The sequence below is a fragment of the Actinoplanes sp. NPDC049118 genome (genome assembly GCF_040648555.1).
Classification (GTDB): domain Bacteria; phylum Actinomycetota; class Actinomycetes; order Mycobacteriales; family Micromonosporaceae; genus Actinoplanes.
In genome coordinates this window covers 1-56,546 of the sequence record NZ_JBEZDY010000034.1, presented here as the reverse complement: position 1 = coordinate 56,546, position 56,546 = coordinate 1, and the positions used below count along the sequence as shown (strand labels likewise).

At 72.2% G+C, this 56,546-nt stretch carries 49 protein-coding genes and 2 tRNA genes; 20 read left to right on the top strand and 31 right to left on the bottom strand.

All coding sequences use genetic code 11. The features are described 5' to 3' along the window. Positions 1–55 precede the first annotated feature (55 nt). Positions 56–1,087 (top strand): acyl-CoA desaturase, encoded by a 1,032-nt coding sequence (locus AB0B58_RS36970; protein ID WP_360234019.1) that lies wholly within the window; start codon positions 56–58, stop codon positions 1,085–1,087. Between the two features lie 107 nt (positions 1,088–1,194). Then, positions 1,195–1,989, top strand: a complete 795-nt coding sequence (locus AB0B58_RS36965; RefSeq protein ID WP_360234016.1) for an SDR family oxidoreductase — start codon at positions 1,195–1,197, stop codon at positions 1,987–1,989. On the opposite strand, the gene AB0B58_RS36960 is transcribed toward AB0B58_RS36965, so the two are convergent. The 5 genes from AB0B58_RS36960 to AB0B58_RS36940 all read right to left on the bottom strand — a co-directional run bounded on the left by AB0B58_RS36960 (position 1,953) and on the right by AB0B58_RS36940 (position 6,590). Then, complete coding sequence (locus tag AB0B58_RS36960; RefSeq protein WP_360234013.1) at positions 1,953–2,945, bottom strand: DUF808 domain-containing protein; 993 nt, start codon at positions 2,943–2,945, stop codon at positions 1,953–1,955. The genes AB0B58_RS36965 and AB0B58_RS36960 overlap by 37 nt on opposite strands. Positions 2,946–3,115: 170 nt before the next feature. Continuing rightward, positions 3,116–3,190 (bottom strand) — tRNA-Met (locus tag AB0B58_RS36955). A 2-nt stretch (positions 3,191–3,192) separates the two neighbouring features. Further along, positions 3,193–3,267, bottom strand: a tRNA-Lys gene (locus tag AB0B58_RS36950). 246 nt (positions 3,268–3,513) lie between these two features. Beyond that, a complete protein-coding gene (locus AB0B58_RS36945; RefSeq protein WP_360234010.1) occupies positions 3,514–4,518 on the bottom strand; it encodes a TAXI family TRAP transporter solute-binding subunit in 1,005 nt (334 codons plus the stop codon). Further along, positions 4,515–6,590 (bottom strand): TRAP transporter fused permease subunit, encoded by a 2,076-nt coding sequence (locus tag AB0B58_RS36940; protein ID WP_360234007.1) that lies wholly within the window; start codon positions 6,588–6,590, stop codon positions 4,515–4,517. Before AB0B58_RS36940 ends, AB0B58_RS36945 begins: the two co-directional genes overlap by 4 nt. Positions 6,591–6,721: 131 nt before the next feature. Between AB0B58_RS36940 and AB0B58_RS36935 the strand changes: the two genes are divergently transcribed. Beyond that, complete coding sequence (locus AB0B58_RS36935; protein ID WP_360234004.1) at positions 6,722–7,603, top strand: CDP-alcohol phosphatidyltransferase family protein; 882 nt, start codon at positions 6,722–6,724, stop codon at positions 7,601–7,603. Here AB0B58_RS36935 and AB0B58_RS36930 read toward each other — a convergent pair. Both AB0B58_RS36930 and AB0B58_RS36925 read right to left on the bottom strand, forming a co-directional pair. Then, entirely contained in the window at positions 7,593–8,294 is a 702-nt protein-coding gene (locus tag AB0B58_RS36930; RefSeq protein WP_360234001.1) for a response regulator transcription factor, read from the bottom strand. The genes AB0B58_RS36935 and AB0B58_RS36930 overlap by 11 nt on opposite strands. Positions 8,295–8,352: 58 nt before the next feature. Then, positions 8,353–9,450 (bottom strand): histidine kinase, encoded by a 1,098-nt coding sequence (locus AB0B58_RS36925; protein WP_360233998.1) that lies wholly within the window; start codon positions 9,448–9,450, stop codon positions 8,353–8,355. Between the two features lie 150 nt (positions 9,451–9,600). Here AB0B58_RS36925 and AB0B58_RS36920 point away from each other — a divergent pair, with 150 nt between their 5' ends. The 4 genes from AB0B58_RS36920 to AB0B58_RS36905 all read left to right on the top strand — a co-directional run bounded on the left by AB0B58_RS36920 (position 9,601) and on the right by AB0B58_RS36905 (position 14,612). Then, a complete protein-coding gene (locus AB0B58_RS36920) occupies positions 9,601–10,344 on the top strand; it encodes an ATP-binding cassette domain-containing protein (RefSeq protein WP_360233995.1) in 744 nt (247 codons plus the stop codon). Continuing rightward, a complete protein-coding gene (locus AB0B58_RS36915; protein WP_360233992.1) occupies positions 10,341–11,093 on the top strand; it encodes an ABC transporter permease in 753 nt (250 codons plus the stop codon). Before AB0B58_RS36920 ends, AB0B58_RS36915 begins: the two co-directional genes overlap by 4 nt. A gap of 15 nt (positions 11,094–11,108) precedes the next feature. Further along, positions 11,109–12,812, top strand: coding sequence for an alpha/beta hydrolase (locus tag AB0B58_RS36910; protein WP_360233989.1), 1,704 nt, complete (start codon positions 11,109–11,111; stop codon positions 12,810–12,812). A gap of 111 nt (positions 12,813–12,923) precedes the next feature. After that, entirely contained in the window at positions 12,924–14,612 is a 1,689-nt protein-coding gene (locus tag AB0B58_RS36905) for an AMP-binding protein (RefSeq protein WP_360233986.1), read from the top strand. Between the two features lie 109 nt (positions 14,613–14,721). On the opposite strand, the gene AB0B58_RS36900 is transcribed toward AB0B58_RS36905, so the two are convergent. The 6 genes from AB0B58_RS36900 to AB0B58_RS36875 are packed head-to-tail and all read right to left on the bottom strand — an operon-like array spanning position 14,722 to position 20,843. Next, complete coding sequence (locus AB0B58_RS36900) at positions 14,722–15,912, bottom strand: glycosyl hydrolase (protein WP_360233983.1); 1,191 nt, start codon at positions 15,910–15,912, stop codon at positions 14,722–14,724. Between the two features lie 37 nt (positions 15,913–15,949). After that, entirely contained in the window at positions 15,950–16,834 is an 885-nt protein-coding gene (locus AB0B58_RS36895) for a carbohydrate ABC transporter permease (RefSeq protein ID WP_360233980.1), read from the bottom strand. Further along, positions 16,831–17,739, bottom strand: coding sequence for a sugar ABC transporter permease (locus tag AB0B58_RS36890; RefSeq protein ID WP_360233977.1), 909 nt, complete (start codon positions 17,737–17,739; stop codon positions 16,831–16,833). The genes AB0B58_RS36895 and AB0B58_RS36890 overlap by 4 nt, the downstream gene beginning before the upstream one ends. Continuing rightward, positions 17,739–19,160, bottom strand: a complete 1,422-nt coding sequence (gene ngcE, locus AB0B58_RS36885) for an N-acetylglucosamine/diacetylchitobiose ABC transporter substrate-binding protein (protein ID WP_360233974.1) — start codon at positions 19,158–19,160, stop codon at positions 17,739–17,741. Before ngcE ends, AB0B58_RS36890 begins: the two co-directional genes overlap by 1 nt. Before the next feature lie 16 nt (positions 19,161–19,176). Continuing rightward, a complete protein-coding gene (locus AB0B58_RS36880) occupies positions 19,177–19,926 on the bottom strand; it encodes an SIS domain-containing protein (protein ID WP_360233971.1) in 750 nt (249 codons plus the stop codon). Then, positions 19,923–20,843 carry a MurR/RpiR family transcriptional regulator gene (locus AB0B58_RS36875; protein WP_360233968.1) on the bottom strand — a complete coding sequence of 307 codons (921 nt, stop codon included), beginning with the start codon at positions 20,841–20,843 and terminating at the stop codon, positions 19,923–19,925. The genes AB0B58_RS36880 and AB0B58_RS36875 overlap by 4 nt, the downstream gene beginning before the upstream one ends. A 96-nt stretch (positions 20,844–20,939) precedes the next feature. Between AB0B58_RS36875 and AB0B58_RS36870 the strand changes: the two genes are divergently transcribed. After that, positions 20,940–21,857, top strand: coding sequence for a BadF/BadG/BcrA/BcrD ATPase family protein (locus AB0B58_RS36870; protein ID WP_360233965.1), 918 nt, complete (start codon positions 20,940–20,942; stop codon positions 21,855–21,857). Between the two features lie 8 nt (positions 21,858–21,865). Here the strand turns inward: AB0B58_RS36870 and AB0B58_RS36865 are convergent, their stop codons facing one another. Further along, positions 21,866–23,482: an AMP-binding protein gene (locus AB0B58_RS36865; protein WP_360233962.1), complete on the bottom strand. Its 1,617-nt coding sequence runs from the start codon at positions 23,480–23,482 to the stop codon at positions 21,866–21,868. 85 nt (positions 23,483–23,567) lie between these two features. Between AB0B58_RS36865 and AB0B58_RS36860 the strand changes: the two genes are divergently transcribed. Next, positions 23,568–24,593 (top strand): LacI family DNA-binding transcriptional regulator, encoded by a 1,026-nt coding sequence (locus tag AB0B58_RS36860; RefSeq protein ID WP_360233959.1) that lies wholly within the window; start codon positions 23,568–23,570, stop codon positions 24,591–24,593. 23 nt (positions 24,594–24,616) lie between these two features. Here the strand turns inward: AB0B58_RS36860 and AB0B58_RS36855 are convergent, their stop codons facing one another. Further along, the gene (locus tag AB0B58_RS36855) at positions 24,617–25,606 is read right to left on the bottom strand and encodes a LacI family DNA-binding transcriptional regulator (protein ID WP_360234152.1); all 990 of its coding nucleotides are present in this window, start codon (positions 25,604–25,606) and stop codon (positions 24,617–24,619) included. 154 nt (positions 25,607–25,760) lie between these two features. Here AB0B58_RS36855 and AB0B58_RS36850 point away from each other — a divergent pair, with 154 nt between their 5' ends. Then, complete coding sequence (locus tag AB0B58_RS36850) at positions 25,761–27,413, top strand: GMC family oxidoreductase (RefSeq protein ID WP_360233956.1); 1,653 nt, start codon at positions 25,761–25,763, stop codon at positions 27,411–27,413. Positions 27,414–27,519: 106 nt separating this feature from the next. Here the strand turns inward: AB0B58_RS36850 and AB0B58_RS36845 are convergent, their stop codons facing one another. Further along, positions 27,520–28,656: a GH12 family glycosyl hydrolase domain-containing protein gene (locus tag AB0B58_RS36845; RefSeq protein ID WP_360233953.1), complete on the bottom strand. Its 1,137-nt coding sequence runs from the start codon at positions 28,654–28,656 to the stop codon at positions 27,520–27,522. A 308-nt stretch (positions 28,657–28,964) separates the two neighbouring features. Between AB0B58_RS36845 and AB0B58_RS36840 the strand changes: the two genes are divergently transcribed. Next, a complete protein-coding gene (locus AB0B58_RS36840) occupies positions 28,965–29,315 on the top strand; it encodes an Lsr2 family protein (RefSeq protein WP_360233950.1) in 351 nt (116 codons plus the stop codon). Between the two features lie 72 nt (positions 29,316–29,387). Beyond that, on the top strand, positions 29,388–30,113 hold the full coding sequence (locus tag AB0B58_RS36835; protein WP_360233947.1) for an SDR family oxidoreductase: 726 nt from the start codon (positions 29,388–29,390) through the stop codon (positions 30,111–30,113). Positions 30,114–30,308: 195 nt separating this feature from the next. Here the strand turns inward: AB0B58_RS36835 and AB0B58_RS36830 are convergent, their stop codons facing one another. Next, entirely contained in the window at positions 30,309–30,593 is a 285-nt protein-coding gene (locus AB0B58_RS36830) for a hypothetical protein (protein ID WP_360233944.1), read from the bottom strand. Between the two features lie 183 nt (positions 30,594–30,776). Then, positions 30,777–33,851 (bottom strand): EAL domain-containing protein, encoded by a 3,075-nt coding sequence (locus AB0B58_RS36825; RefSeq protein ID WP_360233941.1) that lies wholly within the window; start codon positions 33,849–33,851, stop codon positions 30,777–30,779. Positions 33,852–33,929: 78 nt separating this feature from the next. On the opposite strand from AB0B58_RS36825, the gene AB0B58_RS36820 reads away from it, so the two are divergent. The 5 genes from AB0B58_RS36820 (at position 33,930) to AB0B58_RS36800 (ending at position 37,569) form a co-directional block, all read left to right on the top strand. Then, positions 33,930–34,574, top strand: a complete 645-nt coding sequence (locus tag AB0B58_RS36820; protein WP_360233938.1) for a 50S ribosomal protein L11 methyltransferase — start codon at positions 33,930–33,932, stop codon at positions 34,572–34,574. Positions 34,575–34,665: 91 nt separating this feature from the next. Then, entirely contained in the window at positions 34,666–35,427 is a 762-nt protein-coding gene (locus AB0B58_RS36815; protein ID WP_360233935.1) for a 5-oxoprolinase subunit PxpA, read from the top strand. After that, on the top strand, positions 35,424–36,038 hold the full coding sequence (locus AB0B58_RS36810; RefSeq protein WP_360233932.1) for an allophanate hydrolase subunit 1: 615 nt from the start codon (positions 35,424–35,426) through the stop codon (positions 36,036–36,038). Before AB0B58_RS36815 ends, AB0B58_RS36810 begins: the two co-directional genes overlap by 4 nt. Next, positions 36,038–36,931 carry a biotin-dependent carboxyltransferase family protein gene (locus AB0B58_RS36805; protein ID WP_360233929.1) on the top strand — a complete coding sequence of 298 codons (894 nt, stop codon included), beginning with the start codon at positions 36,038–36,040 and terminating at the stop codon, positions 36,929–36,931. The genes AB0B58_RS36810 and AB0B58_RS36805 overlap by 1 nt, the downstream gene beginning before the upstream one ends. A gap of 5 nt (positions 36,932–36,936) precedes the next feature. After that, on the top strand, positions 36,937–37,569 hold the full coding sequence (locus tag AB0B58_RS36800) for a GntR family transcriptional regulator (protein WP_360233926.1): 633 nt from the start codon (positions 36,937–36,939) through the stop codon (positions 37,567–37,569). Here the strand turns inward: AB0B58_RS36800 and AB0B58_RS36795 are convergent. The 13 genes from AB0B58_RS36795 to AB0B58_RS36735 all read right to left on the bottom strand — a co-directional run bounded on the left by AB0B58_RS36795 (position 37,532) and on the right by AB0B58_RS36735 (position 53,105). After that, positions 37,532–38,323, bottom strand: coding sequence for an HAD family hydrolase (locus AB0B58_RS36795; RefSeq protein ID WP_360233923.1), 792 nt, complete (start codon positions 38,321–38,323; stop codon positions 37,532–37,534). The two genes, AB0B58_RS36800 and AB0B58_RS36795, sit on opposite strands and share 38 nt — an antisense overlap. Before the next feature lie 10 nt (positions 38,324–38,333). Further along, positions 38,334–39,095: an ROK family protein gene (locus AB0B58_RS36790; protein WP_360233920.1), complete on the bottom strand. Its 762-nt coding sequence runs from the start codon at positions 39,093–39,095 to the stop codon at positions 38,334–38,336. A 35-nt stretch (positions 39,096–39,130) separates the two neighbouring features. After that, positions 39,131–39,979: a DNA-3-methyladenine glycosylase 2 family protein gene (locus AB0B58_RS36785; RefSeq protein WP_360234150.1), complete on the bottom strand. Its 849-nt coding sequence runs from the start codon at positions 39,977–39,979 to the stop codon at positions 39,131–39,133. A gap of 386 nt (positions 39,980–40,365) precedes the next feature. After that, positions 40,366–41,661, bottom strand: coding sequence for a Pecanex-like protein 1 (locus tag AB0B58_RS36780; RefSeq protein WP_360233917.1), 1,296 nt, complete (start codon positions 41,659–41,661; stop codon positions 40,366–40,368). A gap of 102 nt (positions 41,662–41,763) precedes the next feature. Further along, a complete protein-coding gene (locus AB0B58_RS36775; RefSeq protein WP_360233914.1) occupies positions 41,764–42,501 on the bottom strand; it encodes a DUF4142 domain-containing protein in 738 nt (245 codons plus the stop codon). 226 nt (positions 42,502–42,727) lie between these two features. Next, complete coding sequence (locus AB0B58_RS36770) at positions 42,728–43,399, bottom strand: hypothetical protein (protein WP_360234147.1); 672 nt, start codon at positions 43,397–43,399, stop codon at positions 42,728–42,730. Positions 43,400–43,757: 358 nt separating this feature from the next. Beyond that, on the bottom strand, positions 43,758–44,540 hold the full coding sequence (locus tag AB0B58_RS36765) for a zf-HC2 domain-containing protein (protein WP_360233912.1): 783 nt from the start codon (positions 44,538–44,540) through the stop codon (positions 43,758–43,760). Further along, positions 44,537–45,214 (bottom strand): sigma-70 family RNA polymerase sigma factor, encoded by a 678-nt coding sequence (locus AB0B58_RS36760; protein ID WP_360233909.1) that lies wholly within the window; start codon positions 45,212–45,214, stop codon positions 44,537–44,539. The genes AB0B58_RS36765 and AB0B58_RS36760 overlap by 4 nt, the downstream gene beginning before the upstream one ends. Positions 45,215–45,599: 385 nt before the next feature. Continuing rightward, the gene (locus tag AB0B58_RS36755; RefSeq protein WP_360233906.1) at positions 45,600–46,577 is read right to left on the bottom strand and encodes a hypothetical protein; all 978 of its coding nucleotides are present in this window, start codon (positions 46,575–46,577) and stop codon (positions 45,600–45,602) included. After that, the gene (locus tag AB0B58_RS36750) at positions 46,574–49,063 is read right to left on the bottom strand and encodes an SMC family ATPase (protein ID WP_360233903.1); all 2,490 of its coding nucleotides are present in this window, start codon (positions 49,061–49,063) and stop codon (positions 46,574–46,576) included. The genes AB0B58_RS36755 and AB0B58_RS36750 overlap by 4 nt, the downstream gene beginning before the upstream one ends. Before the next feature lie 274 nt (positions 49,064–49,337). Then, the gene (locus tag AB0B58_RS36745; RefSeq protein WP_360233900.1) at positions 49,338–50,489 is read right to left on the bottom strand and encodes an exonuclease SbcCD subunit D; all 1,152 of its coding nucleotides are present in this window, start codon (positions 50,487–50,489) and stop codon (positions 49,338–49,340) included. A 52-nt stretch (positions 50,490–50,541) separates the two neighbouring features. Then, the gene (locus tag AB0B58_RS36740) at positions 50,542–52,293 is read right to left on the bottom strand and encodes an ATP-binding protein (protein WP_360233897.1); all 1,752 of its coding nucleotides are present in this window, start codon (positions 52,291–52,293) and stop codon (positions 50,542–50,544) included. 104 nt (positions 52,294–52,397) lie between these two features. Further along, the gene (locus tag AB0B58_RS36735; protein WP_360233894.1) at positions 52,398–53,105 is read right to left on the bottom strand and encodes a pyrimidine reductase family protein; all 708 of its coding nucleotides are present in this window, start codon (positions 53,103–53,105) and stop codon (positions 52,398–52,400) included. Between the two features lie 214 nt (positions 53,106–53,319). On the opposite strand from AB0B58_RS36735, the gene AB0B58_RS36730 reads away from it, so the two are divergent. The 3 genes from AB0B58_RS36730 (at position 53,320) to AB0B58_RS36720 (ending at position 56,411) form a co-directional block, all read left to right on the top strand. Next, entirely contained in the window at positions 53,320–54,336 is a 1,017-nt protein-coding gene (locus AB0B58_RS36730; protein ID WP_360233891.1) for a LacI family DNA-binding transcriptional regulator, read from the top strand. A 146-nt stretch (positions 54,337–54,482) separates the two neighbouring features. Then, the gene (locus tag AB0B58_RS36725; RefSeq protein ID WP_360233888.1) at positions 54,483–55,244 is read left to right on the top strand and encodes an amino acid-binding protein; all 762 of its coding nucleotides are present in this window, start codon (positions 54,483–54,485) and stop codon (positions 55,242–55,244) included. A gap of 90 nt (positions 55,245–55,334) precedes the next feature. After that, positions 55,335–56,411, top strand: a complete 1,077-nt coding sequence (locus AB0B58_RS36720; RefSeq protein ID WP_360233885.1) for a GNAT family N-acetyltransferase — start codon at positions 55,335–55,337, stop codon at positions 56,409–56,411. Positions 56,412–56,546: the final 135 nt, after the last annotated feature.

Below are 56,546 nucleotides of genomic sequence, written 5' to 3'. Positions count from 1 at the left end.
TCCGCGGGGATCTGACACTCCTGACCGTTCGGCCCTTGACCGTGAGTCTGTACGTATGACGACAACGACGGAGCGGCCGCGGTCGACGGCCGGAAGTGACTTCGCCGAATTGAACCGGCGGGTCACCCGCTCGGGACTGCTCGAGCGCAAGCCCGCGTACTACGCCGTGCGGCTCACCGCCGTGTGCCTGGCGCTCGTGGGTGGCTGGACGGCGTTCTTCCTGGTCGGCTCGTCCTGGTGGACGCTGGCGGTCGCCGCGTTCCTCTCCGTGACCTTCGCACAGGTGGCCCTCGTGGCGCACGACCTGGCCCACCGGCAGGTCTTCCGCACGAAGCGGCCCGGCGAGATCGCCGGGCGCATCGCCGGCAACCTGATGATCGGCATGAGTTACGGCTGGTGGATGGACAAGCACACCCGCCACCACAACAACCCCAACCACGACGATCTCGACCCGGACGTCGCACCCGAGGTGCTGATCTGGGCCACCGAGTCCGCCTGGGGCCGGCGCGGGCTGAAGGGCTTCATCACCCGCCACCAGGCCGGGCTGTTCTTCCCGCTGCTCACCCTACTCGGCATCGACCTGAAGGTGTCCAGCGTCAAGGCGCTGATCCGCGGCGACATGAAGCGCCGCAACCTCGAGGCCGGGCTGCTGATCATCCACGCGGCCGTGTACCTGACCGCCCTGTTCCTGGTCCTGTCCCCGCTGCAGGCGATCGCGTTCCTCGTGGTGCACCAGGCCCTCTTCGGCGTCTACCTCGGCATGACGTTCGCGCCGAACCACAAGGGCATGCCGCACCCGGACGGCACCGAGGACTTCCTGCGCAAGCAGGTGCTGACCTCCCGGAACGTGAACGGTGGCTGGCTGACGGACGCGGCGCTCGGCGGCCTGAATTACCAGATCGAGCACCACCTGTTCCCGGCCATGCCGACGCCGAACCTGCGCAAGGTGCAGCCGATCGTCGAGGCGTACTGCGCCGAGATCGGCGTAGCCTACGAATCGACAAGCCTGCTGGAGTCCTACCGGCAGGCGCTGCGGCACCTGCACGAGGTCGGCGCGCCGCTCCGCGAGGCCGCGCGGGTCGGCTAGAGACGTTCGTTCCGCAGGTCTCGGCGGGTGACGTGGGGCATCGACCCCGGCGTCGCCCGCCGGCGCCGTCTCGCACCGCGGGCGGGCGGATCCGAACGGAGACCGGCATGGATCTTCAGCTCACGGGCAAGGTCGCGGTGATCACCGGAGGAACGGTCGGCATCGGCCTGGCCGTCGCCCGCGGCCTCGCGGCCGAGGGCGCGCACCTGGCGTTGTGCGCCCGCGACGAGCGGCGCCTGCGGGCCGTCGTGCACGACCTGAAGACCGAATTTCCCGTACGCGTCATCGGGGTGGCCGCCGACGTCTCGGCGCTCGACGGCCCGGCGAAGCTGGCCGGGGCGGTCACCGCCGAGTTCGGCGGCGCCGACATTCTGATCAACAACGCCGGTACCGGCAGCGACGAGACGATCCTCACCGCGCCGGACGAGCGCTGGCAGGCCTACTGGGACCTGCACGTGATGGCCGCGGTCCGGCTGGCCCGCGCCATCGCGCCGGGGATGAAGGCCCGCGGCGGCGGGGTGATCCTGCACAACGCCTCGATCTGCGCGACCCAGCCGCTCGGCTACGAACCGATCTACAACGTCACCAAGGCGGCCCTGGTGATGTTCTCCAAGTGCCTGGCCAACGAGTTGATCGGGGACAACATCCGGGTCAACGCGGTCAACCCGGGCCTGGTCATGACGCCCGACTGGCAGAAGACGGCGAAGGCGCTGACCGCCGGCACCGACCGCTCGTGGGAGGACTACCTGCAGGGGATCGCGGACGACAACGCGCCGATCGGCCGCTTCGCCGACCCGGCGGAGATCGCTGACCTGTTCGTCTTCCTCTGCTCGCCGCGCGCCGGCTACGTGGTCGGCTCGACGTACTACGTCGACGGCGGCTGGTTGCGCACGACCACGTAGTCGGTCCCACCCTCGTCACCGGCGGTGTCGTGCGGCTTGCGGCGGTGGAACGTCACGCTCATGACGGCCACGATCAGGGCACCGACGATCAGGCCGGCGACCGCGCTGGCCACCGTGTTGACCAGCCAGCCGACCAGCCCGCCCAACACGCCGGTGGCGTCGTGTGCCGCCTCCTCCGCGTGGTGCACGAGCTCGTAAAGGGCGTGTAGTCCGAGTTCGTCGGCGCCGACAAGCAGGATGTGCCCGCCGACCCACAGCATCGCGGCGGTACCCACCACGGTGAGCACGGTCAGCACCCTGGGCATCGCCTTCACCAGGCCGCGGCCGAACCGGGCGACGCCCTCGCCGGTCCGCTCGGCCAGGCGCAGGCCGACGTCGTCCATCTTCACGATCAGGCCGACCGCCCCGTACACCAGGACGGTCATGCTCACCGCGACGATCGTCAGGATCACGAGGCGGGACAGGAAGGACTCGTCGGCCACCTCGTTCAGCGAGATGACCATGATCTCCGCCGACAGGATCAGGTCGGTACGGATCGCACCGGACACCAGCGTCTTCTCGTCCGGCAGCCGCTCCTCGCCCGTGCCGTGCGCGTCGTGGTGCGCGATCCTTGCCCACACCTTCTCCGCGCCCTCGTAACACAGGTAGCCGCCGCCGATCATGAGCAGCGGCGTCAGCAGCCACGGGACGAACTGGCTCAGGACGAGGATCACCGGCAGGATGATCAGGAACTTGTTGCGCAGCGACCCCACGGCGATCCGCCGGACGATCGGCAGCTCGCGCTCCGCCGCCAGACCGCGCACGTACTGCGGGGTGACGGCGGCATCGTCGATGACCACCCCGGCGGCCTTCGCGCCGGCCTTGGCGGCGGCCACCCCGACGTCGTCGACGGACGCGGCCGCCGCCCGCGCCAGGACCGCCACGTCGTCCAGCAGTGCCGCGAGTCCAGCGCTCAAGGAAGGTTCCTCCGATTCGACAGCCGTCTGTGCGAACCCATTCTCGCCCGGCGCCGCCACCCGCGCACGACCACCCTCCTCGCGGTCGCAGGCCCCGGTGTCGAACCGGGCGGGCCGCCCTTATGAGGGGCGGATGAGCAGCCAGCGCTCAGCCTGCGGAATTCCTTTCGTTGCAGGGGCGGGATTTGAACCCGCGACCTCAGGCCTATGAAACCTGCGAGCACTCCGAACTGCTCCACCCTGCGCGTGCGCCGCCGGGGAATCGAACCCCGAACCCTCCGTGTAAGAGACGGATGCTCTGATCCTGTTGAGCTAGCGGCACTCGTGTCCTGCAAAAAGAAAGCCGCCCTCTCCCGTGCGGGATGGGCGGCAGTGTCGTCGCGGTGTCAGCCGCGTCGCCGGCCCGTGTCGGGGCGCTTCATCCGGTCACCACGCATGGTGCGGAACATTTCGAACCCCCTTCGGCCGGTCACTTCGTGCGGTGTGCTCCATACGGTAAAGATCCGCACCGGAACGCTCAACGCAATTAAAAAGCGGTCGTGCGCCGGTGCGCACGACCGCTCTCGCGTCACTGCGGCGCGTTCAGGGCGTCCAGCGCCGCCACCGCGCCGCGGTGCAGGGCCACCGGGTCCGTCTTGCGCGCCGTGTCGAGCTTGATCTCCTTGGCCGCCGCGTTCGCCTGCTCCAGCTGCGCCTTGCGGTCGAAGAGCGTCCGGGTCAGCACGCAGGCCACGTTCGCGTCCAGGTTGTCGCGGACCAGCAGCAGGTTCGGCACCACGATGGTCGGCACGTCCGCCGGCGTCCGGTAGGCCGCCGCCGGGATCGTGCCCGTCTCGTAGACCTGGTTGATCTTCTGCAGCTCGGGCAGCAGCGGCGTGACGTCGAGGAAGGCGACCTGGTCCGCCGACGTCGTCAGCAGGTCGGTGATGCCCGGCGTCGGCAGGCCGCCCGACCAGAACAGCGCGTCGATCGAGCCGTCCTTGATGCCGTCGACGGTCTTGGCCAGGTCCAGCCGCTGCGCCTGCACGTCCTTGTCCGGGTCCAGCCCCGCCGCCGTCAGCATCCGCCTGGCGATGACCTCGGTGCCGGACTTCGGCGAGCCGGTCGAGACCCGCTTGCCCTTCATGCCCGCCACGTCGGTGATGCCCGCCGCCTTGCGCACGACTACCTGCGTGTAGTTGGTGTGGATCCGGGCGAGCGCCTGCACCGGCTGCCGCGCGGTGAAGCTGTTGGTGCCGTTGATCGCGTCCGCCGCGCTGTCGGCCAGCGAGAAGGCGACGTCGAACTCCCCCGCGACGAGTTGCTGGATGTTCTGCACGGAGGCGCCGGTCTCGGAGGCGGTGGCCTTGAGCTTGCCGCCGACGGTGTTGACCTGTTCCGCGTAGGCGTTGCCCAGCGCGAAGTACACGCCCGTCGCGTTGCCGGTGGCGATGCCGACCCGGGTGTCGTCGGCGACCTCGCAGGTCACGTCGCCGCCCGAGTCCTTCGCCGCGGCGTTCTGCTTGCCGCCGCAACCCACCAGCACGGACGCGGTGAGCGCCCCGGCCGCGGCCAGGGCGATCGTCTTCTTCATAGCGTGGTCCTCCCGGTTCGATGGATGAACGCGATGCCCGCGGCGAGGACGAGCGCGACGGCGCCCATCGCGATCGTGAGCGGTGCGAGGTAGAGCAGCAGCAGCCCGGCCGCGCCGCCGAGGATCCGGCTGGCCGGGCCGGCCGCGCCGATGCCGGGCACCCAGGCGCCGGTCGCGATCGCCAGGCCGAGGACCGCGAAGATCGCGACGACCGTCGCCCAGACGATGCCGAGCGCCGGCCCCCGTCCCAGCAGGTACTCACCGGGCTCGGTGAGCACGAACGCGATCGGTACGAGGAAGGCCGGCAACGCGTACTTGAGGGCCTGCCACATCGTGGGCACCGTGCGGCCACCGGTGATCGCGCTGGCGCCGACCGCCGCGAGCGCCGTCGGCGGAGTGACCTCGGAGAGCACCGAGAAGTAGAAGACGAACATGGCGGCGGCGGCCGGCGAGACGCCGAGCGCGAGCAACGCCGGGCCGATGATCACCCAGCCGATGATGAAGCTGGCCGTGACCGGCACGGCCAGGCCGAGGATCGCCAGCGCGACCGCGGCCAGCACGACGGTGAGCGCGAGCACCGCGGTCGGGTTGTCGGTGACCGCCTGAGCGCCGCCGACCAGCAGCGAGGCCAGCTGCGCGCCGAGGCCGGTCTTGGTGGTGGTCGCGGTGATGATGCCGGCGGCGGTGCAGACCGCCACGACCGGGAGGACGCCCCGGACGCCGGCCGACAGGGCCTCGAACAGCCGCCGCGGAGTCAGCCACGCGCGCCGGTCGAGGAAGGAGAGCGCCGCGGCGAGCAGCGTCGCGTACACGACCGCGCGGGTCGCGCTCTGCCCCACGGCGAGCAGGACGACGATCAGCACCAGCGACGAGAAGTGGTAGCCGAACCTCAGCAGCAGCCGCCCGGCGCTGGTCTGCGGCACGTCGACGGCACGCACCCCGAACCGCCGCACGTCGATCTCGACCGCGAGCAGGATGCCGAGGTAGTAGAGGACCGTCGGGATCATCGCCCAGCCGAGCACCGTCAGGTACGAGACCTCGAGGTACTCGGCCACGATGAACGCGGCGGCGCCCAGGGTCGGCGGGGAGAGGATCGCGCCGACGCCGGCGGCGGCGAGCATGCCGCCGGCCTGCTCGGCGGGGTAGCCGGCCCGCCGCAACATCGGCCAGGTGACGGCGCCGACGCTGACCGCGGTCGCGGTCCCCGACCCGGAGACGGTGCCGAGCAGGAATCCAGCGGCCACCGCCGTGCGCCCGGCGGCGCCCCGCGACCTGCGGAAGGCGGCGACGGAGAGATCGACGAAGAACCGGCTGGCGCCGGAGAGGTCGAGGACGGCCCCGTAGATCGTGAAGAGCACGATGTAGGTCGCGGCGACGTCCAGCGGCGTGCCGTAGAAGCCGCTGCCGGAGTTGTAGAGCGCGTCGACGATCTGGGCGAAGTCCAGCCCGGAGTGCGCGATGGACCAGTCCTGCGGCAGCAGGCCGCCGTAGTAGCCGTAGGCGAGAAAGGCCAGGCAGACCAGCGGAAGGGCGAGCCCCGTGGTACGCCGGCAGGCCTCGACGACGAGCACCAGCATGACCGCACCGGCGATGACGTCGGCGGTGTCGAGCAGCCCCTGCCGGTCGAGGAAGCCGTCGTATCCGCCGCCCCAGGGATTCACCGGATAGAGGCAGACCAGCAGGGTCACGGCGGCCAGCACCCAGTCGGCAACGGTCGGCCGGTCCGGGCCGGTCCGGGCCCCGCCGCGCGCGGGGAAGCCCGAGCGGTAGACGAGGAAGACCAGCGGGAGCGTCAGGGCCAGGAAGATGATCAGGTAGAACTGGCTGCCCTGCGCGAGCGGCCGGAAGACCTGCCAGAGCGCGAGCAGTGCCGCGACGAAGGCCACCACGGCTACGCCAGTCGCGATTCCGCCGGTCAGCACCCGGGCCGGGCGTTCCTCGTCGTCGAAGTGGACGGCCGCGGGATCCGCGAGCGCACCCGGTGGCGGCCGGCCCTGTTCCATGGTGGACACCGGACCGGGCGTGCCGCCGTCGGCCCCCGCCCGGTCGACCGGAGATCGACCGTTGACCATGAAGGGACGTTACTATGTGGGCTGCTCCTTGTAACCTCTCAAACACGCAGGCGTCTATAACGATGCGGCCAATTCGTCACAAATAGTGCAAAGGTAGTTTCCGCGCCCGGGCCGTGCCGTTGACACCGGTTATGGTGCGTCGTTCTTCACTGCAGGAAATCCGCGAGCAGACCTACAAGGTCCGCGACGCGTGGTGGACCGTCCTGCTCGTCGATCCGCTCGCGGCGAGGCTGGTCCGCCTCGTCGCCCCCTACCGGTGGATCACCCCGAACCTGCTGACCGGCCTGGCGACGCTGCTGGGCCTGGCCTCGGCGGCCTGCTTCCTGGCCCCGTGCTTCCTGGGCCGGGACCGGTGGTGGCTCGCCGCTGGCGCGGCGTTCTTCCACCTGAGCTTCGTCGTGGACTGCATGGACGGCAAGGTCGCCCGGCTGAACGGCACCGGGTCGCTCTTCGGCGCCTGGTTCGACTTCATGTTCGACCGGCTCCGCGTCTTCGGGTGCGCGGTCGCGCTCTTCGGCGGCGGGTACGCCCGGACGGGCGAGGTCGCGTACCTCTGGACCCTGATCGTCGTGACCTTCCTGGACCTGTTCCGCTACGTCAACGCCCAGCAGATGACCCGGACCCGCGAGAGCATGCGCGCCGACCTGGAGGAGGCCGCCGGAGCGGCGGCGTCCACCACGCCGGACCCCGCCGTGCTGATGCCGCCGCAGGGTCCGCGGGCCCGGCTGCGCGCGGCCCTGCTGCGGCACCGGATCCGTACGCATCTGGTCAGCGGCATCGAGTTCGAGATGGCGGTCTTCATCATCGGCCCGCTGACCGGCTGGGTCATCGCCACCTCCCTGGTGGCGGGCGCCCTGCTGGTGGCCTTCGAGCTCCTCCTGATCGTGAAGCTGTGGCGGGCGACGCGCGGCTTCCCGGTCGCCCTGGCGAAGGCGCAGGCGGCGGCCGCCCTCGGCAGGCCCCTGCAAAACGCGGGGTCGGTACCGGACCCGGACGCCAGGCTCAACGCCTGACGGCCGTCCCTCGCGGATCATGCCGGCCTGGTCCGCGGGGTGCCTCCCGGCCATCGCCGAGATATTTGAGGACCGCCAGGACGCGGCGATGGTCGGTGTCGGTCGGCGGCAGGTCGAGCTTGGCGAAGATGTTGCCCACGTACTTCTCGACCGCGCTGTGGCTGACACCCAGGGCGTCGACGATGCCGTTGTTGGAGCGTCCCTCGGCCATCAACCGCAGCACCTCCTGCTCGCGGGGCGTGAGCCGGGCCTGCGGATCCGGCCGGCGCCGCACCAGGAGCTGGCTGACCACCTCCGGGTCCAGGGCGGTGCCACCGGCGGCGACGCGGCGCAGGGCGTCGAGGAAGTCGCCGACCCGGGCGACCCGGTCCTTGAGCAGATAGCCGACCGAACTGGTGGCGGCCGACAGCAGGTCGGTCGCGTACCGCTCCTCGACGTACTGCGACAGCACCAGGATCGCGACGTCCGGCCGCAGGCGCCGGATCGCCAGCGCGGCGCGGATGCCCTCGTCGGTGTGCGTCGGCGGCATCCGCACGTCGACGACCACCAGGTCGGGCACGTGCTCGGCGACCGAGCGCAGCAGTTCCTCGCCGTCGCCCACCGCGTCGACCACGTCGAAGCCGCCGTCGGTCAGCAGCTTCGTCAGCCCCGCGCGAAGGAGCACCGAGTCCTCGGCCAGGATCACGCGCACAGCAGTACCGCCCCAACGATCGTCAGCCCACCGACCGGGCCATCCAAACTCAGATCGATCACACGCACGGCAGTACCGCCTCGACGGTCGTCGGCCCACCGGCCGGGCTGTCCAGATTCAGTTCGCCGTCGACCGCGGCGGCGCGCTGGGCGAGGCCGGCGAGGCCACCGCCGGGCCTGGTCGTGGCACCGCCACGACCGTCGTCCCGCACCGTGACGGCCAGCCGGCCGCCGTGTCGCCTCACGTCGACCGACGCCTGGGTCGCCGAGGCGTGCTTGGTCACGTTCGTCAGGGCTTCGGAGACGATGAAGTAGGCGATGGCCTCGATGCTCCCCGGACAGCGACGCCCGATGTCGACGGACACCTCGACCGGAATCGGGGAACGCGCGGCGATACCCGAGATGGCGGCGTCCAGGCCGCGGTCCTCGAGCACCGCCGGATGCAGCCCGCGCACGAAGTGCCGCAGCTCGGTCAAGGCCAGCATCGCCTCCTCGTGCGCCGCCACGATCGCCTCCCGGGCCGGCGACGGTTCGGTGATCGCCTCCCGGGCCATGCCGAGGTTGAGGGCCAGGGACATGAGCCGCTGCTGTGCCCCGTCGTGCAGATCGCGCTCGATGCGGCGGCGCTCCTCGTCGGCGGCAAGCAGCACCTCGGCGCGGCTGCTCCGCAATGACTCCAGCCGCCGGTTGAGCACCTCGATCCGGGTGGGGCCGAGCATGTCCTCGGCCACCGCCGAGTCTCGGCGGGCGAGCCACCGGGCGGCCGGGGGCGCCACGAACAGCACCGCCGCCGGCAGGGCGACCGCCAGCGCCCACATGTGATAGGCCGACTGCCGGGCCGTGCTGCGCAGCGTCCAGGACGGCTCCGCGATGTCGACACCGAGCAGGTGCCGGAAGCGCGACCGCTGCAGCACGCCGATCTCGTGGACGAACCAGGCGATCACGAGCGGCAGTGCCAGAACGGTCACGAGGTAGAGGACGATCAGGCCCCATCCTCCCCCGGGCCCGGTGAGCAGGCTGAAGAGCGCCGTGCCCCACAGGATCAGCAGCGTCGCCAGCAGGCCGGCGGCAAGGGGCGACAGCAGAGCGCCGACCAGCAGATGCCGGACCGGCCGCCCTGCACCAGGCTGAGCCTTCGCATGAATCCAGGAGTTCACGGGTCGACCGTATGCAGGCGGGCGGTCCCTGACCATCCGGAAATCCCCTGGCTCGGGGTGGGGAAATCCACACCCTCGACGGCGCGCACACCCCACTGACCGGACGCCTCCCGCCCGGAAGCCTGGGAGGCGACCACGAAGGGGGACGCCATGATCGAGGCAAAAGGCCTGACAAAGAGATACGGCGACAGCCACGCCGTCCAAGACCTGACTTTCACGGTACGGCCGGGAGTCGTGACCGGCTTCCTCGGGCCGAACGGCGCCGGCAAGTCCACCACGATGCGGATGATCCTGGGGCTGGACGCCCCGACCCGCGGCTCGGTGAGCGTGAACGGCAAGCCCTACGCCGCACACCGCACACCGCTGCGCGAGGTCGGTGCGCTGCTGGAGGCCCGGGCCGTGCACCCGGGCCGTAGCGCATACCACCACCTGCTGGCGCTCGCGCAGTCCAACGGCATCCCACGCTCCCGGGTGCACGAGCTGATCGACGCGGTCGGCCTGGACCGGGTGGCGAAGCGGCGTGCCGGACGGTTCTCGCTCGGCATGCAGCAGCGGCTCGGCATCGCCACCGCACTGCTCGGCGACCCGCACACGCTGATCCTCGACGAGCCGCTCAACGGCCTGGACACCGAGGGCATCCGCTGGGTCCGGAGCCTGCTGCGCGACCTCGCCGCCGAGGGCCGCACGGTCTTCGTCTCGTCCCATCTCATGACCGAGATGGCGCTGACCGCCGACCACCTCGTCGTCATCGGCCGAGGCCGGCTGATCGCGGACACGAGCCTGGCCCGGCTGATCGCGGACTCCGGACACGGCTCGCTCGAGGAGGCGTTCCTCGAGCTCACGGCCGGGGCGGCCGAGTTCCGCACGGTCACCACGAAGGGAGACGACCGATGACCGTCGTGCTGGCCGAGCTGACCAAACTCCGGTCCGTCGCCTCCACCGCCTGGTCGCTGCTCAGCGCCGTGGGCCTGATCGTCGGCGTCGGCATCCTCTACGCCACGGCGCGGGTGAGTCACCCGCCGGCCGACCCGGCCGGCTTCGACGCCGTCTCGGTCAGCCTGGCCGGCGTGCAGGTGGCGCAGCTCGCGGTGGGCGTGCTCGGCGTCCTGGTCGTCACGAACGAGTACGCGAACGGCCTGATCCGCACCACCCTCGCGGCCGTGCCCCGGCGTACGCCCATGCTCTGGGGCAAGGCCGCGGTGCTCGCGGCCGTGACGTTCGCGGTGAGCCTGCCCGCCGTCCTCGCCGCCTTCCTCGCCGGCCAGTCCGTGCTGTCCGCGGAGCGCCTCGACACCTCCCTCTCCGAGCCGGGGGTGGCGCGCGCGCTCGTCGGCGGCGCCGGCTACCTGGCCCTGGTCGCGCTGCTCGGCCTGGGCCTGGGCAGCATCGTCCGGCACACGGCCGGCGGCGTCGCGGCGGTGTTCGGCGTGCTGCTCGGACCGCAGATGCTGACCGGATTCCTGCCGGCCGGCCTGGCCGACGACCTCTACGGGTGGCTGCCGTCGCCCGCGGGGCTCGCCGTCACGACGATCCGCCCGGACCCGTCGCTGCTCTCGCCGTCCGCTGGCCCGGCCGTCTTCTCGCTCTACATCGCGATCGTGGTGTGCATCGGCGCCTGGCGCCTGCGCAGCCGCGACGCCTGATCGGAGGCACGCACCGTGAAACCCGTCCGCTGGTCCGCGATCACGATCGCGGCATTCCTCTCCGCCGTCTCCGCACCGGCCGCCCTACCCGCGGCGGCCGCCGAGCCCGCCGCTGCCATACCCGCGGCCGCCATACCCGCGGCCGCCAGGCCCGCGACCGCCACGCACGCGACCGCCACGCACGCGACCGCCACGCACGCGACCGCCAGGCGCGCAGCCATACCCGCCGCCGGGCCCGCAGCCATACCCGCGTCTGCCAAGCCTGCGACCGCCACGCACGCGACTGCCAAGCCCACGACCGCCACGCCCGCGGCGGCGGGCCGGATCGCCTGGCATCCTTGCGCGCTCGGCCCCGGCGACGCCGTGGGCGCGGACCTCGACCGGGCCGGCGTGGAGTGCGGCGACGTCGCCGTCCCGCTCGACCACTCGCGGCCGCACGGCCGGACCATCACCGTCGCCATCGCGCGCAGCCGCGGCGGCGACACCGCTCACCGGATCGGTTCAATGATCATCAACCGGGGCGGGCCGGGCGCCCCGGTGCTGGATGCCGTCCCGCTCGCCCGCGCCGCAATGGGTGAGACCGGCGAACGGTTCGACCTGATCGGCATGGACCCGCGCTTCGCCGGCCGCAGCACGCCGATCGACTGCGGCTGGCCCACGCACTGGCTGCCCCGTTCCGCCGGCACCGACCGGGCCGGCTTCGACGCGATGGTGGCGCTGACCCGCGACCTCGCCGGGCGCTGCGGCCGCGCCGAGGCGGCGCTGCTGCCGTACGCCTCGACGGCGAACATCGCCCGCGACATGGACGTGGTCCGCGCGGCGCTGGGCGAGCCGAAGCTGTCGTACCTCGGCTACTCGCAGGGTTCGCTGCTCGGTGCCGTCTACACCCAGCTCTTCCCGGCGCGGGCCGACCGGATCGTGCTGGACAGCGCCATCGATCCGGCGCTGCCCGGAACCCTCGCCCTGCGCGACACCGCCGCCGGGCGCGAGGCCGGGCTGCGGGAGTGGGCGGCCTGGGCCGCCGCACACGATGCCGACCACCACCTGGGCCGGACCGCCGACGCCGTGCTCGCCACCGTGCACCGGGTATACGCCGCCGCGGCGCGCCGGCCGCTGCGGGTCGGCACGTACGCGGTGGACGACGCGATCCTCCCGGCGCTCATCCTCACGCCGCTGACCGACGACTCGGAGAACGCCGAGCTGGCGGACGTCGTCGCGGTGCTGTCCCGGGCCGCCGACGGCCGGCCGGCCGCACCCACCACCGGGATGGCCGAGACGCTGGCCGGCCTGGTCGACGGCGTCGGTTCGGCGACGCACAGCGCGCAGACCGCCATCCTCTGCGGAGACGCCCCGGTCCCCCGCGACCCCGGGGCGTACTGGCGGGACATCCGGGCCCACCGGGCGGCGTCGCCGCTCTTCGAGCCGCTGGCCCGCACGATCACGCCGTGCGCCGCATGGCCCGGCGCGCCGAAGGAGCCGCCGGTCCGGATCCGCAACGAGGTGCCCGCCCTGATCGTCCAGGCCGAGAAGGACGTCAACTCCCAGTTGCCGGGCGCGCGGGCCCTGCACCGGGCGCTGGGCGGCTCGCGGATGATCGTGCTCGACGACGCCCGCACCCACGGGGTGTATCTGTTCCGGGGCGCGAGCTGCGTGGACCGGGCGGTCGACGCTTACCTGGCGAGCGGGAGCCTACCGGCCGCCGACCTGACCTGCTCCTGAGCGACGACACAAGCGACCACGGAAGCGACCACGGAGTCCGCCGCCCCCTCGTGGGGTGGCGGACGGCCCGGCGGCGGGGCAGGCTGACTCAGACACCTCCGAGGAGGAGACATGGCGGCGAGTGCTGGCACGGCGGCGTTCCGCGAGGCCCGGGACTTCCTGCTCGAGCACCGGGAGGACTACGCCGGCGCGTACGCGGGTTTCCGCTGGCCCCGGCTCGGCGCGTTCAACTGGGCGCTCGACTGGTTCGACGTCATCGCCGAGGGCAACGACAGCCCGGCGCTCTGGATCGTCGAGGAGGACGGCTCGGAGCAGCGCCACTCGTTCGCGGAGCTGGCACGCCGGTCGAACCAGGTCGCCAACTGGCTGCGCGCCCGCGGGGTCGGCCGCGGGGACCGGGTGGTGCTGATGCTCGGCAACCAGGTCGAGCTCTGGGACGCGATCCTCGCGGTGATGAAGCTCGGCGCGATCATCATCCCGGCGACCCCGCTGCTCGGACCGGCGGACGCCCGCGACCGGGTGGCACGCGGCGGCGCCCGGCACGTCATCGCCCTCGCGTCGGCGGCGGATCGTTTCGCCGGGATCGGCGACGACGTCACCCGCATCGCGGTCGGGGCGGCCGCCGAGGGCTGGCACGCCTTCTCCGACGCGTACTCCGGCCCGGCGGGCTTCGAGCCCGACGGTGTCACCGACGCGGGCGACACGCTGCTGCTGTACTTCACGTCCGGCACCACCGCGCGGCCGAAGCTGGTCGAGCACACCCACGCGTCGTATCCGGCCGGGCACCTGTCCACGATGTACTGGATCGGGCTGCGCCCCGGCGACGTACACCTGAACATCTCGTCGCCGGGCTGGGCGAAGCACGCGTGGAGCAACGTCTTCGCACCGTGGAATGCGCAGGCGTGCGTGTTCATACACAACTATTCGCGGTTCGACGGCGCCCGGCTGCTCGGCGCGATGCAGCGCTGCGGGGTGACGAGCTTCTGCGCGCCGCCGACGGTGTGGCGCATGCTGATCCAGTCCGACCTGACCGCCCTGAAAGACCCGCCGCGGCTGGTCGTCGGCGCGGGCGAGCCGCTGAACCCCGAGGTGATCGAGCAGGTGCGCAAGGCCTGGGGCGTCACGATCCGCGACGGCTTCGGCCAGACGGAGACGACGGTCCAGATCGCCAACACCCCGGGCCAGGCGGTACGCCCGGGGTCGATGGGCCGTCCGGTACCCGGCTACCGGGTGGCGCTGATCGACCCGTCCTCCGGCGAGCACGCGGACGAGGGCGAGATCTGCCTTGAGCTCGATCCCCGCCCGCTGGGGCTGATGGTCGGTTACCGCGGCGACGCCGGGCTGACGGCGGCGGCGACCGCCGGCGGTTACTACCACACGGGCGACATCGGCTCGCGCGACGCGGACGGCTACATCACCTACGTGGGGCGAACCGACGACGTGTTCAAGGCCTCCGACTACCGGATCTCGCCGTTCGAACTGGAGAGCGTGCTGATCGAGCACGAGGCGGTGGTGGAGGCCGCGGTGGTGCCCTCGCCGGACGCGCTGCGGCTGCACGTGCCGAAGGCGTACGTCGTGCTCGCCGAGGGCTGGGCCGCCGACGACGAGACCGCACGGTCGATCTTCGCGCACTGCCGGGCGCACCTTTCGCCGCACCAGCGGGTGCGGCGCATCGAGTTCGCGGAGCTGCCGAAGACCATCTCGGGAAAGATCCGCCGGGTGCAGCTCCGCGAGGCGGAGCGGGTCAAGCACGCGTCCGCGGACGCCGCGCCACCCGGCGAGTTCCGCGACCGCGCCTGAGCCGGCGCCGCCGTGGCGGGCGCCGGCTCAGGCCCATGACGGGCCATGCGCCAGCAGCGGCCGAGATCCTCGCGCTGCTGCCGACTCAGGCCCATGACGGGGCCCTGCGTCAGCAGCGGCCGAGGTCCTCCCACTGCTGCGTCCAGCCCGGCTCGGACCCCTGGGTCCAGTACCGCGCCCGCCACAGGTGCTTGCCCTCGCCCGATGCCGGCCCGTTCGGGTCGCCGTACCTGCTGCGCTCGTGCTTGACCGTCTGCCCTCCCGTGTACACCGTTGCGAAGGCCCACTCCGGCGCCGTAGCGCAGTTCCCGGCCGGCGGCGGCGTCGTCGGCTGGGACGTTGGCGGCGTCGTCGGCGTGGTCGTCGGCGGCGTGGTCGGGCTGGTACAGCCGCCCGTCGCGTCCACCGTGTCCGTGAACGTGCTGCCCGACGAGCGGTACGCCGCCGCCTTCGCGGTCACCTGCGCCGGGGTCAGCGCCTGGTTCTTCGCGAACAGCACCCAGTCCACCTGCTGGATGTACGTGCTCAGCCCGCCGGTGTGCGCCGCCGTGTCGATGAACCAGAGGTTCCAGTTGATCGTCATCGTCTGCCGGGGATAGAACTTGCCGGAGTGGTCGCCGACCAGCACGCCGTCGATGTAGTACCGGACGTGGCCGCCCGCCACCGTCGCCACCAGGTCGTGCCAGCCGGCGAGGCTGCTGCGCTGCTCCGAGTGGACGTTGTCGGCGTACCAGGGATCGGCGCGGTAGGTGTACCAGGTGGTCTGGTAGTTGATCGGTCCCGTCTCGCCCCACCCCCCGTTGGGCAGGTACTCGGAGATGTCCAGCTCGCTGTAGGTCGGGTCGAGGTCGCCGTTGAGCGGGCTGATCGTGAAGAACGTCTCGTTGATGTGGTCGCCGTCGTTGCCGCCGGCCGGCGTGTCGGTGAAGCGGACCCGGCTGGCGTACGTGCCCTCGAAGTAGCGCTTCTGGGTGCTGTAGAGCTCCGCCTGGTTGGTGCCGGCGCCGGTGCCGTCGGTGGAGGCGGTCAGCTGCATGACCTTCTGGCCGCCGGACGTGGGGAACGTGATGCTGTTCGGCGACCAGGTCGCCCCGGGCACGCCCGGACCGCCGGCATAGCTGCGCGGCGTCCAGCCGTGCGCGGCCAGCGTGCTGTCGCTGGATGAGCTGTAGGAGAAGTCGTCGAACAGGTAGCCGCAGTCGGCGGCGGAGGCGCTGGGAGCTCCACTGAAGACCGCCAGCGGTCCGAGCAGGGCGACCGCCCCCACGAACCATAGTGATTTACGTTTGTCGATGGACATGAGCAGGGTCCTCCAATGAAGGGGGGATGGAAGGGACCTACTTGACCGCGCCGGCGGTCATACCGGCGCGGATGTGCCGTTGGAACGCGACGTAGGCGATGAGCACCGGCAGCATGGCGATGGTCAGGCCGGCGAACAGACCGCTCCAGTCACTGCGGTACCCCTGGCTGACCGACAGGGCGGCCAGCCCCTGCGCCAGGACGTACCGGTCCGGGTCGGGGTTCAAAACCAGCGGCAGAAGGTACTGGTTCCAGAGCCCGAGGAAATTGAAGATGCCGACGGCGACCAGGCCCGGCCGGGCCATCGGCAGCATCACGCGGAAGAAGACCGCGCTGTGCGAGCAGCCGTCGATGAAGGCCGCCTCCGCCACCTCTCCCGGCAGCGTGCGGAAGAACGCGTGCAGGAAGAAGACCGTGAACGGCACGGCGTACGCCGCGTACACGAGGATCAGCCCCTGGTAGGTGCCCAGCAGCCCGAGCTGGCGCACGACGAAGAACAACGGCACCAGGGCCAGGAAGACCGGGAAGAACATGGCCGCGACGAAGGTGTAGTAGATGAGCCGGTTGCCGCGGAAGGAGTACCGGGCCAGGGCATAGGCGACGAGCGAGCCGAGCAGCATGGTGAGCATCAGGGCGCCGCCGACCACCAGGACGCTGTTGAGGAAGTAGCGGCCGATGTTCGCCTCGGTCCAGGCCCGCGCCCAGTTGTCCAGTCGCGGCGAGGCGGGCAGCGACCAGGGCTCGTTCAGGATCTCGTTGTCGGTCTTGAAGGAGCTCACCACCGCCCAGAGCAGTGGCAACGTGGTGACGACGGCCCAGGCCAGCATCGCCAGGTGCACCGGGAAGACGGGGGCGGAACGCCGCCGGGCACGGGCCGGCGCGGGCGGGGCGGCGACGGCGGGTCGTTCACGCAGCGAGGTCATGCCGGCACCGCCCGCTCGTCGCGGCCCGGCCGCAGCGCGAGCACGGCCAGGGTCAGGGTGGCGAAGAACAGGGCGACACCCATGGCCGAGGCGTAACCGAACTTCCCGTACTGGAAGGCGTTGCGGTAGAGGGAGAGCCCGATCACCTCGGTCGCGCCGTCGGGGCCGCCGGGGCCGACCGTCATGACCTGCACGACGGCGAAGGCGTCAAGCGCCGCGATGCCGAGATAGACGAACGCGACCTGCACGCTCTCCCGGACCAGCGGCAGCGTCACCCTCCGGAACGTCGCCCAGCCGCCGGCGCCGTCGAGCAGCGCCGCCTCGAACAGCTCCCGCGGGATGCCGTCGATCGCCGCGCTGAACAGCACCACGTAGAAGCCGACCGACGACCAGATCAGCACCGCCATCACCGCGGTCAGCGCCAACGAGGGCGAGGCCAGCCAGCTGCGCGTCAGCCCGTCCAGCCCGACCGCCCGCAGGGCGCCGTTCAGCAGGCCGTTGTTCGGGTTGTAGACGAAGCCCCACAGCACCGCGATGACGACCAGCGACAACAACTGCGGAAAGAAGTAGACGATCTGGTACGCGCCCGAGCCGGCGATCGCCCGCCGTCCGCCGCGGCCGCCGAGCTGCATCATGCTGGCCAGGAAGAACCCGATCCCGATCGTCACCAGCGGGACCACGACCAGCATCACGGCGTTGTTGCGGACCGCGTCGAGGAAGAGCGAGTCGCCGCCGAGGCGGACGTAGTTGCCCGCCCCGACGAAGTGCGCCTCGCCGGCCACGCCGGTCCAGTCGGTCAGCGACAGATAGAAGGCCTGCGCGTACGGCGACAGCACGAGGACGACGTGCAGCGCCAGCGCGGGTATCAGCGCGCCCGCCAGGAACCGCCACCGGCCGTGTCTCATCAGCGGGTGTATTTCTTCACCGAGGAGTCCCGGGCCAGCGCGTCGGCCGCCTTCTGGATCCGGTCCGACCACTGCGCCGCGGTGCTGCGCCGGTTGACCAGCTCCCCGGTTGCGTCGTCGACGGCCTTGGCCAGCGGCGCGTACCAGGTGCGGAACCGGAACGTGAAGGTCTCCGGGCCGGCCGCCGCCACCGCGTCGCGGACCGAGCCGAGTCCGCTGCTCAGCGTCAGCCCGTCCGTCGCACCCGCCACCGCGGGCAGCGTCCCGGCGGACTCGGCGAACGCCTTCGCCGACTGCTTCGAGAACAGGATCCGCAGGTACTCCATGCCGCCGGCGGGGTTCTTCGCCTTGGCCGGCACCAGGAACGACTCGCTGCTGGCCGCCTGCACCGCGGTCTGCTTCAGCGCGTCCGAGGCCGTCCGCGACGGCACCGGCGCCATCACCATGTCGAAGTTCGGCGGCGTGACGCCCTGCTGCTCGCTCTCCAGCCACGAGCCGCACGGGATGATCGCCGCCTTCCCCTGCGACCAGGCCGCCTGCGCCTCGGTGTGTGACAGCGCCTCGGAGCCGGACATGATGTAGCCCCTGCCGGCCAGTTCCGCGAGCGCCTCGGCCGCGGCGAGCAGGCCGGGCGCCTTCCACGCGTTCGGCTCGAGGTTGTCGACGGCCTGGACGAGCGCCGGCCCGCCGGTCTTGGCGGCCATGCCGAGCAGCGGGTCGTTGATGTACTCCGGGTACTTGCCCTGGTAGGTCCAGGGCGCGATGCCGGCGGCCTTGATGGTGGCGCAGAGCGCGAGCATCTCGTCCCAGGTCTTCGGGAAGGCCCAGCCCTTCGCCGCGAAGAGCGGCTTGGAATACCAGAGACCCCAGACCGTGTACGTGAAATTGAGCGTCAGCGGCACCTTGTCGAACGTGCCGTCGTCGACCACGCCGGGCAGCAGGGTGTCGCGCACGGTCTTGCCCGGCTGGTCGAACGCGGGCGCGTCCAGCAGCTGGCTCAGGTCGCTGACCTGTTTGGCCGAGACGAGGGTGGCGATGTCGAGGCGGCTCGCGCCGGTGTTGTCGACGACGTCCGGCGGGGTGTTCGCGACGAACCGGGGCTGGAGCGCCTCCCCGATCTTCTGGATGCCCTGATGGTCGACCTTCGCGCCGTACCTCTGTGCGTAGACCGCCTCGGCGCTCTTGGCGTACTCGTCGCCGTACCCGCCCTTGAAGATCACGACCTCGAGCGGCGCGCCCGTCTTGACGCCGAGGGGGTTGTCGGCGCTCTTGGCGCCGGTATTGCCGGCGGCCGGGTCGCCGCCGTCGTCGCCGCCGGTCACGCAGGCGCTCAGCAGGGGTGCCGCGACGCCGGCGGTCACCGCCGTGCGCAGCAGGGTTCGTCTCGTGGGGTACGGTCCTGAAAGGGGCGAACGGTTCATCAGCTGGGCCTTTTCCCTAAGCGGTACGCCGGATGCGCCCGGCGTACCGCGCTTCGATTTCTCTGTTGTGCTCCCGCCCGCCCGGCACGTTGTCGGACAGGTAGACCGGCGGGACGACGCCGAGCGCCAGCAGCCGCGCGACCACCTCGACGACGATCTGCTGTGCGAGCAGCGCCGCGGTGATCGAGGAGACGGCACCGACGGCACCGTCGCCGTATGCGAGGGACGCGTCGCCGTAGGGTGCGCCGTTGTCGAGGACGACGTCGGCGAGGTCGCCGAGCTTGAGCCCGCTGTCGTGCCGCGAGGCGGCCCGGGCCGAGTGCGCGGCGGAGGTGATCGCGATCAGGGCGTGTCCGCGCTGCTTCACCAGGTGCGCCATCTCCACCACCGCGCCGTTGACGCCGGAGTTGGAGGCGATGACGAAGGCGTCGTCGGGCTTGATCGGCGCGAGGTCGTAGAGCCGGTGCGCGACGCCGGGCGTGCGCTCGAGCTCGGGGTCGCCGAGCACGCTCGCCGGCTCGCCGCCGTACAGGACGAGGTCGCGCAGTGCGATCTTGTTGGTGGGTACCAGGCCGCCGGCCCGCCCGGCGATCTCCATGGCGAGCGCCTCGGAGTGCCCGCAGCCGAACGCCTGTATCACCCCGCCGGCCCGCAGCGTCGCGGTCAGCAGGTCGGCGGCGCGCGCCACCAGGTCGCCCTGCCCGGTGCCGATCCGCGCGATGGCCTTCCCGATGACCTCGACGTAGTCGGCGCTTGTGATGGTCACAGCGGCTTCTCCCTCCGTGCTCGCTTGCGGTTGCCGGCGCCGTTCTCCGGTACGCGGTGCGCGTCGACGGCCCGCACGGTGAGTTCGAGCGCCTCCGTGGTCCGCTCGTAGGTGCGCTGGGCGACGGCGACGTAGATGAGGTCGAGGATCAGCAGCTGCGAGTGCAGCGCCGAGAGGGCCGCGAGCCGGAACGTGGTCTCGTGCACCGAGGTGGTGAAGACGACGTCGGCCACCTCGGCGAGCGGTGAGCGTGCGAAGGAGGTGACGGCCACGGTCAGCGCGCCGTGGTCGGCGGCCTCGGCGAGCGTCTCGATCGCCTCGCGGGTGCGGCCGGAGTGCGAGAGGCCGATCGCGACGTCGCCCGGCCCGAGCAGCGCGGCGTTGGTCAGGGCGGTGTGCGTGTCGGCGCGGTACCGGACCGGGATCCGGATCCGCTCGAGGCGGAACGCCATCTCGCTGCCCGCCGTGCCGCTGCTGCCCAGCCCGAAGATCTCCACCCGGCCGGCGGCGGCGATCGCGGCGGCGACCCGCTCGATCGCGGTGGTGTCGAGGCCGGCGGCGGTGGCCTGGATGGCCCGGGTGTCGGCGGCGGTGATCACGTCGAGCACGTTGCCGAGCGGATCGGTCGGCGAGATGTCACCGGAGATGTCGGTCTCCCAGCGCGCCTGCTCGGCCCGGCCGGTCTCGGTCGCGACGGCGACGCGCAGGTTCGCGTACCCCTTGAAGCCGAGCGCCCGGCTGAACCGGGTGACCGTCGCCGTCGACGTCCCCGATCGTTCGGCCAGATCGACGATGCTCGCGTGCGCGGCCGTCTCCGGATCGCCGAGAATGGCCTCGGCGATCTTCGCCAGCGCCTCCGGCATGGTCGGTCCCTCGATGCGCAGCCGCACCAGCAGCCCGCCGCTCTCACCCGTCACCAGTGGTCTTCCTTTTCATCGATTGGCCTTGACGATGAAAATTACGACCACTTCATCTTCTGGTCAATAAGAAGTTTCTATGTTTCGATCTGTCGCATGGTCCTCGTGCTGGGTGTCGACGCCGGCGGCACGGCGTCCCGGGCGGTGGTGGCCGCCGCCGACGGCACCGTCGTCGGCCGCGGCCGCGCCGGCCCGGGAAACCCCACGACCGCGGGCCCGGCGGCGGCACGCTCCATCGGTACGGCGGTGCGCGAGGCGCTGGGTGACCACGACCCGGCGGCCGTGGTGGCGGGCGTCGTGGGAGTCGCCGGCGCGGCGATCGCGGCGGACCCACGGGTCGCGGCGGCGTTCGCGGACGAGTGGGCGGAGCGAGGCCTGACCTGCCCGATCACGATGGTCGGTGACGCGGTGACGGCCTTCGCGGCGGGCACCGCGGCGCCCTCGGGCGCCGTGCTCATCGCCGGCACCGGAGCGGTCGCGGCGCGCATCGGCGACCGGCGGATAGGCCGCACGGCCGACGGCCTCGGCTGGCTCCTCGGCGACGAGGGTTCGGGCCTGTGGCTGGGCCTGCGGGCGGTCCGCTCGGCGGCCCGCGCCTGGACCGGGCGCACCGTCCCGGCCGGCCTGCCCGCCAGGATCGCCGAACACGCCGGAGTGGACACCCGCGACGCCCTGGTGCACTGGGCCGGGCGCCGGCCACCGGCCGCGTTCGCCGCCCTGGCCCCGCTGGTGTGCGCGGCCGCCGCGGACGGCGACCCCCTCGCCGGGCGCCTGACCTCCGAGGCCGCCGCCCGGCTGCTCGCCACCCTCGCCGAGCTCGGCACGCCGGACGGCCCGGTAGTCCTCGCCGGCGGCCTGCTGACCCGGGAAACCCCCGTGCGGGCCGCGGTCCTCGCGGCCCTGGACACCCCGGTCACGACCTCCCGGGACCCGGCGGCGGGAGCCGCCTGGCTGGCACTGCGGACGACCACCGGCCCCGCGGAGGCGGCGCGCCTGCACGCCCGGATGGTCTAGGGCGTGTCCTAGGCGTTGCGGGTGCCCGCCGCCTCGTGCAGGCCGAGGATTTCCACGGCCAGCTCGCGCATCTCCACCTTGCGGACCTTGCCCGTCACCGTCATCGGGAAGCCGTCCACCACGTGCACGTAGCGGGGCACCTTGTAGTGCGCGAGCCGGCCCGCACAGAACTCCCGCACCGCGTCCGCCGTCAACGGCGTCGCGCCCGGGCGCATCACCACCCAGGCCATCAACTCCTCGCCGTACCGGGTGTCGGGGACCCCGATCACCTGGACGTCCGTGATGTCCGGGTGGGAGTAGAGGAACTCCTCGACCTCACGGGGGTAGACGTTCTCGCCGCCGCGGATCACCAGGTCCTTGATCCGGCCGACGATGTTGACGTAGCCGTCCGCGTCCATCGTCGCCAGGTCGCCCGTGTGCATCCAGCGGGACGCGTCGATCGCCTCCGCGGTGGCCGCGGGCTGGTCCCAGTAGCCGAGCATGACCGAGTAGCCGCGGGTGCACAGCTCGCCGGCCTCGCCGCGCGGCAGCGGCAGGCCGGACTCCGGGCCGACCACCTTCGACTCCAGGTGTGGCAGCACCCGGCCGACCGTCCCGGTACGCCGGTCCAGGCCGTCGTCGCGGCGGGTCATCGTGGACACCGGCGAGGTCTCAGTCATCCCGTAACAGATGGCGACCTCGCCCATGTTCATCTCGGCGACCACGCGCTTCATCACCTCGACCGGACAGGGTGAGCCCGCCATGATTCCGGTACGCAGCGAGGACAGGTCGTGGTCCGCGAAGTCCGGCAGGCCGAGCTCGGCGATGAACATGGTCGGCACGCCGTACAGGGAGGTGCAGCGCTCGCTCGCCACGGCCCGCAGCGCGGCCGCGGGGTCGAAGCCCTGCGCCGGCAGCACCATGCACGCGCCGTGCGAGGTCGCGGCCAGGTTGCCCATCACCATGCCGAAGCAGTGGTAGAGCGGGACCGGGATGCAGATCCGGTCGGCCTCGGTGTAGCCGACCAGTTCGCCGACGAAGAAGCCGTTGTTCAAGATGTTGTGGTGCGAGAGCGTGGCGCCCTTCGGGAAGCCGGTCGTGCCCGACGTGTACTGGATGTTGATCGGGTCGTCGAAGGCCAGCGTCGCGGCCCGTTCGGCGAGCGAGCGCCCCTCGCCCGCCGCGATCAGGGCGTCCCAGTCCGGCGTGCCGATGAAGACCGTGCGGGTGAAGCCGATCTCGGCGATCATGCCGCGGTAGTCGCTGGTCTTGAACGCGACCGCGCTGAACAGCAGGCTCAGCCCCGCCTGCTCGACCACATACGCGAGTTCGTGCGTCCGATAGGCCGGGTTGATGTTGACCAGGATCGCGCCGACCTTGGCCGTCGCGTACTGCGTGATGACCCACTCGGCGCAGTTCGGTGCCCAGATGCCGACCCGGTCGCCCTTGGCGATGCCGCGGGCCAGCAGGCCGCGGGCGACCTCGTTGACCGCGCCGTCGAATTCCGGGTAGGTCCACCGGCGCCGCGACGGCACGTCGACCAGGGCCTCGCGGTCCCCGAAGGCCGCGACGGTGCGTTCGAGGTTGGCGCCGATCGTCTCGCCGAGCAGCGGCACGTCGGAGATCCCGCAGGCGTAGGAGAGCATCTCTGCATCATGGGCCGGGCGGTCGCGCGGCGCCACCGGTGTCGAGGGTAACCACGCCCGGGGCGCCCGTGACATCCTGGCGAAGGTGAAGCGACCGACGATCGCCGATATAGCCCGCGAGGCCGGCGTCTCCAAGGGCGCGGTGTCCTACGCGCTCAACGACCGGCCGGGGGTGTCCGAGGCGACCCGGGCGCGGATCCTGGCCATCGCCGACCGGCTCGGCTTCCGGGCCAGCGCGGCGGCGCGGGCGCTGGCGGGAGCGCCGGCGAAGGTCGTCGGGCTGGCCCTTCAGCGGCCGGCCAGCACCCTGGGGGTCGAGCCGTTCTTCATGGAGCTGGTGAGCGGCGTCGAGGCCGAGTTGTCCACCCGCTCCTATGCGCTGATGCTGCGGATGGTTCCGGATGACGAGGCGGCGTCGGAGATCGACGTCTACCGGCAGTGGTGGATCGAGGGTCGGGTCGACGGGGTGCTGCTCTGTGATGTACGCGCCGACGATCCGCGGGTACCGGCGGTCGAGGAGATCGGCATGCCGGCGGTGATCGTCGGGCCGCCGGCGGCCGGCGGCGGCCTGGCGAGCGTGTGGTCCGACGACGCCGTTTCGGTGGCGGAGGCCCTCGATCACCTGGCGGGCCTGGGACACCGGCGGGTCGCCCGGGTCGCCGGCATCGCGGACCTCGCACACACCGCCGCGCGGACCCGGGCGTTCGCCGAGGCGTGCGCGCGGCTGCCGGTCACCTCGGCGGACACGGTCTGGACGGACTACACCGGAGAGGCCGGCGCCCGGGCGACCCGGGACCTGCTGCGGCGGGGACGGCGGCCGACGGCGATCGTCTACGACAACGACATCATGGCGATCGCGGGGCTGGCGACGGCGCAGGAGATGGGCTGTTCGGTTCCGGCGGATCTGTCCATTGTGGCCTGGGACGACTCGCCCGTCTGCGGGCTGGTGCATCCGCCGCTGACCGCGCTGACCCGTGACATCTCGGCGTACGGCGCGCATGCGGCCCGGCTGCTGCTCGCCGTCATCGGCGGCGAGCGGGTGGGCAGCCGGCTGGACGAGCCCGCCCGTCTCGTCGCCCGCGGCAGCACCGCGCCCCCGCCACGGAGCTAGGGGGTGTCTCGCGCCGTCAGCGGTCAGGCCGGGCCGGTGCTGCGGCGGACCTCGAGGCGGCCGCTCTCCGCCTGGACCGGCGGCCGCGGCTCGCCGTCGAGCGCGGCGAAGAGCTGTGCGGTCGCCAGGCTCCCGAAGGCCGCGATGTCCCGCCGGATCACCGTCAGCGGCGGGCCGACGACCTGGCAGAGCGGCGAGTCCTCACAGGCCACGATCGACAACCCGTCCGGCACGGCCAGACCGAGCTCACCCGCGACGCCCAGCCCCGCGACGGCCATGACGTCGTTGTCGTAGACGATCGCCGTCGGCCGCCGCCCCCGCCGCAGCAGCTCGCGGGTGCGCGCGGCGCCGTCCGCGCCGGTGTAGTCGCCCCGAACGACGGTGAGGCCGATGCCGCGGCGGGCGCAGGCCTCCCGCATCGCCGCGTCGCGGACCGTCGTGTGCACCATCCCGCCCGGCCCGCTGACCCGGGCGATCCGGGCGTGGCCCAGCCCGCCCAGATGCTCGACCAGGTCCCGGGTCCAGCCGGCGTCGTCGCACCAGGCCCCGGGCAGTGCTTCGTCCGGCGTGCCACCGACGAGCGCGGCCGGCAGGCCGAGCTTGCGCACGACGGGGATCCGGGGATCGTCGAGGCGGGGATCGCAGATCAGCACGCCGTCGACCCGGCGCTCGGCGCTCCACCGCCGGTAGACCTGCGCCTCCTCCTCCAGGTCGGCGACGAGCTGCAGCGCCAGCCCGAAGCCGCGCGCCGACAGCTCGGCCTGGATGCCGGCGATCAGCTGCCGCCGGAACACCTCGACGGTCAGCGCCGCCGACGAGCGCAGCAGCACCAGCCCGACCGCGCTGGCCGCGGCGCCGTGCAGGGCCAGGGCCGGGCCGTTCGCGCGATAGCCCACCTCGCGGGCGATGCCGAGGATGCGCCGGCGCAGATCGGCGGAGACGCCGGGACGGCCGTTGAGGGCGTAGGACACCGCGATCCGGGACACGCCCGCGCGCCGGGCGATGTCGGCCATCGTCGCTGCACGCACGGCCCTACCGTAGTCCCCCGCGCTACCCTCCAGCCATGATGCCCAAGATCGTCGAGGCACCGGCCCGCGGGACCGGAAATGGAATCCGTAGGAGATTCACCTCTGGCCCGAAGTCGTTCGACGTGATGAGGTGAGCGGCATGACGAACTACGACATCGTCGTCGTGGGCAGCGGCTTCGGCGGCAGCGTCACGGCGCTGCGGCTGACGGAGAAGGGCTACCGGGTCGGCGTGCTCGAGGCGGGCCGGCGCTACACGCCGCAGACGCTGCCGAAGACGTCGTGGGACCTGCGGGCCTTCCTCTGGGCGCCCGCGCTCGGCCTGCGCGGCATTCAGCGGATCACGCTGCTCAAGGACATCGTGGTGCTCTCCGCGGCGGGGGTCGGCGGCGGCTCGCTGGTCTACGCGAACACGCTCTACCAGCCGCCCGCCCCGTTCTTCGCCGACCCGCGCTGGGCCGGGATCACCGACTGGGCCGCCGAGCTGGAGCCGCACTACGCGCAGGCGACGAGGATGCTCGGCGTCACGGTGCAGCCGTCGATGACGCCCTCCGACGAGGTGGTCAAGTCGGTCGCCGAGGACATGGGCGTCGGCGGCACCTTCCGCCGTACCCCGGTGGGGGTCTTCTTCGGTGAGCCCGGCAGGACCGTGCCCGATCCCTACTTCGGCGGGGCCGGCCCCGAGCGGACGGGGTGCACCGAGTGCGGCGACTGCATGATCGGCTGCCGCACGGGTGCGAAGAACCGGCTGGATCTGAACTATCTCTACCTGGCGGAGCGCGCGGGCGCGGTCATACACCCGGAGACCACGGTCAAGGCGCTGCGACCGGTCGACGGCGGCTGGCTGCTGACGACGTCCAAGGGCACCTTCACCGCGCGGCAGGTCGTGCTCTCCGCCGGGGCGCTCGGCACCCAGCGGCTGCTGCACGCCATGCGGGACACCGGCGTGCTGCCGCGGCTCTCCGCCCGGCTCGGCGCCCTGACCCGGACCAACTCGGAGGCGCTGCTCGGCGCGCAGGCGATGAAGGTGCCGGAGAAGCCGTTCTCGGCCGGGGTCGCCATCACGTCGAGCTTCCACCCGGACGCCGACACCCACATCGAGCCGGTCCGTTACGGCCCGGGCAGCAACGCGATGGGCCTACTCACGACCCTGCTGGTCGACGGCGGCGGCCGGGTGCCACGGCCGATCCGCTTCCTCGGCCAGGCGCTGCGCCACCCGGGTCTGCTGCTGCGGTCGCTCTCCACCCGGCGGTGGTCCGACAAGACGATAATCGCGCTGGTCATGCAGACCCTGGACAACTCCCTGACGGTGCGCCGCACCCGCACCGGGCGGCTCACCACCGGGCCGGGCCACGGTCCGGCCAACCCGACCTGGATCCCGGTCGGCCACGAGGCGGTGCGCAGGATGGCCACGAAGATCGGCGGCCAGCCGGGCGGCGCGATCGGCGACGTCTTCGACATCCCGATGACCGCACACATCCTGGGCGGCGTCACCATCGGCGACTCGCCCGAGACCGGCGTGGTCGACCCCTACCAGCGGGTGTACGGCTACGAGGGCCTGCACGTGGTGGACGGCTCGGTGATTCCGGCGAACCTCGGGGTGAACCCGTCGCTGACCATCACGGCACTCGCGGAACGGGCGATGTCGCTGTGGCCCAACGCCGACGAGGTCGACGCCCGACCGGTGCCGGGCGCGGACTATCGACGGCTCGAGCCGGTCGCGCCGCGCTCCCCCGCCGTACCGGCACACGCGCCGGCGGCGCTGCGCATCCTGCCGATCGCGCCGCCGCCCTGACCGGCCACGGCGCGGGACCTACCCAGGCTCCCGGTACCGAATGCCAGCCGCCCCGCCATCGGGTTGATCGATGACGAGGCGGGGCCGTTCAGGGTTTGCGGTGGCACTAGGCGCGGGTGCAGGCCGCTCCGTTGAGGGTGAAGGTGGACGGTGTCGCGAAGCCGCCGCTGTAGGTGCCCTGGAAGCCGAAGGAGGTGCTGCCGCCGGCCGGGATGCTGCCGTTGAAGGCGACATTGCGGGCGGTCAGCGCGCCGCTGGTGCCGGAGAGCGTCGCGTTCCAGGAGTTGGTGATCGCCTGCCCGGCGGGGAGCGTGAAGCCGAGCGTCCAGCCGTTGATCGCCCCGCTGCCGGTGTTGGCGACCGTCACGTTGGCGACGTAGCCGTTGCTCCACGAGTCCGCCGCATAGGTCACCCTGCATGCCGAGGTGCCGCCGGTGGGCGGAGTCGTCGGCGGGGTGGTCGGCGTCGTCGGCGGGGTCGTGCCGCCGCCGTTGACCGTCGCCGAGAAGTTCGTGACGGCCAGGCCCGCACCGCCGATCCACGGCTCGAATCCGGCCTGGATGCTCGTGAGGTACCACGCGTTGGTGATCGCGCCGCGGTTCTTCACGTCGTTGATGAAGTCCAGGACGCTGAAGCTCCAGCCGGTGATCGCCGACGGAGCCACGTACGAGATGACGTTGTTGGCGCCGTTGCTGCCCTGCCAGACCTGCCAGGTGCGGCCGCCGATCGTGGTGTTGCCGACGGCGGAGCCGATCGGCTGGATCGAGCCCTGCCGGTTGAACCAGATCATGATCTCCATGGCGTTGACGCCGTCCCGCCTCGCCGACGGGTCCAGCCAGATGTCAAACGCGGCGTCGTAGGTGGCGCCGGAGACGTAGGTGTAGCCGACGCTGCTGTTCGCGCTGCTGATCGAGCTGACCTGCATCGGCAGGTTGGAGCCGGGAGAACAGTTCGCGTAATGGCAGCCGAGGTAGACCGCCGGGTAGGACACCGGCGCCCCGCTGGTGTTGCCGACGCCCTGCTGGCGGGTGATGGCGAAACCGCTGTCGGTGACATTGATGCACTGTTCGGCGGAGGTGCCCCAGCGGTTGTTCATCACGACGTAACGGCCGCCGATCGTGGTGGTCCCGAACTGCTCGCAGATTTGCGTGTCGGCGTGCGCGGGACCGGCGACCACGAATGTCGCGATCGAGCCCGCGGCCAGCAGAGCGGCGGCCGTGATGGCGCGGATGACGCGTCTCATGACTGCTCCTGGGTGGTGGGGGATCCCCGGGGGAGGGGTGCTGTGGGAGCGCTCCCACGCAACTTACAACAGATTGATAGGCATGAGAAGTGTTGCGGGAAAGTTTCGAGTATTTGTCGAGGTGACGGCCGCACCGGGCCGCCCGGGGGCCCGATTGCAGGCGCGCGGCCGCAGGCCGGGCCCCCGAATGCGGCGGATGACGTTCGCGACATGCAGGCCGGACAATTTGCACTCGACATCATCCGAGGACAGAATGAATGCGCAGGAATTCTCTAAGACAATGGCACCGTCACGGGAGCAACCACATCATGGCCAAGCAGGTAATTACCCTTCTGACCGATGACCTCGACGGCGGCGAGGCCGACCGTACCGTCGAGTTCGGACTCGACGGTGTGAACTACACGATTGATCTGTCGGAAAAGAACGCCGGCAAGCTGCGTAAGGCCCTCGACCCGTACCTGTCGGTCGCCACCCGCGTCGGCCGCTCGGGTGTCGAGGCCCGGGCCGCCCGGCGCGGCGCAGCACCGGCGAGCACCGGTCGTGCCAGCCGCGACCAGAATCAGGCCATTCGCGAGTGGGCGAGCAAGAACGGCTACGAGGTTTCCGAGCGTGGCCGGATCCCGAGCTCGATCGTCGAGGCCTACCACAGCAAGCGATAGATTCACGCTCCACCGGAACTCGGCGTCGCCGCACACCGGCGGCGCCGATTTCTGCTTTACAGGAGGTATGGCATGCCGGTCGTCATCATCACGGGCGCTTCCAGCGGGATCGGCCGGGCGACCGCGCTGCGGCTCGGCCGGCCGGGCACGACGGTCGTGCTGGCGGCCCGGCGCGCGGCGGAGCTGGCGGAGGTCGCCGCCGAGATCGAGGGGAACGGCGGCACCGCACTGCCGGTACCGACCGACGTCGGCGACCCGGCACAGATCACCGCCCTGGTCGAGAAGGCCGGCACGGTCGATGTGCTGATCAACAATGCGGGGGTCGGCGGCTCACCGTCGGTGCTCACCGACGACGCGACCGTCACGGCGATGGTGAACGTCAACCTGCTGGCCCCGATCCGGCTCATGCGCGCGGTGGTCCCGCTCATGAAGGCGGCCGGATCCGGCTCGATCGTCAACATCGGCTCGGTGGCCGGCGAGATCGGGATCAGCGGCGCCTACTCGGCGACGAAGTTCGCGCTGCGCGGCATGACCGACTCGGTACGCCGGGAACTGGCCGGCACCGGCATCGGCGTCACCCTGATCGAGCCCGGGCACATCGCGACGGACCTGACGGCGCACCGCAAGGGCCGGATGGCGGGGCCCGAGGTCGTGGTCGACGCGGTCGAGCGGGCGCTGCGCCGGCCGCGGCGGCGCATCGTGGTGCCGTTCCGGTACCGCCTCGCGATGGCGGCGGCGAGCACCCTGCCGCAACTCGCCGACCGCGCCTACGCGGGCAAGGCGGCCAGCACCCGGTAGGCGCCGGCCGGACACTCCATTCGCGACAACGCGATCCGCCGGATCGGGCGGATCGGATCGGAAACGCGACCAGCCCGGACACCGCCGCGGAAAGCTCCGCGATCGGTGCCCGGGTCAGCGATCCATTTCAGACAGGGATCAAACCGGGGCACCCAGGTGAATGCCCCCGGCAGGGCCGTTCGCTACAGACGACCGTTAGTAGATGCCGATACCGACACCGCCACCCCAGAGGCCGCCGTAGCCGCCGCCGTAGATGCCCCAGGGATTTCCAACCCCATACCACGGACGGAAGTAGTTGTAGCCGCCGTAGACGCCGTACCAGCAGTCGGCGCCGTTGTCCCAGTACCAGTAGTCGTTGATGTAGTTGCCGACGGCAACGCTGCCGGCGTTTCCGGGAGAGGCCGACGCGGGCGCCGCGAGGGCCATGCCGGCACCGGTTGCGAGGAGGGCGCCTGCGAGAAGAAGGCCAGTGCGTCGCATGATGTGTGTCCTTTCGGATGAGGTTCTGACACCCGAAATCCTGACTCGCCCATCGGACTTTTTCTCGCGTTTGCGGATTTAATATGATGCAGCGTTAAACTCGGACCTTTCATTGATCAGACCATTTGCGGACCTGATCGAAAGCCGGCCCTTCCCGAGCCGGTGAGTCCTGAATGGACAGACTCAGGCGGCGGCGAGCGGCAGGGGGTCGCGCAGCCAGGCCAGCGCCGCCGTCGGGTCGAGCGGCGCCGAGTAGTAGTAGCCCTGGCCCAGCGGGCAGCCCAGCTGCGCCAGCATCTGCCGGTGCGTCGCGTCCTCGATGCCCTCCGCCACCACCGTCAGGTTCAGCGTCTGCGCCAGGCTCACGATGCCCGCGACCAGGGCCAACTGCTGCGCGCTGCCGACCATGTCGTCGATGAACGTCTTGTCGATCTTCAGAACGTCGATCGGCCGCTGCCGCAGGTAGCTCAGCGACGAGTAGCCGGTGCCGAAGTCGTCGATCGCGATCCGCACGCCGAGTTCCTGCAGCACCGCGAGATCGGCCCAGATCTGCTCGTCGTCGCCCATCAGCAGGGTCTCGGTGATCTCCAGCATCAGCGCCTGCGGCGGCACACCGGCGTAGTCGAGCGAGGCCCTGACCTGATCGACGAAGCCCGGCTGGCGGAACTGCCGGACGGAGACGTTGACGCTCACGTACGGCTGGCGGGCACGCGGCAGGATGCGCCGCCACTGCGCCACCGTGTGCAGCGCCTGGTCCAGCACCCAGCGACCCATCGGCACGATGAGCCCGCTCTCCTCGGCCACCTCGATGAACTGGTCCGGCGCGATGACACCGCGGGACGGATGATGCCAGCGCACCAGCGCCTCGAAGCCGACCGCCTCGTCGCTCTCCAGGTCGACGATGGGCTGGTACTGCAGCAGGAAGTGACCCTCGTTGACGGCGTGGTCCAGCGCGGAGCGCAGCTCGAGCCGCTGAACCATGACGTCGTGCAGGTGCGACTGGTAGCGGCGCCACTGGTTCTTGCCGGCGCCCTTCGCCACGTACAGCGCCAGGTCCGCCTGGCGCAGCAGCGCGTCGGCGGTGTCCGCCTCGGGCGTGGTGGTGATGCCGATGCTGGCCATGGCCTGCAACGACTCCCCGTCGATGACGATCGGCTCGGCCAGCGCGGCCAGGATCCGGGTGGCGGTCTCCTCGACCGCGCCCGGGTCCTGCACGTTCTCCACCAGCGCGGCGAACTCGTCGCCGCCGAGCCGGGCGGCGGTGTCGTCGGCACGCAGCGCGCCGGCGATCCGCTCGGCCACGGCGATCAGCAACTGGTCGCCGACCGCGTGACCCAGGGTGTCATTAATGATCTTGAAGTCGTCGAGGTCGATGAAGAGCACGCCGACCACCGCGCCGTCGCGGGCGCCGCGGGCCAGCGCGTGATCCAGCCGGTCCGCGAAGAGGACCCGGTTGGCCAGGCCGGTCAGCGAGTCGTGGAACGCCTGGTGGGTGAGCTCGCGCTCGAGCTGGCGGCGCTCGGTGACGTCGCGCAGGGTGACGACCAGCCCGGCGACGGTCTGATCCGCGCGCAGGTCCCGGCAGTGCATCTCCAGCATCACCTCGGTACGCCGGCGCCCGACGGCCCGGAAGTCGAGCCCCTGCTGGGTGCCCTGGCTACCGCGTACGGCGGCCAGCACGTCGGCGAGCCGGAGGCGGTCGCCCGGGTGGATGATGTCCGGCAGGCGCACGCCGACCGGATCGGCGCCGAGCACGTGTACGGCGGACGGGCTGGCATACCGCACCCGGTCCTCGTCGTCCACGATCAGGATGACGTCGGAGGTGTTCTGCACCAGCGTGCGGAAGTACGTCTCGCTGTTGCGCCTGGTCACCTCCTCGCTCAGCGCGATGCGCTCCAGGGCGAGGGCGATCTGGGTGGCCAGCACCTCGAGGGCCCGCTGCAGACCGCGCAGGGCCCAGGTCGGGCCGCCGACGTGCAGCACGCCGACGAGCGGGTCGCCGGTCGGGCGGTCCTTGAGCACCAGCGGGCAGCGCAGCACCATGTTGAACTGGGTCAGCCGGACCGCGACGGCCCAGTCGACGTCGCGGGTGGCGACGAGGCGGGCGGTCGTGCCGGTGCTGCGGTCGTGCGCGGACTGCGCCGCGGCCTCCGGCGAGACCGGCCGCTCGGGCTCGGTGAACGCCATGGCGAGCACCACCCGGTGCGGCACGTCCGCGGGCAGCAGCTGGGCCACCGCCGTACGGACCGCCTCGCCGACCTCGTCGGCGTCGGCGGCGGAGACCAGCGCGGCCGAGGCGCCGCGTAGCCCGCGCTCGCGGGCCATGGCCTGCCGGTGACTGGCCATGATGCCCGCCATCCGGGCCAGGACCAGCAGGAACGTGCAGGCGCTCAGCACCGCGACCACGTTGAGGTCGGACACCTCGCCGTCGACGCGGGCCTGGAACACCAGCACGGCCGGCGCGGTCAGCGACGCCAGCGCCAGCAGCGCCAGCCGGACCCGGCCGAGCTCGGCGGCGGGCGCCGCGGCGGGCCGGGTCAGCTCGGTCATCGACGTGCTCAGCGCGGCGAGGCCGGCGGCCGCGTACAGGGGGATCCGCCCGAAGGCGGACAGGAAGGTGACGTCGTCATGGAAGGACACCAGGCCCGCGACGTCGATCAGCAGCAGCGACAGAATGCCGGCGGCCAGCCAGGCGGCGGCCCGGACACCCCGCCCCGGCGCGGTGAGCAGCCGGGTCAGCATGGCCAGGCAGATCAGGTCGCCGACCGCGAACGCCACGGTGACCCACCGCTCGACCGCGGAGAGGTCGGCGTCGCGCAGGTGCGGGCCGATCACGAACGTCCAGGCGAGCAGGGCCATCCCGGCGGTGAGGGTGAGCGCGTCGAGCAGGCCGCCCCGGTCGCGCCGTCCGCCCGTGCGCAGCCGCACGAACCAGAACAGCATCACCGCCATCAGCGGCCGGGCCGCGAGCAGGATGCCGACACCGATCTCGTCGAGGCTCGCGAGCACGCGTTCGGCCGCGGGGCCTCCCCTGCTGGCGGTCGTGCCGACCAGCGAGAGGACGACCGCGACGGCGAGCAGGTGCCAGGGGCCGCGCGAGCCGGGCCGATGCCGGCGGATGCCGACGGCGATCACGAGGACCGTGGCGAGGCCGGCGAGCACGAGCAGGGGCAGCTGCCAGGCCGGCAGGGCCCGGTAGGCCACGCCGAGCAGCACCATTCCGGCGCCGAAGAGGGCAGCCGCGACTCCAGTCGGCATGCGGCTCCTCTCCCGAACTATCCTCCGACGCTGCCCCCTGATCGGTCCCCGGCCGGGCCAACTGAGCAGAATCGGTGTGTGTCCACCGACTTCGTCCGCGCCAACACGCGACTCGCGCCCGTGCCCTTCCTGCCGGAACTGGTCCTGCACCAGGCCGAGGAGCCGATCGAGCTCTGGGAACGGACGGAGGCGGCGGGCGCCGAGCGGCCACCGCCGTTCTGGGCGTTCGCGTGGGCCGGCGGTCAGGCGCTGGCCCGGCACGTGCTCGACGACCCGGACCTGGTCGCCGGCCGGGCCGTGCTGGACCTGGCGACCGGCTCGGGCCTGGTCGCGGTGGCCGCCGCCCGCGCCGGGGCGCGGCCGGTGACGGCCAACGACATCGATCCGCTCTCGCTCGCGGCCGCCGAGGCCAACGCCCGGGCCAACGGCGTCGAGGTCCGGACCGTCGAGGGAGACCTCCTGGATACCGGGTACGCCGAGGCCGACGTGATCCTGGCCGGCGACGTCTTCTACAGCCGCGAGATGGCCGGGCGGGTACTGCCGTTCCTGCGCCGGGCCGCGGGCCGGGGCGCGTTGGTGCTGGTCGGGGACCCGGGACGGGCCTACCTGCCGATCGACGGAATGATCCTCCGCAGCGCCTACGACGTGCCGGTGGTCGAGGCGCTGGAGAGCGTGCCGGTGCGCCGCACGAGCGTGTGGCAGGTGGTGCTCAGCGCCCGGTGATCGCGGATTGTTGAACAACTCTTGCGTGATCGTTGAACAATCCCTAACGTCGGTGCTGCCTCCGTCCGAACCGTCCCGATCGAGGAGCGCCATGGACCTCAACAGCGATCTCGGCGAGGGTTTCGGCGCCTGGCGGCTCGGCGACGACGACGCCATGACCGACCTGGTCAGCAGCGCCAACATCGCCTGCGGTTTCCACGCCGGCGACCCGCGGACCCTGCTCGCCACCTGCGAACGGGCGGTCTCCAAGGGCGTCGTCATCGGCGCGCAGGTCGGCTACCGGGACCTGCCCGGCTTCGGCCGGCGCTTCATCGACTACGAGACCGCCGATCTGGTCGCGGACGTGATCTACCAGCTCGGCGCGCTGGACGGGCTGGCCCGGGCGGCCGGCGACCGGGTGCTCTACGTCAAGCCGCACGGCGCGTTGTACAACGCGATCGTGCACCACGAGCAGCAGGCGGCGGCCGTGATCGACGCCGTCCGCCGCTACGACCCGGACCTGCCGGTGCTCGGCCTGCCCGGCTCGGTCTTCCTGCACCTCGCGCACGAGGCCGGCCTGCGCGTCGTCCGCGAGGCCTTCGCGGACCGCGGCTACCGCCCGGACGGCACGCTGGTGCCGCGCCGCGAGCCGGGCGCGCTGCTGCACGACCCCGCCGAGGTCGCCGAGCGGATGCTCCGGCTGGTGACCGACCACACGCTGGTCGCGGTCGACGGCAGCGTGATCAAGATCGAGGCCGACTCGATCTGCGTGCACGGCGATTCGCCGGGTGCGGTCGAGATGGCCCGCGCGGTGCACGACGCCCTCGCCGGGGCCGGCGTGCCGATCACCGCCTTCTCGGCGGCGCCGGCGTGACCAGGTTTCTCCGCTGTGGCCGCGAGGCGGTGCTGGCGGAGGTCGACGACCTCGACGCCGCCCTCTCGCTGTACGCGGCCCTGCGCGCGGCCGGCCTGCCCGGCGTGGTCGATCTGGTCCCCGCGGCGCGGACGGTGCTGATCCACCTCGACCCGGCCGTCACGTCCCCGGCGGCGATCGAGCGGGCGACCGCCGGGCTGAGCGTCGACGGCCCCGACCCGGCCGACGCCGGCACGGTCGAGATCCCGGTGCGCTACGACGGCCCCGACCTGGCCGACGTGGCCGAGTACACCGGGCTGACCCCGGAAGGGGTGATCGCCCTGCACACGGGCTCGCCGTGGACGGTAGCGTTCGCCGGCTTCGCACCGGGCTTCGGCTACCTGACCGGGGGCGATCCCCGCCTCGACGTGCCCCGGCGCGACTCCCCGCGTACCCGGATCCCGGCGGGCTCGGTCGGCCTGGCGGGCCGGTTCTCCGGCGTCTACCCGAACGACAGCCCCGGCGGCTGGCAACTGATCGGCAGCACCACCGAGCGCATGTGGGACCTCGACCGGCCCGAGCCGGCGCTGCTCGTACCCGGCGTCCGGGTGACGTTCAGGGCGGTGCCGTGATGACGGTGACCATCCTGCGCACCGGCCCGCTGACGGTCCTCAAGGACCGGGGCCGCCCCGGACACGCCGCGCAGGGCGTGGCGCCGTCCGGCGCGGTCGACCGGTCGTCCTTCACCCGCGCGAACGCCCTCGTCGGAAACCCGCCGGAAGCGGCGGTGCTGGAGTGCACCCTCGGCGGCCTGCGGGTCCGCTTCGACGAGCCGGCCACCGCGGTCCTGACCGGCACCGACGCGGTCCTCACGGTGTGCGGCGACCGCGCGGGGGTGGAGCAGGTCGTGGAGGTGCCGGCCGGCGCCGAGGTCACGGTGACGATGCCGCGCCGGGGCCTGCGCAGCTACCTCGCGGTGCGCGGCGGCTTCGCCGTACCGCCGGTCCTGGGCTCGCGCTCCACCGACCGGCTGACGCGCGTCGGCCCTGCCACCCCGGCCGTCGGCGACGTGCTGCCGATCGGCGCGGTGCCGGCCGGCGACCACGGGATCGGCGCCGCACGCCACACGACCGCCCCGGCCGGGGCCGACGGCGGGCCGTGGGAGGTCGATCTCGGTCCGCGCGAGGACTGGTTCACCGCGGAGGCGGTGGAGACCCTCCTCGGCGCGGAGTTCACCGTCTCCCCCGCCGGCGACTCGGTCGGTCTGCGCCTCGCCGGGCCCGCCCTGTCCCGCTCCCGCACCGCGGAGCTGCCCAGCGAGGGCGTGGTCCGCGGCGCGATCCAGGTGCCGCCCGACGGGCAACCGATCATCTTCCAGGCCGATCATCCGGTCACCGGCGGCTATCCGGTGATCGCGGTGCTCACCCCGGCGGCCGCCGACCGCGCCGCGCAGGCCCGCCCGGGTGCCAAGGTCCGCTTCGTCGTCGCGCCCAGCGGCGGCCCGGTCGATCGGCCGCAGCGGTGACGACGGTGGAGAGGCCGGGTTCGGCGGCCAGGACGGCCGAGCGGCTCCGCAATTCGATGATCAACGGCGAGCTGGCACCCGGGACGCGGCTCGCCGAGTCGTCGCTGACCGGTCCGCTCGAGGTCTCCCGCAACACGCTGCGCGAGGCGTTCTCGACGCTGATCGAGGAGGGGCTGCTCGTCCGGCGGCCGCACCGCGGGGTGTTCGTGGCGACGCTCACCGCGGCGCAGATCGCCGACATCTACCGCGTACGGGTGCTGCTGGAATGCTCGGCCCTGCGGCAGGCGCCGGTCCGCCCGCCCCGCGCCGAAGGCATGCGGGCCGCGATCGACGAGGCGGCGCAGGCGGCCGGTGCCGGGGACTGGCGCGCCGTCGGCACCGCCGACCTGCACTTCCACGAGCGGATCGTCGCGCTGGCCGGCAGCCCCCGCCTGGACGCTTGGATGCGCCAGTTGACTGCCGAGCTGCGCCTGGCGTTCATGGCCGCACCGGACACCGAGGCCCTGCACGGCCCGTTCGTGGCAATGAACGAGGAGATCACGACGAGCTACGAGGCGGGCGAGGCGGGGCGGGCGGCGGACCTGCTCCGCGACTACCTGCTCACCTCGGAGCGGATCGTCCTGGGCCACCTTCCGTAGCCGCGGGCGGTTCCGCGCCGAAGGCCGCCGGGAGCAGGTCGCGCAGGCCGAAGCCGTCTTCGACGAAGGCGTCCGGCTCCGGCCACCCGGCCGGGTCCTCACGGTCGGTACGCGGCGAGCGCATCAGGATCGCCGCGGTCACGTCGGCGCGCCGGGCGCAGGCGATGTCGCGCCGCCGGCTGTCGCCGACGAACCAGCACCCCCCGGCCGGCGCCCCCAGCTCCCGGGCGGCGCGCCAGATCATCTCCGGGTTCGGCTTGCGGACGCCCGCCTCGTCGCTGTAGATCTGCGCCGCGAACAGCCCGCCGACCCCGGCACCCGCCAGGAAGTCGCGGTGCGCCGCGCCGCACAACGTGTTGCTGACGACCGCCATCGGCAGGCCCGCCGCGCGGGCCGCGCGCAGCGCCTCCGGAATGCCCGGGCGAAGGGCCCATCCCGGGCGCCAGGTCCAGTCGTAGGCGAGGGCCGCCGCCCGCAGGCACACGGCCTCCCGCGCCGGCCCGGGCCAGTCCGTCGTGACGAACCGCCCCCAGGCCTCGGCGTGGGTCAGCTCGTCCGGGTGGTCCTCGTCCCGCCACGCCGCGTACGCGGCATCGCCCGCGACCAGCGACCGGTTGATCTCGCCGGGCGACAGCACCCCGCCGGTCAGGTTGTAGAGACGCAGTACCAGTTCGGGAGGGGCCGGGTCGTGGCGGGGAGCGTCGGCGAGCACGCCACCGAAGTCGAGCAGCAGCGCGCGTGGACTGGGCAGCATGCCCGCAAACCTATCGAGAGTCGTCAGCCCGCAGGTTCCAGGCACGCACCCCGCCGACGATCCCGGCGGTGTTGGGCACCACCACCACGTCGTCGCCCATCCGGGCCAGCTGGGTCGAGGTGATCAGGCGGGCGTTGCCCCCACCCAGGTAGATGCGGTCCCAGAGGAAGACCGGGCGCAGCCCGTCGACCACGTTACGGACCCGGCGGGACCAGAGCGCGTCACCGAGCCGGCGCCGCTCGTGCTCACCGATGTACGTGTCGTAGCTCATCCCCCAGCGCACCGGCGCCTGCGACAGCTCCAGGTGCGGCGCGAGCTTGCCGCCGTCGAACAGCGCACAGCCCAGCCCGGTGCCCAGCGTCAGGATCAGCTCGCAGCCGGTGCCGGCGACCACGCCGGCCCCGTGCACCTCGGCGTCGTTGAGCACCAGCGTGGGCAGCCCGAACGCCCCGGCGAGGGCGGTACGCGCGTCGAAGCCGTGCCAGGCGTCGACAAGCTCGGGGTCCACCTTCGTCCGGGGCCCGCTGCGGGTCACGTAGTGCGGCGTGGCGACCACCACGCCGTGCCGCAGCATGCCCGGCATCCCGACGGTGACCCGGTCCGCGCTCGGCAGCCGTTCGCCGAGCTCCAGCAGGGTCTTGACGAAGAGGTCGGGCGGCAACGGGTACGGCGTCGGCACGCGCAACGGCTGGGCGCGCATCGTGCCCGCGTCGTCGAGCACCGAGCCCTTGATGCCGCCGCCACCGCAGTCGATCGTCAACGTGAAGGCCACGCCCAAGTGTGCAACGGCCGTCCGCCGGGCGAAACCTAGAACCTCGCGAAGGAGCGGATCGGCATCCGCGGGCCGAACTTGGGCGCGCTGATCCCGCCCGCCGCGAGCAGCTCGCACACCCGGCCGCGGTGCCCCCGGAACGGCTCGAGCAGCTCCAGCATCCGAGCGTCGGTGCCGCGGGCCTCGCCGGCCAGGCCCCAGGCCACCGCGTTCGGGATGTGGAAGTCGCCGACGCTGACCGCGTCCGCGTCGCCGTACGCGGTGCGGACCACCTCGGCAGCGGTCCACGCCCCGATGCCGGGTATCGCGGTCAGCCGCCGGGTCGCCTCGGCGCTGTCGGCGCAGCGGTCGAGCCGCGCAGCGGCCTGGGCGGCGCGCAGAAGTGCCTGGGTGCGGCGCTGCTCGACGCCGAACGGGTGGAAGGTCCAGTACGGCGTCGCCGCGACGGCCGCAGGATCCGGCGGGAGCAGCAGCCCGGCCGGTCCGGGCGCCGGCTCACCGAAGTGCTTCATGATCGCCCGGTACGCCCGGTGCGCCTCGATCCCGGTCACCTTCTGCTCCAGGATCGCCCGGATCAGCCGGTGGAAGACCTGGCCGGTGGCGGGGAGGCGTACCCCCGAGAAGGTCCTGGCCAGGCGCGCGACCAGCGGGTGCGACGCGGCCAGGGCGGGGAAGCCGGTGAGGTCGTCGCGCAGGCCGGCGATCGCCTCCGCGCGCTCGACCAGCCAGGCCGCGCCGGCTCCGTGCCCGGTCGCGGTGATTTCCGCGCCCGCCCGGGCGAGGTGCAGGGACCCGGGACCGTCGGGGGTACGCGCGGCGAGCCAGAAGTCGCCGTCCGAGAGCGTGCCGCACGGGTCCTGGCGGACGGCGAGCAGGGAGCGCAGGCTGCGGTGGAAGTGGTAGCCGTCCGGCGGGCTGAGCCGTCGGGTCTTCGTCACCCGGCCACTGTGCCACCTTCCACCCCCGGCACCAAACACGTCTTAGACGTGCCGATGGCCCTGACCGCGCTCCCGGTCAGGGCCATCGGTGGGGGTTGGCGGACACCCGAGTCGGTCCGCGTCACCCGGTAGCGGAGCTGCGTAGCTCGGCTCGAGAGTGGTACCGCGCCTCCTTTCGTCAGCCGATTCCTTACTCGAGCCGCCTGCCGCTGCTTGCCGTCCTCAGGGGGGTGGACGGCGGCCGGTTCCGACGGGGGGTCCCGCGCGGGGCGGCGTCACCTCGGCGACGCGCCCCGCGGGGGTTCGGACCCGGTTGCGGCAGGGCTCCGTACTCAGTTGTTGTTGTTCTGGTCGTTCCCGTCGTTGTTGTTCTGGTCGTTCCCGTCGTTGTTGTTCTGGTCGTTGTCGTTGTTGTTGTTGTCCTGCTGCTGGTCCTGGCCCTGCTGCTGGCCCTGGTCCTGACCCTGCTGCTGGTCCTGGCCCTGCTGCTGGCCCTGATCCTGACCCTGGTCCTGGTCGTCGTTGCCGCCGCCGCCGACCTGGATGCGGACCGCGTCGAACGCGGGCGTCTGGTTGGCGCGCTGCATCATCGGGATGCGGTGCGAACCGTCACCGGCCCACGAGGCGCACTGTGCGGTGCCCTCGGCCGGCAGCCCGGCGACCTGGATGGTCACCACGTCCGGGGCGGCGCTACCCTGCTGGTCCTCGGTCGCCACGAAGAACGCGGGGACCGGAGCCGGGTCCGGCGCCTCGTTGGTGTTAGCCAGCATGCGGCAGGCGGTGTGGAAGTGACCGCGGACGAGGCCGCCCTGCAGAACCGAGCTCTCCACGTAGTACCCGCCCTGGCCGGCCGCGAGGAAGCGGTCCCGGATCAGGTTGCGGGTGCTGACCCGCAGCGTGAACGGCGTGTTCGGCTCGACCTGGGCCGGCGCCTCGGTGATCAGCAGCGACGGGTTGTTCTCCTGCGTGCCGACCTCACCGAACTCGGTGGAGACGCAGCGGTTGCCGTTCTGGAAGCCGTCGTGCGGCGGCAGCTGGCTGCCGTCGCAGCTGTTGGCGAGGACGCCGAGGCCCGCGCCGGGGGGCGGAGTCGCGCCGCCGCCGTTGTTGCCACCGTTGTTGTTGCCGCCGTTGGCGCCACCGTTGTTGTTGCCGCCGGTGTTGCCACCGTTGTTGTTGCCGCCGTTGTTGTTACCGCCGTTGTTGTTACCGCCGTTGTCGGCCGCGGTGCTGGCGCTGCTCGTCGGCGCGGCGGTCGCCCCGCCACCGTTGTTGCCGGTGTTGTTGCCGGCGTTCTGCATGACCCACTGCCGGCAGCGGGACCGCATCTGGGCGGTGGTCGCCACATCGCCGGCACCGTCGTCCGCGTGCTGGGTCACCCGGCCCTTGTTGGTGGTGTAGGTGCCCTTCCTCGTCTTCGTCGAGAGCTTCGTGGAGTTGGGCGCCTGGAGGTTGTTGCATGCGGCCAGAGCACGCTGGGTGGAACGCTTGGTGCTCGCGTCCGAAACCTGCGTGACGGTGACGATGCCGCCGAAGGCAACCAGGGTGGCTACCGCGGCGATGATCCGGCGCCGACCGGTGAACCACTTTGAGTACTTGGATTCGCGCCGGTACTGCGACCTTCGCATGGTGACACCTTTCTCTGTCGCACACTTGGCGAGCGCTGGAGCAGCCGCCTGGGGGTGATGCCGTACGGCCTGGTCGGCTGGCCAGGTCGAGCCGTCCGCGGGCTATCGCGTCCGGAAGATGCGCATGGTGGTGACCACACCGGCGACGAGTGCGCCGGCGAGAACGAGGAGGATCACTGAGGTGCTCACGCCGGGAATGCCGTTGGCCTCGGCGGCGGCGAGCATCTGGTTGTCGACCGGCACCGGGCCGCCGCCTGCCGCGGCCGGGGCCGGGGCGGTCGGCAGCGAGCCGTAGTCGACGATGCCGCTGCTCTCCAGCAGCGTCATGTGGGTCATGACGAACTGGTTGGTCTGCTGTGCCAGCTTGCGGACCGAGTCGTTGCGGGTGCTGGCCCGGATCGTCGCGATGGCCGGGAAGATCTTGCCGTGCGCCGCACGCAGCCGGTCGATGAAGATCTGGTCGAACTGCTGGGGCGTGGATGCGTTGCGCATCTCGTTGAGCCAGCCCTCTTGATCCCGGTTCGGCTCGTTCGGCAGTGCGATGCCCAGCTTCTTGGCGACGGCCACGTCGAGCTTGTCGAGCACGACGTGCTGCCCTGCGATCGCTTTGCCGACGTTCGCCACCCGGGGGTCTTCCGACTTCTCGGCGGCCATGTTCCCGGCCGGGACCTCCCAGAGCCCGGCGAGCCGGACCTTGATGACGAAGTCACGGTCGGCGGCGCTGATCACCCCGGCGCCCTTGTCGGTCAGGCCGGTGTTCGGCGGGACCGGGACCGGGCCGGGCTCGGCGGCCCGGGCCAGACCGGCCGGAGCCAGCAGGAACGTCAGGACCATTGCCATGATGCCCACCAGCCAGCGCTGAAGCCGGCGAGAGGAGCGGGCGGCAATCATCTTTCACACCTCCGACGATGGGTTCGGGAAGAAGCTTGAAGAAGCAGTTCGGGTAAAGCAATTGGAATGCGGAACACTTAGGCTCGAATTAACGAGAACTTATGGACCGAATTCCCTCGCGGATGTGGCCGGCCAGCGCCGGTTGGCGTCGACCGGCCGAACCGCGAGTCGTCGATCAGTAGCTGTAGTCCGAACCGGCGCTGTCGCCGCCCGCGTCACCGCTCGAGTCGTCGCCCTCGTCGCCGTCGGCGGGGGGCGCGACGGCCTTGGACGGCGCCGGGAGGCAGGTCAGGTTCTTCTTGCCTTCGGGCGTGACGACGAACCACTTCTGGCCGACGTTCTGGCCCTTCCACTGCCCGGCCTTCTTGTCACCGATGTAGGTGTAGACCGGCCACTTGTCGATCGTCAGCTGCAGGGTGCCGTCCTCGCGGGTCACGGTGCCGACGAGTGCGGCGTCCACGCCCTGCAGCTTCGGCTTCTCGCCCTTGTTGACCACCGCGGGCGGCCAGACCTTGGCGCAGTCGTCGTTGCAGTTGGAGACGACCTCGGGCTTGACCTTGTCGTCGTCGAAGCGGTAGAGGACGAAGCCGTCCTCGTTCTGTACCGTCTCGCCCATCCGCTTGACCTTGGTGGCGTTGAGCTCACCGGTGGTCTCGTCGTCGCTGAGCTCGGGGGCGTCGGCCGCGGCGGCCTCGTCGCCCTCGGCCTCGGCACCGGGCGTCGGGGTGGCGGCCACGTCGACGGCGTTGGCGGCCGGCTGGGCGCCGTAGTCACTCGCGTTGTCCACTCCCGCCGGGGCGCAACCGGTCACGGCGAACGCCGCCGCGATAGCGGCGCCGACGACCATCAACTTTCGCTTCTCCGGAACCACGGTGTGCCCTCCAACTGGATTGTCCATCTCGGTGTTCGGGCAGTAGTACGCGCCCGGACCTCCAGCGGTTGAAGGAACGGCCCAATGAAATTCCCAGAATTTTCATTGAACCGAACGGCCCCGCGGTACGTAAATGACTGGCCCGTCGGCGCGCCTATTGCGCAGCGTGGCGGGGCCATTTACACGGGGTGATAATGCGGCCCAATGGGCACCGATAAGCGACAGCGATTCATCTCCGCCTATCCGGCGGGCCGGCCGTCCGCACGGCTCAGGAAACGCCGAGGCCCGGCCACGCTCTCGCGGCCGGGCCTCGGGTGTTGCGCTGCGGCCGGGGTCAGGGAACGCGGACCAGCGTCTCGGTCGCGCCCTTGTCGTCGATCGACTGGATCTGGAGGTGTGCGATGTCCTCGCGCGGCAGCGCCGTGGCGGCCTGCAGCAGCAGCGGGTCCGGCTGGGCGGCTGTGCCCCAGCCCTTGTCGCCGACCTGCCACGTCGACAGGACCTCGGACGAGCCGTCGGTGCGGACCGCCACCAGCCGGCAGGTCAGCGGGCCCTTGATGTTGGAGACCGCGAAGGAGACCTGGGTGCCCCAGTCCTTGGGCTCCAGCGCCACGTCGGCACGGACGCCCGACCTGGCGTCGGTGCCGCCGAGCCGCTCGCCGGCCAGATCCGGGCCGCCGATGCCGACGCCACCCTCGGAGAACGGCAACGGATCGAGCTGCTTGCTGGAGCGGGGCGGCTGCGCCTGGGTCGACGGTGCCTGCGGGTCCGGCGCCAGCCACTGACCGCCGGCGAACAGGGCGCCGATCGACAGCATCGCGAAGACCACGACCGCGGCGGCCAGGGAGTAGAGCCGCCGGCTGTTAGCCCGCCGCCGCTCCCGCTTGACCTCACCGATCATCTTCTTGAGCACGATGCCGTCGCGGCGCGACTGCTCGGTCGCGACGAGCGCGTCGGCGTCGACGTCCGAGAGGATGTCGACGACCGGCAGCATCGACTCGAGCTCGATCGCACAGGTCGCGCAGTCGATCAGATGGTCCTCGAAGCGAGCGGCGTCGCGATCGTCGAGCACGCCGAGCGCGTACGCCGCGACATCGAAGTGTTGTTCCTGTGTCATTCCGTCACCCCCCGCTGCTGCAGAGCCGTACGCAGGGCCCGCAGGGCGTAGTACACGCGAGACTTGGCTGTGCCCAGGGGGAGGCCGAGAACCTCGGCCGCCTCCGGGACGGTCTTGCCGCGGAAATACGTCTCCACCAGGATCTCACGGTGCGACTGGCTGAGCGTACGCAGCGCATCGGTCACGGTCATGAGCTGCAACACCCTGTCGGTGTCGTCGGCCGTGCTGGGGAAGCTCTCCAGCTCCCGGTCGTACGTCTCCGGCGGCCGCGCGCTGACGCTGCGATGGTCGTCGATGGCGATGCGACGGGCGACGGTGACGAGCCAGGGGCGCAGCGACTGCTGGCCCTGAGCGCCGAGCCGGTGCGCGTTGCGCCAGGCCCGCAGGAGCGTCTCCTGGACGATGTCCTCGGCCCGCTGGCGGTCGCCGCCGGTGAGCCGGAGCACGAACATCAGCAGCGGGCCCGCGTGCTCCTCGTAGAGCATCCGGACAAGCGTGTCTTCGTGGCTCGCCGTCTCCGACGCAGCACCATGGCGGGCCTGTCGTGGAATCACGGCATCATCATTATCCGCACCACGGCCTCCGTCGAGAGCCTGCCAACCGCCGCCGGACCGCTGCTGCGTCATCGCGCACACCCTGTCCGCCGTGGGCCGCTCCATGACCAACGCATGCATCGATTCCTCCAGCCGGTGCTTTCCCCGTCGCCTGTCATACGGCCACGAACCCCGGCCGGGATCAAAACGAACGGGAAAATTTCCGGGAGCCCTGTGGGCCGGCCGGCATGGACGAGTTGCAAGAGGTTCCTCCGGGTCCAAGCCACGGCGGACCGCGGCTTTAAATCCATAGCCACCGATATGTACTCGGGGGCACGCGAATAATACTCAGCAACCACCGGCGGTCGACAGACGTGCGGTGCACACTCCACCCGCAAAGCGGATGCACCACCAGCAATCGGTGCCCTGACGGCTACAGAACGTCACCAAGACGTGAGTCCGGCTCGGGGCGGAGCGGCCCGGCCCCGGCCGGATCCACCCGGGCCACGGCCGCGCGGCGGCGCGGTTACGAAAGCCGGGACCGGGCGGTGGCCTGGGTCAACGCGCGGTGCAGCACCCGCGAATCCCCCAGGAGCCCGCGCAACCGCCGCTCGAGACCGGCGATCGGCACGAGGTTCTGCGGGGCGCGCGGATCCTTGTAGGCAGAAGAGGCAAAACGGGGCAGAACAGCGGATGAAACCTCGGCAAGCTCAACGGCGACCTCGGCGGACAGGTCCGGCGAACACTCCACCCGGACGATCCCGGACCAGGGTGCGCCCGACGCACCGGGCAGCCGCAGGTACCACGACCAGCCGCCCCAGACGGTGCCCAGCTGGAAGACCGGAGTCCGCTGCCCGGGCCGCAGCGACGTCACCACCGGGGTCAGCGCCGCCGGCAGGTACTGCTTCTGCTGCGTCTTCACGTATCCGACGGTCCGCGGCAGCTGCCGCCGGTTCCGCAGCGGCCCGTCGACCACCAGCAGGTCGGACCCGTCGGACCCGCCGTCCCGGGCCGCACCGGAGATGTCGATCTCCAGGGCCGTCAGCGGCGCCTGCACGGCCGCGGGCAGCTTGCTCGCCTCGCCGGTACCGCTGACCCGGTGCACCTCGTACAGCACCGATCCGGCCCGCAGGTCCGAGGCGCTGGGCGAGGCGGTGAACAGCCCCCGGCCCACCCGCGCCCCGACCAGCTCGGCCACCCCGTTCCCGAGGTCGCACCGCACCACCCCGGCGGCGTAGGAGGCGGCGAGCCCGGCGTACGACATGCCGTCGTCCTCGGCCGTCCAGAGGCCGGCGTCGTTGCGCCGCACCCCGTCGACCAGGAACACCACGTCCGGGCACCGGACACCGGGCGCGACATCGATCGGCGCCCACTTCGCGGCCGGCACCTCGACATCGGTGTCCACCTGCGCGCTGCTCGGCGAGGCCGGACCGTCGGACGACTCGCCGCCCTCGAACGACGCCCCGTATGCCGGGTCCCAGGCGTCGACGAACATCCGCGTCACAGACCAACCCTCTCCACATAGGCCGTCCGGGCGTCCTTGTGCACCTCGAAGCGGACCGGAACCCGGTCCGCAAGCGCGTTGACGTGGGTCACCACGCCGACCATCCGGTCTCCGCGGGCCGCGAGGTTCTCCAGGGTCGCCGCCACCACGTCCAGCGTCGCCGCGTCGAGCGTGCCGAACCCCTCGTCCAGCACGATCGACTCCAGGCTCGCAGCCGTGGTCGACATGCCGGCGAGCTGCTCGGAGAGCGCGAGCGCCAAGGCCAGCGAGGCCTGGAACGTCTCGCCGCCGGACAGCGTCCGCACGCCGCGGCGCAGACCCGCGTCGTGGTGGTCGACGACGAAGAACTCGCCCTTGTCGTGCATCAGGTCGTACTGTCCTCCGGTCAGCTCGCGCAGGATCCGCGACGCGCCGTCGACCAGCAGATCGAGCGCCTCCTCGAGCAGCCAGCGCTCGAAGTTGTTGGCCCGCAGGTGCCCGGCCAGGGCCTTGGCGACCCGCCCCTCCCGCAGCAGCGCGGCCCGCTGCTCGACGAACTCGCGGGCCTGCTCGCGCCGCTCGACCAGCCGCTGCCAGGCCGCACCGGCCCGCTCGGCCGCCACCGCGGCGGCCCGGATCAGGTCGGCGTCGGCGCCACCGGGCGGCGCGCCGAGCCCGCTGCCGGTGAAGAGCTCCACCACGGCGTCCCGGGCCCGCTGGGTCTCGGCGTGCGCCGCCTCGACGGCCGCGACGGCCTCGGCGCGGGCCTGCTCGCGCTGCCGGGCCGAGTCCTGCGCCCACCCGGCCAGCGCCGACCAGGCCACGGCGAGGTCGTCCCGGTCGGCCGGCGGCGGCGAGAACCGGGCCACCCCGTCGCGAATCGTGTCGAAGGTGCGCCAGGCGGCCCGCTGCTGCTCGTCGGCCGCGGTGACGGCCGCCTGGGCGCGGCGGTGCACCTCCCGGGCCGAGCGGACGGCCACGCCGGCCTCGTCCAGCTTTCGCTGCAGCCCGGTCAGCTCGGCGAGCCGGCGGCGCAGCGCCTCGACGCCGGGCGAGTCGGCAAGGGCGGCCCGGACCTCGTTCAGCCGCGACCGGTGCTGCTCCAGCTGCGCCCGCTTGCGGTCGAGGCCGCGCTCGAGCTCCCGGGCCACGGCGTCGCGCTGCCGGTACGCCGTCGAGGCGACGTCCGCGGCCGCCCGGGCCGCCTTGCCCGTCCGCTCCGCCGTCTGCACGGCCGAGCCCTCTGGCATCGGCGGCACCTCGGCGACCGGCTGCTCGCAGACCGGGCAGTCGTGTCCCGGTGCCAGCAGCGCGCGGAGCGCGGCGGCCCGGTCCAGCGTCTGCGCCTCGGCGTAGTCGAGTCGCGCCTGCTCCAGCAGCTGCTCGGCGCCGTTGTGCGCGGCACGGGTCAGGTCGGCGGCGGCGACCGCGTCCTTGTACTCGACCTCGGCGACCGACACCTCGCCCGCGAACCACTCGGCCTGCCCGATCAGCCGGTCGAGCTCGACGTGGCGGTCCAGCAGCAGGCCCAGCGAGCCGGCGTCGCCGGCGGCCGCCAGCTCGCCGCGCACCTTCTCCTCGCGCTCCTCCGCCGTGTGCACGCCCTCCGCCGCCTCGGCGGCGCGGGCGCGGGCGGCGGCCGTGGCCTCGGCGACCCTCGTGCTGCCGTCCGGGACTATCACCCGGGTGAGCGCGGCCAACTCGCCGGCGATCGCGTCGCGGGTGGCGGCCAGCTCGGCCTCGCGGTCGCGGACCGCGCTGAGCATCGGCACGGCGCGCTCGACCGCCAGGGTGAGCTCGCGCATCGCGGTCAGGCGCGCCTCGGCGGCCGCGACCGCCTCATCGTCGGCGTCGGCCAGCCCGGCGAGCATCTGGTCGACGGCGGTCAGCCGGGCCTCGGCCCGGGTCGCCCGGGTCGACGCCTTGGCCTGCACCTCCTCGTAGACGTGCAGGCCGAGCAGGTTGACCAGGATCTGCTGGCGGGTGGCGGGCTTGGCGTGCAGGAAGTCGGCGAACTGGCCCTGCGGCAGCACCACGCAGCTGGTGAACTGCTCGTAGGGCAGCCCGACCGCCTCGACGATCGCGCCGTCCATCTCGGCCGGCGTTCCGGCGAGCACGTCGCCGAGGTCCTCGAGGCTCATCCCGGTGTCGAGCCGGGTGACGTCGAAGCCGGGCGGCATGAGCTGCAGCCCCGCGCCGGCGGTCTTGACGTTGCCCCGGCCGTCGCGGCGCACCACCCGGGTCGCGACGTAGCGCGAGCCGGCGGACTCGAAGACGAGCCGCACCCGTGCCTCGTTGGCAGAGGGTGCGAGCGCGTTGCCGATGCCCCGGCTGCCGCCCCAGCGCGGCACCGTGCCGTAGAGGGCGAAGCAGATGCCGTCGAGCACGGTGGACTTGCCGGAACCGGTCGGCCCGACCAGCGCGAAGTAGTCCGCGTCGGTGAAGTCGATCGTGGTCTCGTCCCGGAACACCGTGAAACCGGCCAGATCAAGCCGCAAAGGCCTCACGCCACCTCCTCGCTTCGTCCGCCAGGAAACGGGACCCAGGTGCTGAGCCACCCGTGCGCGCTCCGCTCGCTCACGCCATGAGTCAGACACTGAGCCGATGATTCGCTCGCAAGCTCACTCATGCCATCCCCTCCGCTGGCGCTCCGGCGATGACATGAATAAGACACTGAGCCCGATGACTCGCTCGCAAGCTCGCTCATGCCATCCCCTCCGCTGGCGCTCCGGCGATGACATGAATAAGACACTGAGCCCGATGACTCGCTCGCAAGCTCGCTCATGAAGTGCTGCTCACCTCGTCGTAGAGCTCGTCGAAGAGTTCGCGGACGCCGTCCTCGGCGTTGCCGCGGCTGTCCAGGTAGTCGCCGAAGAGCTGGCGCGGCGAGCGGCCCGCGCGCTGCGCCATCCGCTCACCGGCCCGGTCGGGCACCATGTCGGGGTCGATGCGCACCTCCAGCGCGTTGGGCAGCAACTCCTGCACGTCCTCGCGGAGACCCACCCGCGGCGTCTCCCGGACGAACACCCGCAGCCAGGCATCCGGAAGGTCGACCGTCGCGAGCTGATCCAGCGAACCGCGCACCGTGCGCAGCGTCTTGGCCGAGGTCACCGGCACGTCACGGACCTTCGCCGCCTTCTCGGCCGAGACGTCCACGATCGCGACGGAGCTGACGTTCTCCTCCTCGCCGAAGTCGACGGCGAGCGGGCTGCCGCTGTAGCGCACCGGGCAGGGGCCGATGACCTGCTGGGAACGGTGCAGGTGGCCGAGCGCGACATAGTGCGCGCCCGGCGGGAAGACGGTGGCCGGCACCGCGTATCCCATCACCGTGTGCGCATCGCGCTCGCCGCCGCCGGTGCTGGCGCCGACGACCGTGAGGTGCGCGGTCAGCAGGTTGACCACCCCGGGCTCGGCGAAGTCCTCGGCGAGCCGGGCGATCAGCCGGGCGATGTGGTCGGCGTAGGTCTGGCTCGCCTCGGCCGCGGTCAACTCGTACATCTCCACCGCGCGGATCGCGAACCGCTGGGAGAGGAACGGCAGGGCGGCCAGCCGCCAGCGCTCGCCGCCGGCGGTCGTCCCGGTGATGATCAGATCGTCGGGCTTGTCGCGCACGGAGCCACGCAGCGTGATCCCGGCGGCGTCGGCCCAGGGCCGCAGCGCGTCCAGGGCCTGGCCGTTGTCGTGGTTGCCGCCGATCGCGACGATCTCGGCGCCGGTCTGCCGCAGCGCCGACAGCGCCCGGGTGACGACCCGCACGGCATCGGGTGACGGCGCCGCGGTGTCGTAGAGGTCGCCGGCGATGATGACCAGGTCGGGCCGCTGCTCGCGGGCGATCTCCACGACCTGGCCGAGCACCCGGATGTGTTCCTCGTGCCGGGTACGGCCCTTGAGAACCTTGCCGACGTGCCAGTCGGAAGTGTGCAGGATGCGCATCGCAGAACCCTAACGCCTGTTTCGAAAACGATGACCGGGCCGGAAACAGGCGTCAGAAGGGTATGTCGTCGTCGGACGAACCGCCGCGGCCGCCGACCACCGCGAACGGGTCGACGCCCTGCACCATCGAGCGCATCGTGGCGGCCGGCGGGGGCCCCGACTCGGACTTGCGGGTGGCCCAGGCCGGGAAGGGGAACTCGACGCAGAGCGGCACCGGGATGTCCGGCTGGTTGACGAACATCGTGCCGGGCCGGGCCAGCAGGGCGCGCTGGCGCATGGCCGGGGGCAGGAAGCCGTACTCCGGGCGGGAGGCCTCCGCCGGGTCCAGGCGGCCGACCACCCGGATCGCCGAGTTCGTCACGATGCGGCGCTCGACCTCGCTCGCCGTCTGCTGGGCGCCGATCAGGATCACGCCGAGCGAGCGGCCGCGCTCGGCGATGTCGAGCAGCACCTCCTTGATCGGCGACGAGCCCTCGCGGGGTGCGTACTTGTTGAGCTCGTCGAGGACCACGAAGAGCAGGGGGCGGCCGGTGCCCGACTTCTCCTTGTCGTCGAACTCCGTCTTGAGCGTCACGCCGACCACGAAGCGCTGCGCGCGGTCCGGCAGGTTGTGCAGATCGACCACGGTGACCTGTGCGCTCTCGGCGGTCTTGATCTGGTGCGGGCGCCGGCTCGCCAGGTCGCCGCGGATGAGCCGGGCCAGGTCGCGCTTGCTGGCGATCAGCCGCCGGGCGAACGCGTTGACCGTGCCCATGTTGACCGCGCTGCCGGCCCACATCGAGCGGGTCTCGTCGTCGGTGAGCTGGTCGACGACGTGGTCAACCAGGTCGCCGTAGGACGACAGGCGCCGGCCGTCGATGCTCACGCCGCCCTCGGCGGGCAACGCGTGCCGCGCCAGGTGGGCGGTCACCGAGTGCACGACCATCGTGTACTGCTGCCGCTCGTCGTCGGCGTCGGCGAACACGTAGGGCAGCAGGCGCGTGGCGCAGAACTCCTCGAGGGTCCAGTAGAAGCTGTCCACCCCGGTGAGCCGGCTCTGCACGTCGGGCGCGCCGGAGGAGTCGCCGGCGCGCGGCGGCGCGTAGACCCGGACGTCCGGGAACGGGGTCGCCGGGAGGCCGAGCCGGGCGTAGGCCGCCGTGGTCGCGTCGTCGAGCCGGGTGTTGGGGTGGTCGAGGAAGAGCAGGTCCTCGCCCTTGACGTTGAAGATCAGCGCGCGGGCGTTGACCGCGTCGCCGCCCAGTTGCCCCGAGCGGAAGACCGAGTAGAGCAGGAAGGTGGCGAAGCTGGTCTTGGTCGCGACGCCGGAGATGCCGGAGATCGAGACGTGGGCGCCGCGGGTGCCGTCGAGGAAGTCGGCGTTGAGGAAGACCGGCACGCCGTCGCGGCCGGTGCCCATCGGCACCCGGCGCTCCATCCGGTCGAAGTGCAGGGCCGCGTCGCGGGCGGCGCCGGACGCGCGGTGCACGACCGCGCCGGGCGCCGGCGGCACGTAGAGCTCCGGGTCGACGCGGGTGGTGGTGATCTCGGCGGCCTCCTGCACGAGGGCGGGCAGGGTGCCGTCGGCGATGGCGAAGACGTCGGAGTCGAACTGTGCGCCCTCGTGGCGCGCGCGCACCTGCGTGACGACGCCGGCGATCGTGACAGGCTCGCGGTCGGGCAGCTCGCGCCTGGTCACCACCACGTCGTCGAGCTGCAGGTAGCTGCCCGGCGTGACCGCCGTCCAGAACTGCAACGGGGTGGCATCGGCGGTGCCGAGGACACGCCCGACCGGATCGCTGGCTTCGACTACTTCGTCAGACACGCCGATCATGTTGCACCAGACGTATGACATCCGACGGACGGCGCGTCGGTTGGCACGCGTTGTCCACAACTTCTAGGGGTCGTCCACAGGTTTGTCCACAACTTCTAGCGGCTGCGGGCGTACCGGAGGAAAAGCATGTCCCGATCGGCCAGGACGCTCCGCAGCGACATCTCCCGCGGCGGGGTGCCGGGTCCGGCCGCGATGCGCCCGGCGCCGCCGCCGGCGAGCAGGGGCGAGACGGTGAGGCACAACTCGTCGACCAGATCGGCGGCGATCAGCGCGCCGAACAGCCGCGGCCCGCCCTCGCAGAGGAGTTGCGTCGCGCCCCGGGCGTGCAGCTCGCCGACCGCCGCGGCGAGGTCGACGACGGTCTCTCCGCAGGTGACGACGTCGGCGACCGGGGCGAGCGCGGCCCTGCGGACGCTCGGGGCGCCTGCATGGGTGACGACCAGCGGCCGGATCGGCGCGTCCGAGAAGACCAGCTGCGCGGGATCCAGGTCCAGGGCGCCCGAGACGACGACCATCAGCGGAAACTCGGCCAGGCCCCGGGCCCGGCGCCAGTCGCGCGCGGCCGCGTCGAGGCGGAGCCCGTCGTAGTTCTCGGTGCGGACCGTGCCCGCCGCGACCACGAGCGCGTCGCAGACCATCCGCAGCGAGTCGAAGACCAGCTTGTCGCCGGGCCCGCCGAGGCCGGCGGACCGGCCGTCCACCGTGGCGGCGCCGTCGAGGCTGGTGATGAAGTTGACCCGCAGCACCGGGTCCGCATTACGGGGATAAATCTCGACAAGGTCGGCGTCATGTACGTCGATCACGGCCCCGGGGGCCCCGTCACCGGCGGCGTGGGCTCGGGGGGCCGGTGCTGGCAGTCGCACCACGACCCGCCCCGGCAGTCCTCGTGTCGTCGCTCTCGGCACGCACGGCAGATCATGCCCAAACCCTAGGCCCCGGGCGGGCGCGGCGCACTGCATGGTCAATTCTCCCGGTCACGGGAGAGACATCGGCGGGCATGAGGGCGATAATGCCCGGATGACCAGGCAGCCCGTCCGTTCACCCGGGCGACCGACGCTCGACGCCGTCGCGGCGCGCGCCGGGGTCGGCCGTGGCACCGCATCCCGGGTCCTCAACGGGTCGTCCCAGGTCAGCCCGCAGGCGAAGGCGGCCGTTGAGGCCGCGATCCTGGAGCTCGGCTACGTGCCCAACCGGGCGGCCCGCTCCCTCGTCACCCAGCGCACCGACTCGGTGGCCCTGGTCGTCTCGGAGTCGCAGGAGCGGGTGTTCGGCGAGCCGTTCTTCGCCGGCGTGCTGCGCGGCATCAACGCGGCGCTGCTGGAGACGCCCCTGCAGCTGTGGCTGGCGATGGCCGCCTCGCCCGAGCAGCGCGAGCGGGTCGAGCACCACCTGACCGGCCAGCACGTCGACGGCGTGCTGCTGCTCTCCCTGCACGACGACGACCCCCTGCCCGCGGTGCTGCGCGAGCGCGGCATGCCGTTCGTCTTCGGCGGGCGCTCCACCCGCGCCGCCGAGGGCGACTTCATGGTCGACGTCGACAACTCCGCCGGCGCCCGCAAGGCGGTCGAATACCTGCTCGGCAACGGCGCCCGGCGGGTCGCCACCGTCGCCGGGCCGCAGGACATGGAGGTCGGGCGGGCCCGGCTGGCGGGCTACCGCGCGGCCGTCACTGGCACCGGGCTCGTCGAGTACGGCGACTTCAGCGAGGCCGGCGGCGCCCGGGCGATGCGGGCCCTGCTGGAGCGGGAGCCGGACCTCGACGCGGTCTTCGCGGCGTCCGACCTGATGGCCAGCGGCGCGCTGCGGGCCCTGCGGGACAAGGGCCTGCGGGTGCCGCAGGACGTCGCGGTCGTCGGCTTCGAGGACGCCCCCGTCGCCCGGCAGTGCGAGCCGCCGCTGACCACGATCCACCAGCCCGTCGAGGAGATGGGCCGCCGGATGGCGGAGCTGCTGGTCTGCCGCATCCGCCGCGAGCCCGTCGAGAATTCACACGTTCTGCTCGACACCCACCTGGTCCGTCGCGCCTCCGCCTGACCTGCCCTAACCTGGATGTGATCCAGGGCATATCTCTGCGCCTTGATGACGGGGACACGGCGGCGCAACGGGTGTGAAACGCCGCTTCGGCAATCTTGGCGCCAAGGACGGCACCGCCGTGCCGTCTTCCAGACGGGAGGAGTTGCATGTTGCTGCGGGTACGGGTCACTCTGCCGGACCGTCCTGGTGCCCTCGGCCAGATCGCGCGCACGCTGGGCGTGGCCGGGGCAGACATCGTCCAGGTCGTGGTGCTGGAGCGACTCGGCGGGCGGGCCGTCGACGACTTCACCGTCGTGTGGCCGGGCGCCTCCCGCGTCGAGCGACTCCTCGCGGGCCTCGCCGCCATACCCGGCGTGCAGGTCGACGGCGTGTGGCGGGCCATCGGCGCGCCGGTCTCCGGCGGCCACGACGCCGAGCTGCTGGCCCAGGTCGCGGCGAACCCGCAGGACGGCCTGGCCACCCTGGTCGACGCCGTGCCGGGCCTGCTGGCCGCCGACTGGGCGGCCGCCGCCGTGGTGCCGGCCGACTGGGCCGCGCGCACGGCCGCGCCCCGCCCGGCGCCGTCCGGCGAGCCGAAGCTGCACCTGTCGACCGGCAGCGAGCCGACGGTGGCATACGCGAGCTGGCGCGCACCGGACCCGCTGCACCTGCCCGAGGTCACCCCGCTGCGGGCGCGCCCGATGACCGGCCCGGACGGCACCCGGTACGCCGTTGCCCCGTTCGGCCGCGCGGGCCTGGTGCTCGTCATCGCCCGCGCCGACGACGACGAGCTGCCGGCGGCCGCGTTCCACGTCACCGAGGTGGACCGGATCGCTCAGCTGGTCCGCGCCGCCGCCGTGATCCTCGGCGACCGGCTGGACCGCACCGAGGTGCCGAGCGTCGCGGCGGCTGTGATCGAACCCTCATAGTCGTCCCAGCTCAGGCAATGTGCAGGTAACACCGGGGAGGCACGCTTAGGTTCGTTTCAGGGGCGGGTCGACCGGAGGGAAGTGCCTCGCATGGCGTTGTGGCGGATCAGGGCGACGGTCGACGACCGGCCGGGCTACCTCTCCGTGCTCACCGCCAGCCTCGCGCTGCGGTCGGTCAACATCCTCGCCGTCCAGGTGCACACCACCGAGGGCGGCGCGGTCGACGACTTCCTCGTCGACGCCCCGAACACGATGACCGAGGCGGAGCTGCACGCCGCGATCACCCGCGGCCGCGGGCGCGACGCCTTCGTCGTGCGCGCCGAGGCGCAGGGCCTCGCCGACCAGCCGACCCGGGCGCTCGCGCTGGCCGGCCGGCTCGTGCACGACCCCGACTCGCTGGGCGAGGCGCTGGTCACCCTGCTCGACGCGACCGAGGCCCGCTGGCGCCCCGAGGGCACGGTGGTCCTGCACGGCTTCGACGAGGAGCGGATGACGCTCATCGACCCGGCCGGCGGCACCTACGAGGTGCTGCGTCCCGCGCCCGCCTTCACCCCGGCGGAATACGCCCGCGCCCAGGCGCTTGTCGAGGTCAGCGGCGCCCTGGTGCGCCGCACCGCCGAGCAGACCACGCTGCTGCTCCCCGACGGCGCGGAGCTGCTGATCCGGGCCGCCACCGGCGACGACGTCGAGGGCGTGCGCCGGCTGCACGCGCGCAGTTCGGCGCAGACCCGCCGGCACCGCTACCTCGGCGTCGCCCAGGTGCCGTCCGACGCCCGGCTGCGCCGGATGCTCGAGCCGGCGACCGGCCTGACCCTGCTCGCCGTGCTCGCCGACCCGGAGAGCGGCGAGGAGCGGGTCGTGGCGATGGCCAACCTGCTGGCGGAGGGCGACCTGGGCGAGGTCGCGCTGCTGGTGGAGGACTCCTGGCAGCGCCGCGGCATCGGCACGGCGCTGCTGCGCCGGCTCATCGCGGCGGCGCGCCGGATGAACGCGTCCGCGGTCGTGGCGCACACCGGCGCCGACAACGTGGCGATGCTCCGCACGCTGCGCCGCTTCGGCGTGGCGGGCCGCGACGACCGCGACGGCGCGCTGCTGAGCGTGACGCTGCCGATCGGCGGCACCGGGCGCCGGCCGGCGACCGACGAGACTCCCGCCGCCTCCGGGTGATGGGTGATGGGTGAGAGCGGCGACGGCGGACCCCGCGCGGGGTCATCAGGCCGTCCTTGAGGATGCCGAGCGCGATCTGCGGGTCCGGGTCGGCGATGACGTCCGGGACCTTCGCCATCAGCTCGCGGGAGTGGT

What these genes read in the sequence shown, in the direction of transcription:
- AB0B58_RS36830 (WP_360233944.1), bottom strand. Translation starts at nt 30,593, where the DNA reads ATGCGACGCACTGGCCTTCTTCTCGCAGGCGCCCTCCTCGCAACCGGT.
- AB0B58_RS36850 (WP_360233956.1), top strand. Translation starts at nt 25,761, where the DNA reads ATGACGAACTACGACATCGTCGTCGTGGGCAGCGGCTTCGGCGGCAGC.
- AB0B58_RS36775 (WP_360233914.1), bottom strand. Translation starts at nt 42,501, where the DNA reads ATGGCAATGGTCCTGACGTTCCTGCTGGCTCCGGCCGGTCTGGCCCGG.
- AB0B58_RS36905 (WP_360233986.1), top strand. Translation starts at nt 12,924, where the DNA reads ATGGCGGCGAGTGCTGGCACGGCGGCGTTCCGCGAGGCCCGGGACTTC.
- AB0B58_RS36890 (WP_360233977.1), bottom strand. Translation starts at nt 17,739, where the DNA reads ATGAGACACGGCCGGTGGCGGTTCCTGGCGGGCGCGCTGATACCCGCG.
- AB0B58_RS36815 (WP_360233935.1), top strand. Translation starts at nt 34,666, where the DNA reads ATGGACCTCAACAGCGATCTCGGCGAGGGTTTCGGCGCCTGGCGGCTC.
- AB0B58_RS36855 (WP_360234152.1), bottom strand. Translation starts at nt 25,606, where the DNA reads ATGGCCGACATCGCCCGGCGCGCGGGCGTGTCCCGGATCGCGGTGTCC.
- AB0B58_RS36840 (WP_360233950.1), top strand. Translation starts at nt 28,965, where the DNA reads ATGGCCAAGCAGGTAATTACCCTTCTGACCGATGACCTCGACGGCGGC.
- AB0B58_RS36730 (WP_360233891.1), top strand. Translation starts at nt 53,320, where the DNA reads ATGACCAGGCAGCCCGTCCGTTCACCCGGGCGACCGACGCTCGACGCC.
- AB0B58_RS36895 (WP_360233980.1), bottom strand. Translation starts at nt 16,834, where the DNA reads ATGACCTCGCTGCGTGAACGACCCGCCGTCGCCGCCCCGCCCGCGCCG.
- AB0B58_RS36745 (WP_360233900.1), bottom strand. Translation starts at nt 50,489, where the DNA reads ATGCGCATCCTGCACACTTCCGACTGGCACGTCGGCAAGGTTCTCAAG.
- AB0B58_RS36805 (WP_360233929.1), top strand. Translation starts at nt 36,038, where the DNA reads ATGACGGTGACCATCCTGCGCACCGGCCCGCTGACGGTCCTCAAGGAC.
- AB0B58_RS36760 (WP_360233909.1), bottom strand. Translation starts at nt 45,214, where the DNA reads ATGCATGCGTTGGTCATGGAGCGGCCCACGGCGGACAGGGTGTGCGCG.
- AB0B58_RS36835 (WP_360233947.1), top strand. Translation starts at nt 29,388, where the DNA reads ATGCCGGTCGTCATCATCACGGGCGCTTCCAGCGGGATCGGCCGGGCG.
- AB0B58_RS36965 (WP_360234016.1), top strand. Translation starts at nt 1,195, where the DNA reads ATGGATCTTCAGCTCACGGGCAAGGTCGCGGTGATCACCGGAGGAACG.
- AB0B58_RS36765 (WP_360233912.1), bottom strand. Translation starts at nt 44,540, where the DNA reads ATGACACAGGAACAACACTTCGATGTCGCGGCGTACGCGCTCGGCGTG.
- AB0B58_RS36915 (WP_360233992.1), top strand. Translation starts at nt 10,341, where the DNA reads ATGACCGTCGTGCTGGCCGAGCTGACCAAACTCCGGTCCGTCGCCTCC.
- AB0B58_RS36940 (WP_360234007.1), bottom strand. Translation starts at nt 6,590, where the DNA reads ATGGTCAACGGTCGATCTCCGGTCGACCGGGCGGGGGCCGACGGCGGC.
- AB0B58_RS36900 (WP_360233983.1), bottom strand. Translation starts at nt 15,912, where the DNA reads ATGTCCATCGACAAACGTAAATCACTATGGTTCGTGGGGGCGGTCGCC.
- AB0B58_RS36795 (WP_360233923.1), bottom strand. Translation starts at nt 38,323, where the DNA reads ATGCTGCCCAGTCCACGCGCGCTGCTGCTCGACTTCGGTGGCGTGCTC.
- AB0B58_RS36870 (WP_360233965.1), top strand. Translation starts at nt 20,940, where the DNA reads ATGGTCCTCGTGCTGGGTGTCGACGCCGGCGGCACGGCGTCCCGGGCG.
- ngcE (WP_360233974.1), bottom strand. Translation starts at nt 19,160, where the DNA reads ATGAACCGTTCGCCCCTTTCAGGACCGTACCCCACGAGACGAACCCTG.
- AB0B58_RS36920 (WP_360233995.1), top strand. Translation starts at nt 9,601, where the DNA reads ATGATCGAGGCAAAAGGCCTGACAAAGAGATACGGCGACAGCCACGCC.
- AB0B58_RS36770 (WP_360234147.1), bottom strand. Translation starts at nt 43,399, where the DNA reads ATGGTCGTCGGCGCCGCTATCGCGGCGGCGTTCGCCGTGACCGGTTGC.
- AB0B58_RS36720 (WP_360233885.1), top strand. Translation starts at nt 55,335, where the DNA reads ATGGCGTTGTGGCGGATCAGGGCGACGGTCGACGACCGGCCGGGCTAC.
- AB0B58_RS36970 (WP_360234019.1), top strand. Translation starts at nt 56, where the DNA reads ATGACGACAACGACGGAGCGGCCGCGGTCGACGGCCGGAAGTGACTTC.
- AB0B58_RS36865 (WP_360233962.1), bottom strand. Translation starts at nt 23,482, where the DNA reads ATGCTCTCCTACGCCTGCGGGATCTCCGACGTGCCGCTGCTCGGCGAG.
- AB0B58_RS36725 (WP_360233888.1), top strand. Translation starts at nt 54,483, where the DNA reads ATGTTGCTGCGGGTACGGGTCACTCTGCCGGACCGTCCTGGTGCCCTC.
- AB0B58_RS36935 (WP_360234004.1), top strand. Translation starts at nt 6,722, where the DNA reads ATGGTGCGTCGTTCTTCACTGCAGGAAATCCGCGAGCAGACCTACAAG.
- AB0B58_RS36945 (WP_360234010.1), bottom strand. Translation starts at nt 4,518, where the DNA reads ATGAAGAAGACGATCGCCCTGGCCGCGGCCGGGGCGCTCACCGCGTCC.
- AB0B58_RS36780 (WP_360233917.1), bottom strand. Translation starts at nt 41,661, where the DNA reads ATGCGAAGGTCGCAGTACCGGCGCGAATCCAAGTACTCAAAGTGGTTC.
- AB0B58_RS36845 (WP_360233953.1), bottom strand. Translation starts at nt 28,656, where the DNA reads ATGAGACGCGTCATCCGCGCCATCACGGCCGCCGCTCTGCTGGCCGCG.
- AB0B58_RS36825 (WP_360233941.1), bottom strand. Translation starts at nt 33,851, where the DNA reads ATGCCGACTGGAGTCGCGGCTGCCCTCTTCGGCGCCGGAATGGTGCTG.